Raw genomic sequence first — 56,497 nt, 5'->3', positions numbered from 1 at the left:
TGGGCAGTTGTCGCGGCTGCCGGCCGGGCAGGGGCTGGAGAAGGTGGCCAGCGGCAAGACGGCGCGCCTGCTCAAGCTTGGCCTGCCGGAGCTGAGCCGGCTGCGCAAGGTGGAGAGCCCGGAAGTAAAGCCGCAGGAAGAACCGCCAGCGGCTGAGGCCGAGGTTTCCAGCTGAGATTCCGGGGCCGCATTGCGGCCCTTCGCGGGCTTGCCCGCTCCCACAGGTGTGGCGCCGGGCCCGCGAAATGTGCGGTTTCTGTGGGAGCGGGCGAGCCCGCGAATACCGGCCAAAGCCGGTGCCCTACTCCGTGCCGCCTGATCAGCCGCGGACTATCTGGTTCTTGCCCTGGCGCTTGGCCCTGTACATTGCCGCATCGGCCCGCGCATACAGGCTGTCCAGCGTCACATCCTCATCGGTCAGCCCGGTCAGCCCCTGGCTCACAGTCACCCCGTACGTCTGCTGCCCATGGCTGAAGCTCAAGTGCTGAATCTGTCGCTGCAAGCGCTCGGCGATCTGCTCCGCGACCTGGGCGTTGCAGCCCGGAAAAACCGCCGCAAATTCTTCGCCGCCAATGCGCCCGAACAGGTCGCCCCGGCGTAGTACGGCCTTGCCGCTGTCGGCGATGTGTTGCAGCACCTGGTCGCCTTCCTGGTGGCCATAGCTGTCATTGATGCGTTTGAAGTCGTCGATATCCAGCAGCAGGAAAGCCAGCGGTGTACCGTCCTCGCGAGCACTGTCGAAGGCTTGCTGAGCACATTCGAAGAAGTGCCTGCGGTTACTGCTCTGGGTCAGCACGTCGGTGGTGGCCAGGCGCTGCAGTTCGCCTTCAAGCTGCTTCTTCTCGGTGATGTCTTCGGCGATACCGACAATGATTACCCGGTCGCTATCGTGCTGCTGGTTGATGTAGCACTTGTCGCTCAGCCAGCGTATTTGCCCGTCGGCATTGAGGATGCGGTACTCGCGGTCTTCCACCGCACCCTTGAGCAGGACCTGGGCCAGGCTACGCTCGGCGAACTCGAGGTCGTCGGGGTAGATGCTGTCACGCCATTCGTTGTAGTCAGCCAGCACCAGGCTGACCGGGCGGCCGAAGATGCGCTCGTAGGCTGGGCTCACGTACAGCACCTGACGGGTTTCCCAGTCGAAGGCCCAGAGCACAGCGTTGACGCTGTCGAGCAACGAGCTGAACAGCTGATCGCGCTCGCTCAGGCGGGCAACCTCGCCTTGGGCGTGGAGTAACGCCAGCAAGGTCTGGGCGGCTTCGGGAGGAGGGGTACCGGGAAATATCGTTGGAATGTTCTTGGCCATGTGCACGGAGCAGGTCTCAACGTGAAGGCGTGCGGCCAGCGTCCGGCCCGCCACGCAGGCGATATTCCAGATTCGAGTGGAGCGGTGGGGGCTAAGTTCCGAACGGCACGCCCCGCTGAGAGGCGTGCCGATCAACGGCGGTCAGGCGCCGGTCGGGCGCAGCGAGTAAGTCTTGAGTTGTGCTGCGAAGTCACGCAGTGCCTGGATGCCGCTGGTTTCGGCCTCGTGTACCCAGTCTTTCATGGCCGCCAGCATGTCGTGGCCGTTGGCGCTGGTGCGCGCCCAGATCTGCTGCAGGGCCAGGCGCTTTTCGTAGATGGTTTTCAGTGCCTGGCTGTGCGCGAGCATGGACTCGATGCGCACGTGGTGGCGATCTTCCAGCAGGCTGGTTTCGCGCGAGAGCAGCCGTTTGGCACGGCGGAAGCGGTGGCGCACCGAGGCGTCGACGCGGGCCAGTTCCTGTTTCACCAGCGGACCGATCACCAGCTTGCGGTACTGGGCCATGATCTGGAAGCGGTTGTTGAGGATGGCCATGGCGGTGTCCATGTCCAGGCTGGCCTTGCCGGCCACCCGGTGGGCGATGGGCGCCACGCGCTGCACCTTGGCCAGACGCAGCAGGCAGAACAGGCGGATCCACGCCCAACCCATGTCGAACTCCCAGCGTTTGACCGAGAGCTTGGCCGAGTTGGGGTAGGTGTGGTGGTTGTTGTGCAGTTCTTCTCCGCCGATGACGATGCCCCATGGCACCAGGTTGGTCGCAGCGTCGCGGCATTCGAAGTTGCGATAGCCCAGGGCATGGCCCAGGCCGTTGACCACACCGGCGGCCCAGAACGGAATCCACATCATCTGCACCGCCCAGATGGTGATGCCTATAGTGCCGAACAGCAGCAGGTCGATCACCGCCATCAGTGCGATACCGCCCAGTTTGTAACGCGAGTACAAGTTGCGCTCGATCCAGTCATCCGGGCAGTTCTTGCCATAAATGCGCAGGGTTTCGGGGTTGCGCGCCTCTTCACGGTACAGCTCGGCACCTTTGCGCAGCACTGTGCCCAGGCCCTTGTAAACCGGGCTGTGAGGGTCGTCGGGGGTTTCGCACTTGGCGTGGTGCTTGCGGTGGACGGCGGTCCACTCGCGGGTGTTCTGCGCCGTGGTCAGCCACAGCCAGAAGCGGAAGAAGTGCTTGAGCGCGCCGTTGAGCTCCAGGGCCCGGTGCGCGGAGTAGCGATGCAGGTAGACCGTGACGCTGACAATGGTCACGTGGGTCATCAACAGAGTGATGCCGACCAGTTGCCAAGCCGACAGGTCGAGCAGGCCGTTATACCACATAGGTGCAAATACCCTCGAAATGCAGGGGGAAGGGCTGATTATCCCTTGGCGGGGAAATAAAACCAGTCAACCGTTGAGATAGGAGGTCACGACATGTTTCAGCCTTTATAATGCCCACTCCTTTTTGATGGCCTTTCCCACCCGACATGTCTGTTTCCGTTCGCGACGCCTTGCGCATGGCTGCGCTGTATGTGGTGCTCTCGATCCTCTGGCTTGCGCTGGCGGAGGTGATGCTGCACAGCATGACTGACGACCCCTTGGCACTGACCGTGGGGCGGCAGATCAACGTGGTGGTCTGGGTGCTGCTCAGTGCCGTGCTGATCTACGTGTCGCGCGTGCGGCTGCTCAATTTCATCGGCCATGGCGCGCGTTTGCGTTGTGAAGACCGTGAACGGCTGCGCATGGCTGCCGCAGTGTTCGACAGTACCCTCGAAGGTGTGCTGGTGACCGACCGCCAGGGCCTGATCGTGCACGTCAATCGTGCCTTCATGCGCATCACCGGCTACCAGCAGGATGAGGTCATCGGCCAGCGCCCGAGCAAGTTCAAGTCCGGCCACCATGGCCTGGCCTTCTACCAGCAGGTTTTCGCCACCCTGGCCGAGAAGGGCGAGTGGAGCGGTGAAATCTGGAACCGGCGCAAAAGCGGTGAAATCTACCCGCAGTGGCAGACTATTTGCGCCATTCGCGATGACGAAGGTGAGCTCAGTCATTACGTGGCGGTGTTCAGTGACATCAGCGCCATCAAGCATTCGGAACAGGAACTTGCCTACCTGGCCCACCACGACCCGCTGACCGGCCTGCCCAACCGCCTGCTGTTTACCGACCGGGTAGAGCAGGCATTGGCGGCGGCGCAGGCCAACAAGCGCGGTTGCGCCTTGTTGCTGCTGGACCTGGATCATTTCCAGAGCATAAACGACGGCCTGGGCCATACCATTGGCGACCAGTTGTTGAAGCTGGTGGGCGAGCGTCTGGGCGAGGTGTTGGGTAATGGTATGACCCTGGCGCGCCTGGGCGGCGACGAGTTCGGCGTGCTGGCCGAGAACTGCCAACAGGTCGGCCAGGCGGGCAAGCTGGCGCAGTGCATCATCGAGCGCATGCGTGAGCCGTTTCAGTTCGAGGGCAATCGCCTGTTCATCAGCGCCAGCGTCGGAATCAGCCTGTACCCCAGCGATGCCTTGGGTGCCGAGCAGTTACTGCGCAATGCCGACTCGGCGTTGTACAAGGCCAAAAGCAACGGGCGGGCCTGCTATGCCCTGTACACCGAAGAGCTGACCGCCCATGCACAGCATCGGGTCGAGACCGCCGCTGAATTGCGTCGGGCCCTGGAGCAGGATGAACTGCGGGTGTACTTCCAGCCGGTACACGACCTGGCATCAGGCCGACAGGTCGGGGTCGAGACGCTGGTGCGCTGGCAGCACCCCAGGCGTGGCCTGGTACCGCCGGGTGAGTTCATCCCGATTGCCGAACGCACCGGCCTGATTGCCGAGATCGATACCTGGGTGCTGCGCCAGGCCTGCTGGCAAATGGTGCAGTGGCAGGCTGAAGGCCGGCAGCTGGCATTTGTGGGGGTGAACATCTCCAGCCGCCTGTTTGGCCAGCACGAACTGTATCAACAGGTAGCCGAAGTGCTGCACGACACCGGCCTGGCCCCGGCCTTGCTGGAGCTGGAAGTGACCGAGAGCGCGGTAATGGAAGACGCTGAAGTGGCACTGGAGCAACTGCACCGCTTGCGCGAGCTGGGGGTGACCCTGGCCATCGACGACTTTGGTACCGGGTATTCGTCACTGCTGCGGCTCAAGCGTTTGCCGGTGCAGAAGTTGAAAATCGACCAAGGGTTTGTAGCTGGGTTGCCACTGGATGAGGATGACATCGCAATTGTGCGGGTGATCATTGCCTTGGCCCGTAGCATGGGTATGCAGGTGCATGCCGAGGGCATCGAGCAGGCGGAACAGGCCACCTTCCTGTTGCAGGAGGCGTGCCAGTTGGGTCAAGGGTACTGGTTCGGGCGGCCAGTGCCGGCTGAGGATCTTCGCTGGGATTGAGAGCGGGCTGCAAAGCAGCCCCAGACCTCAACGCTTGTTCAAACCCTTCGCCAGGCGGTCCCCGCCCAACTGGATCAACGCCACTAACGCTACCAGCATGGCGATCACGGTCAGCATGATCTGGCTGTCGAAACGCTGGTAGCCATATCGATAGGCGATATCCCCCAGCCCGCCGGCACCAATCGCCCCGGCCATCGCCGACGAGTTGATCAAGGTCACCAAGGTAATGGTGAAGCCCCCGACGATCCCCGGCAGCGCCTCGGGCAACAGTACATGCCAGACGATGTGCCTGCGCCGGCAGCCCATGGCCTGTGCGGCTTCCACCAGACCATGATCGACTTCACGCAGGCTCACCTCGGCAATCCGCGCAAAGAACGGTGTGGCGGCAATGGTCAGCGGCACCACGGCCGCCCACACGCCATAAGTGGTCCCCACGACCAAGCGGGTGAAAGGAATCAGCGCAACCATCAGGATCAGAAACGGAATCGAGCGGAACAGGTTGACGAAGGCGCCCAGCACCCGGTTCAGCAGCGGCGCCTCGAAGATCCCGCCCTTGTCGCTGGTGACCAGCAGCACCGCCATGGGTACACCCGCCAGCAGGGCGATCAGTGACGAAACCCCAACCATCAGCAGCGTATCGAGCAAGCCTTCCAGCAGGCGATCAAACCACATGGCCCAGTACCTCCACGTCTTCGGCCCAACGGCGGGCACGTTCCTGCAATTGATGGGTGTCGTGCGGCGAATGTTGCACCGAGAGGATGAGTTGCCCCAAAGCCTGTTCGCCGATGGTTTCCACGCTGCCCTGCAGCAGACGCACACGCCCGCCGAGGTCGGTGAACAGGGCAGACAGCTCTGGTTCACCGAGCACAGTCAGTTTCAGCACTACGGCGCTGTTGCGGCTCGCCGCGCTGGCCTGGAGGCTGGCTTGCAGTGCGGCGGGTAGCTTGGCCTGCAAAGGGGCGAGCAGGGTGCGGGTGACCTCATGACGGGGTGAACCAAACACCCGCCAGACCTCGCCCTGCTCGACCACTGCGCCGCGTTCCAGCACCACTACCCGGTGGCAGATGTCGCGAATCACCGCCATTTCGTGGGTGATCAGCACGATGGTCAGGCCCAGGCGCTGGTTGATATCGCGCAGCAGCTCCAGGATCGAGGCGGTGGTTTCCGGGTCCAGCGCCGAGGTGGCCTCGTCGCACAGCAGGATCTCGGGGGTGTGCACCAGTGCCCGGGCAATGCCCACGCGCTGTTTCTGCCCGCCGGACAGTTGCGCCGGGTACACGTGATGTTTTTCCTGCAGGCCGACCAGTTCCAGCAACTCGCGCACCTTGCGCTGGCGCTCGGGCTTGGCCACGCCGGCCACCTTCAAAGGCAGTTCGACGTTCTGCCACACGGTCTTGGCCGACATCAGGTTGAAATGCTGGAAGATCATGCCGATGCGCCGGCGCAGGGCCACAAGGTGGTCCTTATCGAAAGGCGCGATATCCACCTGGTCGATCAGTACGCGGCCCTGGCTGGGTTGCTCCAGGCGGTTGATGGTGCGCAGCAGTGATGATTTGCCGGCGCCGCTGCGGCCGATGATGCCGAAAATCTCGCCATGGCGGATGTTCAGGTCGATGCCTTGCAAGGCCGGTTGCGCCTGGCCCGGGTAGGTCTTGCCCAGGCCTATGAAACGCACATGGGCTTCATTGACCTCGGGGCGCAGGGCCTGCTCCGTGGCCGTTGGCGGCAGTGCTTGTGGTGTAGGCGCGCCGAGCGCGCTGGCCTGGCTCATGTCAGCCTTCCCAGCCGGCTTGGTAGAGCTTGCCGTGAGCGTTGTCCAGCGCAGCGCGTACCGCTGGTGAATGCTGGTAGATGTCGACGAACTTGGCCAGGCGTGGATCGTCCTTGCTTTGCGGGCGAATGACGAACTGGATCACGTACTCCTTGTTTTCCAGCCCGTCGAACAGCAACGCCGAGGTGGCATCGAAGGTATTGGCCAGGCGGATGTAGGCCGGGTAACCCTGCACCAGGTCGGCGTCGTCGTAGGCACGTACCAGTTGCACCGCCTCGACCTGAAGGATCTTCAGCTTTTTAGGGTTGGCGACGATGTCATCCTCGGTGGCCTTGTAGCCCACGCCTGGCTTCAGGGTGATCAACCCGGCCTTGGCCAGCAGCAGCAGGCCACGGCCGCTGTTGATCGGGTCGTTGGCGATGGCCACGCTGGCGCCTTCGGGCAGCTCGGCAAAGCTTTTGTACTTTTTCGAGTACAGGCCAACGTTGTTGATGATGCCCGGGGCGTAAGGCACGAGGTCGAAGCCTGCAGCAGCCTTGGCGTTTTCCAGGAACGGGATGTGCTGGAAGTAGTTCACGTCGATGTCGCCGCTGTTGAGGCTGACATTGGGCGCAATCCAGTCGCTGAACTCGATCAGCTTCACTTCCAGGCCTCGCTTGTGGGCTTCCTCCACTGCGGCTTCCAGCGGAATGGCAAAGGCCGAGGTGGTACCGATCTTCAACGGTTCGGCAGCAAGGGCTCCGGCGCACAGGCCGAGGGTGGTGGCCATGGCCGCGACGGGCCGGAACAGTTTCTCAAGCATGGTGCAGGGCTCCAGTCGGGGTAGGGGTAAAGCGGTAAGCCGAGCCAGGGTGGTCGGCGGGTAAGTGCGGGTGGTCGGTATGGAACAGTTTTTCGCGCAGGGTGCCTTCGGTGTAGGCCGTCTTGTAGCGGCCACGCTGCTGAAGTTGCGGGATGACCAGCTCTACGAAGTCCTCGAAGCTTTCCGGGGTGACGGTGCGGGTCAGGTTGAAACCGTCCAGGCCGGTTTCATCGATCCACGCGATCAACTGCTTGGCCACCTGTTCAGGCGCGCCGACCAAGGTTACGTAGCGGCCGCCCAGGGCGTGCTGCTGCAACAGGCGCCGGCGGGTCCAGGCGCTGTCTTGCAACTGGCGCGTGGCTGACTGGATGGCGTTGCCCTGGCTGAAGGCAATGGGTTGGTCCAGTTCATAGGCGGCGAAGTCGATGCCCGTGGACGCGGCGAAGTGCGCGACCCCCGCTTCGGCGCTGGCGTGACGCAGGTATTCGGCGTGTTTGGCCTGGGCCTGCTGCTCGGTGGCCGCAACAATCACCGTGATGCCCATGAACACTTTGACTGCCTGCGGGTCGCGGCCGGCGGCCTGGGCGGCCGCGCGAACCTTGTCGACCTGGGCGCGGGTGGCCGCCTTGTCTTGGCCACTGATAAACACGCATTCGGCATGGTTGCCGGCGAAGGCCAAGCCACGCTGCGAGCTGCCGGCCTGGAACAGCACCGGAGTGCGCTGCGGGGAGGGCTCGCACAGGTGGTAGCCTTCGACCTTGTAGAACTCGCCCTGGTGCTGAACCTTGCGCACCTTGTCGGGCGTGGCATAGACGCGATGCTGGCGGTCGGCGACCACTGCATCATCGGCCCAGCTGCCTTCCAGCAGCTTGTACAACACCTGCAGGTATTCATCGGCCTGGTCGTAGCGGCGATCATGCGCCGGTTGCTGCGCCAGGCCCATGGCCCGGGCGGCGCTGTCGAGGTAGCCGGTGACGATGTTCCAGCCCACTCGGCCATTGCTCAGGTGGTCGAGTGTGGAAAGTCGCCGGGCGAACAGGTACGGCGCCTCGTAGGTGAGGTTGGCGGTAAGGCCAAAACCCAAGTGACGGGTGACCGCAGCCATGGCGGACACCAGCAGCAGCGGGTCGTTGACTGGCAGCTGGATCGACTCCTTGAGGGTGACGTCCAGTGACTGGCCGTAGATGTCGTAGGTACCGACGATGTCGGCAATGAAAAGCCCGTCGAACAGACCGCGCTCCAGCAGGCGTGCCAGGTTGGTCCAGTAGTCCAGGGTCTTGTACTGGGTCGAAGTGTCCCGTGGGTGGGTCCACAGGCCGTGGTTGATGTGCCCGACGCAGTTCATGTTGAAGGCATTGAGCAGAATCTGCTTGGCCATCAGATGGTCCCCCGGCGTGGCGGGTTGGCATCGTTGAGGTAGTAGTTGCCGATGGCGTGGTACTTCCAGCGCACCGGGTCGTGCAGGGTGTGCACGCGAGCGTTGCGCCAGTGGCGGTCGAGGTTGTGTTCGGCCAATGTTGCCTGGCTGCCGCCCAGTTCGAACAGGGTGGTACCGGCGGTGAGGGAAATTTCGGTGCTGATGGCGCGTGCTTCGGCCACGGCAATGGAGGCGGCGGCCACGTTGTCGGCAGTGCTGTCGTCGCGGGCGCGGTCGAGGTAGTCGCCTGCGCGCTCCAGCAGGGCTTCGGCCGCGTGCAAGCGGATCGCCAGATGGCCGAAGCTTTTCAGCGTCAGCGGGTCATCCCTGGCCTTGTCCAGGCCGGAGTCGACCCACGGACGGCTGCGGGTGCGCACGAAGTGCAGGGCGTCTTCATAGGCGGCGCGGGCAATGCCGGTGTCGATGGCGGCATGGAGGATCTGCGCCAGCGGGCCGACCGGGGTGGGGCGCTCGAAGGCGCTCTGGAACGGCACCACGTCGGCTGCACTGACGTACACGTTATCGAACACCACCGAACCGCTGCCGGTGGTGCGCTGGCCGAAGCCGCTCCAGTCGTCGATCACCTGCAGCCCCTGGCTGTCTGCCGGGACAAAGACCAACTGCTGTATGCCTTGCTCATCCACGACTGAGGTTGGAATGCGCTGGGCATAGATGGCGCCTGTGGAATAGAACTTGCGCCCGTTGATGCGGAAACCGTCGCCGTCTCGGTTCAGACGGGTGGTGCGCTCGTGGGCGGTCTTGGTGCCCAGCTCGGCCAGGGCATTGCCGAAACGGCGGCCGGCCAGTACCTCGGCGTACAGGCGCTGTTTCTGTTCGGGGCTGCCGTTTATCCGCAGCACTTCCAGACCGTAGAAATGATTCTGCGGAATCTGCCCGAGCGAACCGTCGGCCTGCGCGATACGGGCGATGACCTTGGCCAGGGTGACGTTGGACACGCCGGCACCGCCGAAGGCTTTGGGCACGCTGATGGCCCACAGGCCGGAACGGGTGAACAGCTCGAGTTCGGCGAGCGGCAGGCGGCGCTCGCGGTCGCGCAAGGCGCTGTCGCGGCGCAGTTGCTGGGCGATGTCTTCGGCGACGGCCAGGGCTTGGGCGTCGCTGGTGATGATAGCGATTGTCATGGAGTTCTCCGGGGGCCGCTTCGCGGCCCTTCGCCGGCTTGCCCGCTCCCACAGGTAAAGTGATGCCAGTTCAGGCGGTGGCAATCCTGTGGCAGCGGGCAAGCCCGCGAAGGGCTGCGCAGCAACCCCAAAGGCAGCAAATCAGATCCAGGAATGCCGTGCAGGCAGGGTGCCGTTAAGGTGGTAAGCGCCCACCGCGTGGTACTTCCAGCGCACCGGGTCGTGCAGGGTGTGCACCCGGGCATTGCGCCAGTGGCGGTCGAGGTTGAACTCGGCAAGGGTGGCGCGGCTGCCGGCCAGCTCGAACAGCTTTTCGCTGGCCTGCAGGGCAATCTCGGTGGTCAGCACCTTGGCTTCCGCCACCGCAATCGAGGCACGTGCCGCGCTGGCTGCGTCGATAGGCGCAGCATTGACCTCGTCGAGTACCCGAGCAGCTTTGCGCAGCAGCGCTTCGGCGGCGTGCTGCTCGAGTTTCAGGCGGCCGATGTCGGCAATTACATAAGGGTCGTCACTGGCACGGTCGACGTTGGCGTCAATCCACGGCCGGGACTTTTCGCGCACGAACGTGATCGCATCATCGATAGCTGCTTCGGCGATGCCGGCGTCGATCGCCGCCTGGATCAGCTGCGAAGCGGCGCCCTGAATGTTGGGGATATCGCGCTGGCGCCAGTTGTCGATCACCAGTTCCGCTTCTACCGGCACCTGGTCCAGCAGCACGGTACCGCTGGCGGTGGTGCGCTGGCCGAACCCGGACCAGTCATCGACAATGCGCAACCCCGGGCTCCCCCGGCGCACGAATGCCAGGCGCTGGCGGCCTTCGTCGTCGAGGGCTTTTACCGTCACCCAATGGGCGAACAAGGCACCGGTGGAGTAGAACTTCTCGCCACTTATGCGGTAGCTGTTTCCGGCGCGCGTGATTCGGGCCTTGAGGGTGAGGGTGTCCTTGGTGTCACGCTCAGGCCCGGCATTGCCGATGCGCCAGCCGTCGAGCACGCTGCGGAAGATCAGCGCTTGCTGCGCCTCGCTGGCCGTCAGGCGCAGCAGCTGCAGCATGCCGAACTGGTTCTGCGGGATCTGCCCCAGGGCGGGGTCGGCGGCGCTGATCAGGCGGAACACTTCGGCGACGGTTTCGAACGACACGTCGGCGCCACCGTAGGCCTTGGGTACGCTGATGCTGCCCAGACCGCTGCGGGTAAACAGTTCGATTTCGGCCCAGGGCAGTTTGCGTTGCTGGTCGCGGCGGGCAGCGTGTTCGCGGGCGACCTTGGCCAGTTCGCGGGCGGCTTGCAGGGCTTCGGCGTCGTTGCGCAGTACCTTGGCCGGCAGCAGCGGGGGCGAGCTGTCAAGATCGCTATGGAATTGGGTGTTGGCTTGGCTGGGCATCAGTGCCGCTCCTTGGCTGCACTCAATGCCCTGGCGTTACGCACTGGGGTGATCGTGATCCTGACCATTCCTGACCTCACAAAAATAATGATGTCGCTGCAGTTGATTGCGACAGATGTGTGCTGGTCCGGTGGTCCGGTTTATATACCCTAATGATTTATAAAAATTTTATGAACTAACTTTTTGGAATATTTATAGAAGGAGGGATTTGTTACGGGCGTGCCGGCCTCTTCGCGGGTAAACCCGCTCCTACAGATGCCTCAGGATCTGTGCATTCACTGTAGGAGCGGGTTTACCCGCGAAAGGGCCGGGACAGGTCTACTCGGAGGCAGCAGTCCCGAGGAACTTGCGCAGGAACTGCCGCGTACGCTCTTCCTTTGGCGCCGCAAACAGGGCCTTGGCCTCGCCCTGCTCCACGATCACGCCCTTGTCGAAGAAGATCACCCGGTTCGCCACATCCCGGGCAAAGCTCATCTCGTGTGTGACGATGATCATGGTGCGCTTTTCCTCGGCCAGGCCGCGGATGGTCGCCAATACTTCACCGACCAGCTCCGGGTCCAGCGCCGAGGTCGGCTCGTCGAACAGGATTACCTCCGGTTCCATGGCCAGGGCACGGGCGATGGCCACCCGTTGCTGCTGGCCGCCGGACAGGCGCCGTGGGTAGGCGTCTTCCTTGCCCGCCAGGCCGACTTTGGCCAGCAGGCGCCGGCCAAGCTCGATGGCCTGCTCGCGAGGCGTCTTCTTGACGATCACCGGCCCCTCGATCACGTTCTCCAGGGCGGTGCGGTGGGGGAACAGGTTGAAGTTCTGGAACACGAACCCGGCCTGCTGGCGCAAACGGCGAATCGCACTCTGCTGCCCGCCCAAAGGGCGGTTGGCATCGATGCTGATGGCGCCGATCTGGATCTGCCCGGCATCGGGAGTTTCCAGCAGGTTCAGGCAGCGCAGGAAGGTGGTTTTACCCGAGCCACTGGGGCCGATGATGGCCACCACTTCACCGGGCCGCACGGTCAGGTCGATACCGTTGAGCACGGTCTGGCCCTTGAACCGCTTGGTCAGGCCTTTCACTTCAATCATGCTCAATGCTCCTGGTCATGCTGGTTGACCCGCGCTTCCATGCGGTTCTGGAAGTGCGCAAGGATGCTGCACAGCACCCAATAGATGACCGCGACCGCCACGTACATGGTGAACACTTCGAACGTGCGCGCGGTAATCAGCTGGGCTTGGCGGAACAGCTCGGGCACCTGGATGGTTGCCGCCAGGGCGGTGTCCTTTACCAGCGAGATGAAGCTGTTGCCCAGCGGTGGCAACGCGGTGCGCAGGGCCTGTGGCAGGATCGCCCGGCGCATGGCTTGCACGCGAGTCATGCCGATGCTGGCGGCTGCTTCCCACTGGCCGCGGTCGATCGAGGAAATCGCTGCGCGCAGGATCTCGCAGATGTAGGCCGCCATGTTCAGCGACAGGCCGATCAGTGAAGCGGGGATCGGGTCCAGCTCGATGCCGATTTGCGGCATGCCGAAATAGATCACGAACAGCTGCACCAGCAGCGGCGTGCCGCGGAAGAACGACACGTAGACCCGCGCCAGCCAGTTCAGCGGCAGAATCTTCGACAGCCGCATCAGTGCCAGGGCAAAGCCCAGCACCAGGCCGAAGAACATGCCGCCGACACTGAGCAGCACTGTATAACCCGCGCCCTTCAGCAGGAAGGGTGCGGAGTCGATAACGAGTTGCAGGCTTTCAGCAATCATTTGGTGACATCGGCACCGAAGTACTTCTCGGACAGCTTGGCCAGCGTGCCATCAGCTTTGAGCTTGTCGATGGCCTTGTTGATGGCTGCCAACAGTTCCGGCTCACCCTTGCGCATGGCCACGCCGCTTTCCAGGCGCGAGAAGGCATCGCCGGCAAGCTCGGTGTCCTTGGCTTTTTGCGCGTATTCCAGCGCGGCCAGGCGGTCGATCAGAATGGCGTCGATACGGCCGTTGCGCAGGTCGGCGAACTTGCTTGGGTCGTCTTCATAGGTGCGCACATCGGCTTGCGGTACGTCCTTTTTCACCCACTGCTCGTAGTTGGTGCCAAGGCCTACGCCGACCTTTTTGCCGGCCAGGTCCTGCGCGCCCTTGATGTTCAGCTGCTCGGCTTTCTTCTTCAGGATCAGCGCCTGGATGCCGGAGATAGTGTAGGGCTCGGAGAAGTCGTACTTTTTCTTGCGCTCTTCGGAAATGGTCACCTGATTGACCACCACATCCAGGCGCTTGGATTCCAGCGCGGCAAGGATGCCGTCCCACTTGGTCGGCTGGATCTTGGCCTTGACCCCCAGCTCCTTGGCCAGCAGCTCGGACAGCTCCACTTCGAAGCCGGTCAGTTTGCCGTTTTCGTCCTGGAAGCTGAATGGCGGGTAGGTGCCCTCTAGGCCGACGTTGATGACGCCTTTTTCCTGGATGGTCTTCAATTGCTCGCCGGCGAACGCCTGGCTGAGCAGGCCGGCACCCAGCAGGAGGGCCAGGCTGGCGTTGAGTAGCGGTTTGGCGAATTTCGACATTTCAGAGCCCCGCGCGTGTTGTCTAGGTAGTGAGGTGGCGACTATAGGATTGGCTGCTTTGAGGGTAGGTGACGATCTCCACCCCGTCATCGCGGCTTATGCCTGACTTAGCGCAGGATGGAATAAAGCGTTGTTTTTTCCAAGCCTTGGATTTGCCGTAAAGTGGACTGCATGTAGGCAGGTTCGGTCCTTTCGCGGGCCTGGCGACAAAATCAGATGGCCTATACGGCAGGAGAAAACCGTGAGCGAACAACCTTCATCCGCGCATTGGCAGTTGCAGAGCATTGTCACTGGCCTGCGCGGGGCCCGTGAGCAATGGCGCACCCGCAATGGCCGCAGCATTGGCGAGCAGGGCGGGCGCGAACTGCCGTCGCGCGAAGCGATGCGGCAAATTCTGGAGCAACTGTGCGGCGCGCTGTTCCCCATGCGCCTGGGGCCAGTCGACCTGCGCGAAGAAAGTGAAGACTTCTACGTCGGCCATACCCTGGATGCCGCGCTGACCGCCCTGCTGGCCCAGGCTCGTCTTGAACTTCGCTATGCGGCACGACAGAGCAAGGCTGAGCTGGCTGGGGTCGACGCCCGTGCGCTGGGCCTGATCCAGGGCTTTGCCGCTGCGCTACCGGAACTGCGTGTACTGCTCGACACCGATGTGCTGGCCGCCTACCACGGTGACCCGGCGGCGCGCAGCGTCGATGAAGTGCTGCTGTGCTACCCGGGCATCCTGGCGATCATCCACCACCGGCTGGCGCACCACCTGTACCAGGCTGGCCTGCCGCTGCTGGCGCGGATCAGCTCTGAGCTGGCGCATTCGGCCACCGGCATCGACATTCACCCGGGCGCGCAGATCGGCCCGAGCTTCTTCATTGACCACGGCACCGGTGTGGTCATTGGTGAAACCGCGATCATCGGCGAGCGCGTGCGCATCTACCAGGCGGTGACCCTGGGCGCCAAGCGTTTCCCCAGCGATGAGTCGGGGACTCTGCACAAAGGCCTGCCACGGCACCCGATCGTCGAGGATGATGTGGTGATCTATGCCGGGGCCACGGTGCTGGGGCGCATCACCATCGGCAAGGGTTCGACCATTGGCGGTAATGTGTGGCTGACCCGCAGTGTGCCGGCAGAAAGCAACATTACTCAGGCCAACCTGCAGCTGGATTGCCAGGACAAGAACTGATCCCGCATTGCAATTGCCTGTGCTGGCCTCTTCGCGGGCAAACCGCTCCTACAAAGAACATACCAATGTAGGGGAGGGCTAACCCGCGAAAAGGCCGGAGCAGGACGACACCAATCAGCGCCCCAATTCGCATTGAAATCCGATCCATGTTTAACTTGAACGCTTGTTCAATGAAAAAACGCTGGTCCGCTGCCGGTGTTCAACAGGAGGATTCCTTTGCTGAACCCGTTCATTCCGAACCTCACGTCATTCGACGAGGTGCACGCCCGATGAGTGCACCGAACCCTTCCCTTGCCAATGGCAAGATCCGCATGAACCCCCCGGTGTTCTACTTTGCGGCGAGTTTCATCCTTATCTTTGGCCTGGTAGTCATCTCCAACCCGCAAGCCGCAGGTGACTGGTTGCTGGCGGCGCAGAACTGGGCGGCCAACACGGTCGGCTGGTACTACATGCTGGCGATGACGCTGTATCTGGTCTTCGTGGTGGTCACCGCCTTGTCTGGCTACGGCAAGATCAAACTCGGTGCCGACCACGACGAACCCGAGTTCAGCTACCTGTCGTGGGCCGGCATGCTGTTCGCCGCGGGCATCAGCATCACGCTGTTCTTCTTCTGTGTCTCCGAACCGCTCACCCACATGCTGCAACCGCCCCAAGGCGAAGCAGGCACGGTCGAGGCCGGGCGCCAGGCGATGCAGATCCTGTTCCTGCACTGGGGCCTGCATGGCTGGGGGGTGTTTGCCTTCGTCGGCATGGCATTGGCCTATTTCGCCTACCGGCACAACCTGCCACTGGCTTTACGTTCGGCGCTGTACCCGTTGATTGGCAAGCGCATCAACGGCCCGATCGGCTATGCGGTGGACGGCTTCGGCATCATCGCCACGGTGTTCGGCCTGGGTGCCGACATGGGCTTTGGGGTGCTGCATCTGAACGCGGGCCTGGACTACCTGTTCGGCATCAGCCACAGCCAGTGGGTGCAGGTGATCCTCATCACCCTGATGATGGGCGCGGCTGTGGCCGTCGCCGTGGCCGGGGTGGAGAAGGGCGTGCGGGTGATGAGCGATATCAACCTGTTCCTGGCCTGTGCGCTGCTGCTGTTCGTGCTGTTTGCCGGGCCTACCCAGCACCTGTTCAACACGCTGATCCAGAACCTGGGCGACTACCTGGGTGCATTGCCGCGCAAGAGCTTCGACGTGTATGCCTATGGTGAAAACCGTGGCTGGCTGGGCGGCTGGACCGTGTTCTATTGGGCCTGGTGGATTGCCTGGGCGCCGTTCGTGGGCCTGTTCATCGCCCGCATTTCCCGGGGCCGCACCATTCGCGAGTTCGTCTTTGGCGTGTTGCTGATCCCGCTGGGCTTTACCCTGGCGTGGATGTCTATCTTCGGCAACAGCGCCCTGGACCAGGTGATCAACCACGGCATGACCGCGCTGGGCCAATCGGCGCTGGATAACCCGTCGATGAGCCTGTACCTGCTGCTGGAAACTTACCCCTGGAGCAAGGCGGTAATCGCCACCACGGTGTTCATCAGCTTCGTGTTCTTCGTCACCTCGGCCGACTCGGGTACCGTGGTGCTGTCGACCTTGTCGGCCAAGGGTGGGGGAGCTGATGAGGATGGGCCGAACTGGCTGCGTATCTTCTGGGGGGCGATGACTGCGCTGATCACCAGTGCGCTGTTGTTCGCTGGCAGCATCGATTCGCTGAAGTCGGCAGTGGTACTGACTTCGCTGCCGTTCTCGCTGATTCTGCTGTGCATGATGTGGGGGCTGCACAAGGCGTTCTACCTGGAGTCGCAACGGCAGATCGCGCAGATGCACTCGCTGGCCCCGTTTGCCCAGTCACGCCGCGGCCGTGGCGGCTGGCGCCATCGCCTGAGCCAGGCGGTGCACTTCCCGTCGCGTGATGAGGTGTACCGCTTCATGGATGATGTGGTGCGCCCGGCGATTGCCGATGTGCGTGAAGTGTTCGAGCAGAAGGGCCTGGCACTGATTACCCAGGACGACCCTAGCCATGACAACGTCAGCCTGAAGATTGGCCATGGCGAGGAGCAGCCGTTCATTTACCAGGTGCAGATGCGTGGCTATTTCACACCATCGTTCGCCTTGGGGGGGCTGGGTACGCAGGAGTTGAAGAACCGCCGCTATTACCGGGCGGAGGTGCACCTGAGCGAAGGCAGCCAGAACTATGACCTGGTGGGCTACAGCAAAGAGCAGATCATCAACGACATCCTCGACCAGTACGAGCGGCACATGCAGTACCTGCATTTGGTCCGCTAGACCGACGGGGCCGCTCTGCGGCCCATTCACAGCACAAGGCTGCACATGCAGGTTAATGCTGCAGGACTGCCGTGCGTCGCGGTCATCCCATCCCGCATTTCACATCGCAATGCCGCTGGCCTACAGGGGATCGCCTCCGTAGGTCAGCCACTCCCGCGCTAATCAAGAACGAAACTCAGCAGGCTATAAGCAAACGTTTGCTTATAGCTAAAGGCTATTATTCGTTGCGATTCTATAGTGATCGGTAGTAAAAATTTCTAACATATTCCTTAAAAATCTTACAAATTCATAAAACGGTCATTTTGGTTTTATAGGATTGTCATTATCCTGTAGTGCAGGTGGCGTCTTAGACCAAAGTCGCGAAACGTTTAGAAACGATTGACTAGATGGTCACGCTTTGGGACTAAATCGCCCATCCCGGTGAGCGGGGCATCAGACCCCTCCGCCAGAGATACACAAAAATTAGAACGTAGAGGAGCAAAACATGTACAAGTCCAGCCTGGCTGTGGCCGTGGCACTGGGGGTTCTCGCCCAGCAAGCAGGCGCTGCCGGTTTCGTTGAAGACAGCAAACTGTCGCTCAGCTCGCGCACCATGTACTACGACAACAACAACCGTGAAGATCACGCAAAACCTGATGCGGAGCGCCCGGACCAACGTGAGTCGGGCCAGGGCTTCAAGCTCGACTACATCTCGGGCTTTACCCAAGGCACCGTAGGCTTTGGTGTTGATGCCCAAGCGCTGTGGGGTATCCACCTGGATGGTGGCCGTGGCTACCACAAAAGCGGCTTCATGCCAGACGACAGCAATGGCTCTTCTGTAAACCAGTGGGCTCGTTTCGGCGCTAACGCAAAAGCGCGCTTCTCCAAAACCGAAGTGCACTACGGTAGTGCGCTGGCGCCTAACCTGCCGATCCTGGTCGCCAACGACGGTCGTGTGCTGCCTCAAACCTTCGAGGGTGGCACCATCCAGTCGAAGGAAATCGACAACCTGACCATCAATGCTGGCCAGCTGACTCACGCCATGGGCCGTGCTTCGAGCAACCGTACCGGCCTTTCGGTCAACGGCGCCACTGCCGATAGCAACAAGTTCATCTACGGCGGTCTGGACTACAAGCTCACCTCTGACTTGACGCTGCAGTACTACTACTCGAACCTGAAGGACTTCTACAAACAGCACTTCCTGGGTGCGACCCACGTTTTCAAGATTGCTGATGATCAGTCCTTCAAAACCGACCTGCGCTACTTCGATAGCAGCAGCGATGGCAAGAACGGCGGACCAGGAGCGTATAACTTCAATAACAATGGCGGTTACGAGAAAAATGACGGCAAGGTAGATAACAAGACCTGGTCCGCAATGTTCACGTACACCTTGGGTGGTCATTCGCTGATGTTGGGCCATCAACAAGTCAGTGACGACGGTGGCTTTGTCTGGCTGAACCAGGGCTCGGTCCGCGATGGCAACAACCGTCCGGAAGGGGCCGGCGGCTCCAGCTTCTACCTGTTCACCGACAGCATGATCAACCAGTTCGCCAAGGCCGGTGAAAACACCACCTTCGGTCAGTACGCCTACGACTTCGCTCGCCTGGGCGTGCCAGGCCTGAAAGCGTCGGTTTCCTACCTGAAAGGTGAAGATGGCAAAAACGCCGTTGGCGGCGGCCACTTCAGCGAGTGGGAGCGTGACGCCCGGGTCGACTACGTTATCCAGGACGGCACCTTCAAGGGCCTGGGCGCCAGCCTGCGTCACGGCGTCTACCGTGGCACCGGCACCAGCTCGCTGGCTGACCAGGACCAGACCCGCCTGATCTTCAACTACACTTACAACTTCCTGTAAGCCGTAGCTGAACAAGAAGCCTCGCCTGATGCGAGGCTTTTTTGTGCCTGTAGACTTGCATGTATTTTGGTTATAAACAAATTGTTATTTATTCTTTTTGTTTTTAACTGAATGCAGGCACATTGAACCCCTACGGTACAGAACCCAGCCAAGGAGCCGCAGCCCATGAGCCTCAAACTCGGCGATATCGCCCCCGATTTCGAACAGGACTCCAGCGAAGGCAAGATCCGCTTCCACGAGTGGCTGGGCAACAGTTGGGGGGTGCTGTTCTCCCACCCGGCAGACTTCACCCCGGTGTGCACCACCGAGTTGGGCCTGACCGCCAAGCTCAAGGACGAATTTGCCAAGCGCGGGGTCAAGGCCATCGCCCTGTCGGTGGACCCGGTCGACTCGCATCACAAGTGGATCGATGACATCAACGAAACACAGAATACCGTGGTCAACTTCCCGATCATCGCCGACGCCGACCGCAAAGTGTCCGACCTGTACGACCTGATCCACCCGAACGCCAGCGACACCCTGACCGTGCGCTCGCTGTTCATCATCGACCCGAACAAGAAGGTGCGCCTGACCATCACCTATCCGGCCAGTACCGGGCGCAACTTCAATGAAATTTTACGGGTGATCGACTCGCTGCAGCTGACCGACAACCACAAGGTCGCCACGCCAGGTAACTGGCAGGACGGCGACGAGGTGGTGATCGTGCCTTCGCTTAAGGATGAAGAGGAGATCAAGCAGCGCTTCCCCAAAGGTTACCGGGCGGTCAAACCCTATCTTCGCCTGACCCCTCAGCCCAATCGTTAATGGAATCCTCGTTGCATTGCTCTTAGCCAAGCAGGGATTTTCGGGCCGTTTCGACGGCCCTTTTTTATGCCTGTAAAAAACCTGTGGGAGCGGGCGCGCCCGCGAAGAGGCACTCGCGGATAAAGACAATAATGGAATAAACAAATGAATAAATATGATTTCTAGATATATGAAGCGGCTGTTAATGTTACCTCCAACAGAACACAAGGAAGCGCAGCAATGCTGGTCGTCTCAATCGGTGGTAGCCCAAGTCTCCGTTCACGCTCCGGCGTGCTGCTCGAGCGTTCGCGCCAGTGGCTGCAGGAGCGCGGCGTTGAAGTGGTGACCTTTCAGGTGCGTGACTTCCCCGCCGAAGACCTGTTGCATGCCCGTTTCGATAGCCCCCAAGTGCAACACTTCCAGCAGTTGGTGGCCCAGGCGGATGGCCTGATCGTTTCTACCCCTGTCTACAAAGCATCGTTTGCCGGTGCGCTGAAGACATTGCTCGACCTGCTGCCCGAACGCGCACTGACCCACAAGATCGTGTTGCCAATCGCCACTGGCGGCAGCATCGCCCACATGCTGGCGGTGGATTACGCATTGAAGCCGGTGCTGTCGGCACTCAAGGCACAAGAGACCCTGCAAGGGATTTTTGCCGACGACAGCCAGGTGGCTTACGCAGAAGGCACAAAGCCCGCGCATTTGGTACAGGCGCTGGAAGAGCGCCTGCAGGACTCGCTGGAAACCTTCCACGCGGCCTTGGCCCGTCGGCCGAACCCCGTGGCGCCCGGCGTACTGAACGAACGTCTGATCAGCGCTCGCTGGAGCATCTAACGGCATTACCCGCTTCACCACCTTACTCGCCCGTTAACGAGGCAAGCAGGTGCAACCCGAACCCCATTCGCACAGGAGAGCGCCATGCGCACAGTCTTCTTGCGTCGTGGTCTGGTCGCCCTGTTTGCGGCGGCTGTGTCCTTCGGCGCCATTAACCAAGCCCAGGCCGAGAGCCTGCGTATCGGTTACCAGAAATACGGCACCTTGGTGCTGCTCAAGGCCAAGGGCACGCTGGAGAAACGCCTGGCCGAGCAGGGAGTACAGGTGCAATGGACCGAATTCCCCGGCGGCCCGCAGCTGCTTGAAGGGCTGAACGTCGGCTCCATCGATTTCGGCGTAACCGGCGAGACCCCGCCTGTGTTCGCTCAGGCCGCTGGCGCCGACCTGCTCTATGTCGCCTACGAACCGCCAGCGCCGCACAGCGAAGCGATCCTGGTGCCCAAGGGCTCGCCCATCCAGGCGGTGAAGGACCTCGAGGGTAAAAAGGTCGTCCTCAACAAAGGCTCCAACGTGCACTACCTGCTGGTCCGCGCCCTGGAAGACGCCGGCCTCAAGTACAGCGACATCCAGCCTGTCTACCTGCCGCCGGCCGACGCCCGCGCCGCCTTCGAGCGCGGCAGCGTGGATGCCTGGGTGATCTGGGACCCGTACCAGGCCGCCGCCGAGCAGCAGCTGCAAGCGCGCACCCTGCGTGACGGCAAGGGCCTGGTCGACAACCACCAGTTCTACCTCGCCACCCGCAACTATGCGACACAGCACCCTGCGGTGATCAACACCGTGATCGAGGAAGTGCGCGCCGTGGGTGAATGGTCCCAGGCCAACCCGCAGGAAGTGACCGACCAAGTCGCCCCGCTGCTCGGCCTGCCTGCCGACGTCACCCTCACCTCGGTCAAGCGCCAAGGCTACGGCGCTGCGCCGCTGACCCCGGACGTGGTGGCCGCGCAGCAGAAGATCGCCGACACGTTCCAGACGCTGAAGCTTATTCCCAAGCCGCTGAGCATCAAGGACGTGATCTGGACACCCCCGGCCAAGGTCGCTAGCGCGCCTTGATTGACTGCCCGTGCCGGGGCGCCGCTCCGGCTAGAGCCACCCTTGAGGAGACGACTCCAATGAGCCTTAACATTTTCTGGTTCCTCCCAACCCACGGTGACGGCAAGTACCTGGGCACTTCCGAAGGCGCACGAGCGGTCGATCACGGTTACCTGCAGCAGATCGCGCAGGCCGCCGACCGCCTTGGTTTTGGTGGGGTGCTGATCCCGACCGGGCGCTCCTGCGAGGACTCCTGGCTGGTGGCCGCGTCGCTGATCCCCGTGACCCGGCACCTGAAGTTCCTGGTAGCGCTGCGTCCGGGCATCATTTCGCCCACCGTGGCAGCACGCCAGGCGGCCACCCTCGATCGCTTGTCCAATGGCCGTGCGCTGTTCAATCTGGTGACCGGTGGTGACCCGGACGAGCTGGCGGGTGACGGCCTGCACCTGAACCACCAGGCGCGCTACGAAGCTTCGGTCGAGTTCACCCGTATCTGGCGCAAGGTGCTGGAAGGCGAAAACGTCGATTACGACGGTAAGCACATCCAGGTAAAGGGCGCCAAGCTGCTCTACCCGCCAATTCAGCAACCACGCCCACCGCTGTATTTCGGCGGCTCGTCCGAGGCCGCTCAGGACTTGGCGGCCGAACAGGTCGAGCTGTACCTGACCTGGGGCGAGCCACCGGCAGCCGTTGCCGAGAAGATTGCTCAGGTGCGCGAAAAAGCAGCTGCTCAGGGGCGCGAAGTCCGCTTCGGTATTCGCCTGCATGTGATCGTGCGCGAAACCAACGAAGCGGCTTGGGCAGCCGCCGACCGCCTGATCTCACACCTGGACGATGACACCATCTCTCGTGCCCAGGCTTCGCTGGCGCGCTTCGACTCGGTGGGCCAGCAACGCATGGCTGCCCTGCACGGCGGCAAGCGCGACAACCTGGAAGTCAGCCCCAACCTGTGGGCGGGCGTTGGCCTGGTACGTGGCGGGGCTGGCACCGCGCTGGTGGGCGATGGCCCGACGGTGGCGGCGCGGGTGAAGGAATATGCCGACTTGGGGATCGATACATTCATCTTCTCGGGTTATCCACACCTGGAAGAGTCGTATCGGGTGGCTGAACTGCTGTTCCCCCACCTCGATGTGCAACGCCCGGAGCAACCGAAATCCGGTGGCTACGTAAGCCCGTTTGGCGAGATGGTGGCCAACGACATCCTGCCCAAATCCGTGTCGCAGAGCTGAGGGCCGGGTCATGAGTCGTGCAACTTCCTCCAACCTGACCCAGCGCCTGGCGCCGTGGGCGCTGCCGGTGCTGCTGTTGGCAATATGGCAGCTGGCCGTGAGCGCTGGCTGGCTGTCGACGCGTATCCTGCCGGCACCTAGCGCAGTGGTAAGCGCTGGCGTCGAGCTGGTGCGCAGCGGCGAAATCTGGACCCATCTGGCCATCAGCGGCTGGCGTGCAGGCCTGGGCTTTGTGATCGGCGGCAGCATCGGCCTGGTACTGGGTTTCATCACTGGCCTGTCGAACTGGGGCGAACGCCTGCTCGACAGCTCGGTACAGATGATTCGCAACGTGCCGCACCTCGCGCTGATCCCGCTGGTGATCCTGTGGTTCGGTATCGACGAGTCGGCAAAGATCTTCCTGGTCGCGCTGGGCACGCTGTTTCCGATCTATCTGAACACCTACCACGGCATTCGCAACGTTGACCCAGCGTTGGTGGAAATGGCGCGCAGCTATGGCTTGTCCGGCTTCGGCCTGTTCCGCCAGGTGATCCTGCCTGGGGCGCTGCCTTCGATCCTGGTGGGTGTGCGTTTTGCCCTGGGCTTCATGTGGCTGACGCTGATTGTTGCCGAAACCATTTCGGCCAACGCAGGCATCGGCTACCTGGCCATGAATGCTCGCGAATTTCTTCAGACCGACGTGGTCGTGCTGGCCATCGTCCTGTACGCCGTGCTCGGCAAGTTTGCCGACCTTGCCGCCCGAGGCCTGGAGCGTACCTGGCTGCGCTGGCACCCGGCCTATCAAGTTGCCAGGAAGGAGGGCGCATGACCGTGTTCAAGGAACAGCCGCCACGCCTGCTGCGTGGCATCCCGCTGGCCTCCAAGGGCCTGCGCAAGGCCTTTGGCCAGCGCGACGTGTTAAAGGGCCTCGACCTGCACATCCCGGCCGGCCAGTTCGTGGCTATCGTCGGCCGCAGCGGCTGCGGCAAGAGCACCTTGCTGCGGCTGCTGGCCGGGCTGGACCAGCCCACCGCTGGTCAGTTGCTGGCTGGTGCCGCGCCGCTGGAAGAGGCCCGTGAAGAAACCCGCCTGATGTTCCAGGACGCGCGGCTGCTGCCGTGGAGGAGGGTGATCGACAACGTTGGCCTTGGGCTGTCTGGCGACTGGCGCTCGCGTGCGCTGGAGGCCTTGGAGGCGGTTGGCCTGGCCGACCGCGCCAACGAATGGCCGGCAGCGCTCTCGGGTGGCCAGAAGCAGCGCGTGGCCTTGGCCCGAGCCTTGATTCACCAGCCCCGCCTGCTGTTGCTGGACGAGCCGCTGGGTGCGCTGGATGCATTGACCCGTATCGAGATGCAGCAACTGATCGAACGCCTGTGGCGTCAGCACGGCTTCACGGTGCTGCTGGTCACCCACGATGTCAGCGAGGCGGTTGCCGTGGCTGACCGGGTGATCCTGATCGAGGACGGCGAGGTCGGGCTCGACCTCACTGTTGACCTGGCACGGCCCCGGGCGCGTGGTTCACACCGCCTGGCCGCGCTGGAAAGCGAAGTGCTCAACCGTGTGCTGTCCGCCCCGGGCACTGCGCCCGAGCCGGACCCTGTAGCCCCTCTGCCCACGCAATTGCGTTGGGCGCACTGAATCCCGGAATCCAAAAGGAAGCAAACCATGACTATCAAAGCCATCAACGTTCGCAACCAGTTCAAAGGTACTGTGAAAGAAATTCTCGAAGGCCCGGTACTGTCGGAAATCGACGTGCAGACGGCTTCGGGTATCGTCACTTCGGTGATTACCACCCGTTCCGTGCGGGAGCTGGAGTTGCAGGTGGGCAGTGAAGTGATTGCCTTTGTGAAGTCGACTGAAGTGTCTATCGCCAAGCTGTGATGCGGCTGCTCGATATTGGGGCTGCTTTGTAGCCCTTCGCGGGCACGCCCGCTCCCACAGGTACTTCGCAAGCTCCAGGGTGCGCGCGGGCTCTGTGGGAGCGGGCGTGCCCGCGAAGGGCCGCCAAGCGGCCCCAAATTTCTCAGCTGGAACGCTTGGCCAGATACGGCGGCAGATACAACCCCAGATACGCCTCGAACACCCGCTTGCCTTCCTCGGCCATGCGCGGGGTGATCGCCTCGTGCAACTGCACTGACCGCGCATACACCCGGTCGCTCAATTCCATGCCCAGGGCAAACACATCCACATCCAGTGGCATCACCGGCAGGTGAAAATGCTGGTCGAACAACTTGTACATCAAGTCGCCCAGTTCCATGTCGTGCTGCCGGTCGGCCTGCACCACCTCGCTCAGGCCATGCTGCGCCAGGATCAACTGCCGCGCTGCCGCATCCTCGTTATAGATATCAAGCATGCGTTCTTCGATCAGCCGTGACAGCTCGTGCCAGGTGCTGAACGCGCTGCTGTCGATCGGTGCGCTCAGGGCTTCGCGAAACGCCCGGTGTACATCCGCAGTCAGCGCCTCCAGCAAGGCCGGCACGCTGGCGAAGAAGTGATACACCGACGACGGTGGAATCTGCGCCCGCTCGGCCACGCTGTAGATAGAAAGTGCCGCCACCCCTTGCTCGGCCAACAGCTCACGCGCAGCCGCCAGGATCGCCTCGATCCTGGCCTGGCTGCTGGCGCGCGGTTTGCGCGGGGTGGTGGTGCGGTTCATCAACTGCTGATTGCCAGGATGCTGGCCTGGTAGGCGCCGACGAACAGGTCGAAGTCACCGACTTCTTCCTGCTCCAGCTCGGACTGCCTGGCGAGCGACTCGCGGGCCAGCGTCTCGAATGCCCGCTGTTTTTCGTTGCTCAGTGGTTGCTCGCGGAAAGTCTCGGCGTGCACACGGCTCTGGCGCAGCGAGAACTGGACGAAGCTCTCGTCATGCTCGGTCATGCGTGCCAGCACCTGGGCAGACGGGGTCAGTGAGGTGTCGTCGACCTTGGCCTGCTGGGCATCCAGGGCCTTGGCGTGCTCATCAGAGCCTTGCGCCTGGTCGAGCAGGTTGGCCAACTGGCGGATACGCTCGATCAGCTCGCTGGCCCAGTCCTTCAGGCTGATTGGCTGACCATTGCGGTGCAACTCCAGGCCCGGACGACGACCTTCCTTGACCACGGTCAGGAAGTTGCTGGTGCACTGGCCGCACTCACCGTTGTCCAGTTGCGGGCTGTCTTCCAGCGCGCAGAACAGCAGGAATGCGTCGAGGAAGCGTGCCTCGGTCAGGTCGATGCCGACCGGCAGGAACGGGTTGATGTCCAGGCAACGCACTTCCACATACTGCACACCGCGTGAAGTCAGGGCCTGGATCGGCCGTTCGCCGGAGTAGGTGACCCGCTTGGGGCGAATGTTCGAGTAGTACTCGTTTTCGATCTGCAGAATGTTGGTGTTCAGCTGAACCCACTCGCCATCCACATGCGTGCCGACTTCAACGTACGGCGGGTAGGGCGTGCCAACGGCCTTGCGCAGGCTGTCGGTGTAGCTGGCCAGGTTGTTGTAGCAGGGCGTGAGGCCGGCCTGGGCGTTGCTCTGGTAGCCCAGGTCGCTCATGCGCAGGCTGGTGGCGTAGGGCAGGAACAGGGTTTCGGCATCCAGCTCCTCGAGCTGGTGCGGGCGGCCACGCAGGAAGCCTTTGTCCAGTGCCGGCGAGGCGCCGAACAGGTACATCAGCAGCCAGCTGTAGCGGCGGAAGTTACGAATCAGCGCGATGTAGGCCGACGACTGGTAGTCGCGGTCATTTTCCGTATTGCCTTCGTCCTCGCGCAGCAATGGCCAAAGCGCTTCGGGCAGCGAGAAGTTGTAATGAATACCGGCGATGCACTGCATGGTGCGGCCATAACGCAGGGCCAGGCCTTTGCGGTAGACGTGTTTGAGCTTGCCGATGTTCGAGCTACCGTATTCGGCGATCGGGATGTCCTCCTCGGCCGGCAGTGTGCATGGCATCGACGGGCTCCACAGGTATTCGTCGCCCAGCTTGCTGTAGACGAAACGGTGGGTCTCCTCGAGGCTTTCGAGCACCTTGGCCGGGTCGGCCAGCGCCGGGGTGATGAACTCCAGCAGCGACTCGGAGTAATCGGTGGTGATCTGCTCGTTGGTCAGCGCCGATCCCAGTGCTTCCGGATGCGGGGTCTGGGCCAGGCGACCTTCGTCGGTCACGCGCAGGCATTCGCGCTCAATACCGTGCAGGCACTGCTTGAGCAGGGGGAGATTGGCGCCGAGCAGGCTCAGGCGGCGGTTGAGGAGGTCGCTCAAGATGTATTCCTTCACGCGTCAGTCGCCCCAATATGGGGGTAGAGATAACGGTCTACAAGGGTAGGAAGAAAGGAACTGGCGTTGTCGCCTGGTTTACGCGGTTCCAGCAGTGCCAGCGCACTGCTGAAAATACCGCAGATATTGCTTGGTGAGCTAGAGAACCGCGAAGGTTCCTTGCGCTTTGGCCACCAGCTTGTCGCCCTGGACTACGTCGGCGTCGACCACCAGCGTGCGCCGCCCGGCGTGCAGCACGCGGGCGGTACACAGCACTTCGCCGTCGCTGACGGCACGCATGTAGTTGATCTTGCACTCGATGGTGACGCTTTGCTGGTCAAAGCCATGGCTGGCCGAGCAGGCCAGGCCCATGGCGATATCCACCAGGCTGAAGATCGCCCCGCCGTGCAGCTTCTGGCCACGGTTGCGCAAATGTGGCTCGAGCGCCAGGGCTACCTCGGCAACACCGGTGTCCAGGTGTTGCAGGCGGCAGCCCAGAAGCTGGCTGAAGGCGCTTTCGACGTATTCACGTGGTACGTCCATTACTTCTTCTTCAACTGCTTTGCGTTGGCGAACAGGGCTGCCATGGCGTTGTTGGCCGGGGCGGCAGTGGCGGTTTCGCGCTGACGCGGTGCCTGCTGCTGGCGATTGCCGCCATTGCCACGGTTGCCACCGCGATTGCCTTCGACCTTCTCGCCCGGGGTGTCGCTCATGCGCATGGACAGGCCGACGCGTTTGCGCGGGATGTCCACTTCCATGACCTTCACCTTGACCACATCGCCGGCCTTGACCGCTTCACGCGGGTCTTTGACGAACTTCTCCGACAGCGCCGAGATATGCACCAGGCCGTCCTGGTGCACACCGATGTCGACGAAGGCACCGAAGTTGGTAACGTTGGTCACCACGCCTTCGAGGATCATGCCCGGTTCCAGGTCCTTGAGGTCTTCGACGCCGTCCTGGAAGGTGGCGGTCTTGAACTCCGGACGTGGGTCGCGGCCGGGCTTGTCCAGCTCTTGCAGGATGTCGGTGACGGTTGGCAGGCCGAAGGTTTCGTCGGTGAACTTTTTCGGGTCCAGGCGCTTGAGGAAGCTGCTGTCACCAATCAGCGAACGGATGTCGCGGTCGGTATCGGCAGCAATGCGCTGCACCAGCGGGTAGGCCTCAGGGTGCACCGCAGAGGCGTCCAGCGGGTTGTCGCCGTTCATCACACGCAGGAAGCCGGCGGCCTGCTCGAAGGTTTTCTCACCCAGGCGGCTGACCTTTTTCAGCGCTGCACGGGTGGCAAACGGACCATTGGCATCGCGGTGGGCGACGATGTTCTGTGCCAGCGTGGCATTGAGGCCGGAGATGCGCGTCAGCAGCGCCACCGAAGCGGTGTTCACGTCCACGCCCACGGCGTTCACACAGTCCTCGACCACCGCGTCCAGGCCACGTGCCAGCTTCAGCTGGGAGACGTCGTGCTGATACTGGCCGACACCGATGGATTTCGGATCGATTTTCACCAGTTCGGCCAGCGGATCCTGCAGGCGGCGGGCGATCGACACGGCGCCGCGGATCGACACGTCCAGGTCCGGGAACTCGCGGGCGGCCAGTTCCGATGCCGAGTACACCGAAGCACCGGCTTCGGAGACCATGATCTTGGTGATTTTCAAGGCTGGATATTTCTTGACCAGCTCGGCCACCAGCTTGTCGCTTTCGCGGCTGGCGGTGCCGTTGCCGATGGCGATCAGTTCCACCGAGTGTTTGGCGCACAGTGCGGCCATGATGGAAATGGTGCGGTCCCAGTCGTTCTTCGGCGCGTGCGGATAGACCGTGGTGTGGTCCAGCAGCTTGCCGGTTGCATCGACCACGGCGATCTTGCAGCCGGTGCGCAGGCCCGGGTCGAAGCCCAGGGTAGCGCGCGGGCCGGCCGGGGCGGCCAGCAGCAGGTCGTGCAGGTTGTGGGCGAACACGTTGATCGCCTCGCCTTCGGCATTGTCGCGCAGTTCGCCGAACAGGTCGGTTTCCAGGTGGGTGTACAGCTTGACCTTCCAGGTCCAGCGCACCACTTCACCCAGCCACTTGTCGGCCGGTCGGCTGCGGTTTTCGATACCGACATGGTTGCCGATCATCAGCTCGCACGGGTGCAGCGTGCCGGGCAGTTCCTCGCCGACCTTCAGCGAGACGCTCAACACGCCTTCGTTGCGCCCGCGGAAGATCGCCAGGGCGCGGTGCGACGGCGCAGTACGCAGCAGCTCGTCATGAGCGAAATAGTCGCGGAACTTGGCGCCTTCTTCTTCCTTGCCGGCCACGACGCGGGCGCTGAGCACGGCTTCCTGCTTGAGGTAGCTGCGCAGTTTATCGAGCAGGGCGGCGTCTTCGGCAAAACGCTCCATCAGGATGTACTTGGCGCCCTCCAGCGCGGCCTTGACGTCGGTCACGCCCTTCTCGGCGTTGACGAAGCGTGCGGCTTCGCTTTCCGGGGCCAGGGCCGGGTCGTTGAACAGGCCATCGGCCAGTTCCCCAAGGCCGGCTTCCAGGGCGATCTGGCCCTTGGTGCGGCGTTTCTGCTTGTAGGGCAGGTACAGGTCTTCCAGGCGGGTCTTGGTGTCGGCCAGCTTGATCTCGCGGGCCAGTTCCGGGGTCAGCTTGCCCTGTTCCTCGATGCTGGAAAGGATGCTGGCGCGGCGCTCGTCGAGTTCGCGCAGATAACGCAAGCGCTCTTCCAGGTGGCGCAACTGAGTGTCGTCAAGGCTACCGGTCACTTCCTTGCGGTAGCGGGCGATGAAGGGCACGGTCGAGCCTTCGTCCAACAGGCTCACGGCCGCCTCGACCTGCTGTGGGCGTACGCCCAGTTCCTCGGCGATACGGCTGTTGATGCTGTCCATGTAAACCACCTGACATTTGTGAATACGGGGGTCGCCTGTGGGCTTTTTGCCCGGCGGCGCTGGATGAAAGCCGCGCATTATACCCATCGCAAACGGCTTGCGGTGATGGCGCCCGGCCAGCCGGAACTGGCGCCGGGGGAAAAATCTGCTAACAATGCTCACGCAACGTGCAGCAATGGCTACGCCATAATGCGCGGCGATATCAGAGGAGTTATTCATGACCGGCACGCCAAACACCACTGAAGGTGACAAGATTCTCATCGTCGACGACGATCCGGGGCTGAGCAGCCTGCTGGAACGTTTCTTCACCAGCAAGGGCTACCGTGCCCGCGCAGTGCCCAACACCGAGCAGATGGACCGTCTGCTGCAGCGCGAGGTGTTCAACCTGGTGGTGCTCGACCTGATGTTGCCGGGTGAGGACGGCCTGTCCGCGTGCAAGCGACTGCGCCAGCAGAACAACCAGATCCCGATCATCATGCTGACCGCCAAGGGCGACGAGCTCAGCCGCATCAAGGGCCTGGAGCTGGGCGCCGACGACTACCTGGGCAAACCGTTCAACCCGGACGAGTTGATGGCCCGGGTCAAGGCGGTGCTGCGCCGCCAGGCGCCGAGCGTGCCGGGAGCGCCGGGCAGCGAAGATGAATCGGTCACGTTCGGCGACTATGAACTGTCGCTGGCTACCCGCGAGCTCAAGCGTGGCGACGAAGTGCACATGCTTACCACTGGTGAGTTCGCTGTGCTCAAGGCCTTGGTGATGCACGCCCGCGAGCCGTTGACCCGCGACAAACTGATGAACCTGGCGCGCGGCCGCGAATGGGATGCGCTGGAACGTTCCATCGACGTGCAGATCTCGCGCCTGCGTCGCATGATCGAGCCGGACCCGTCCAAGCCGCGTTACATCCAGACTGTCTGGGGCGTGGGCTACGTGTTCGTACCGGACGGAAACGCCGGAAAATGATGCCTGGACGTCGATGAAAACACCGCTCTGGTTTCCGCAAAGTTTCTTCGCCCGCACCCTGTGGCTGGTGTTGATCGTCGTTCTGTTCTCCAAGGCGCTGACCCTGGTCTACCTGCTGATGAACGAGGACGTGCTGGTCGACCGTCAGTACAGCCATGGTGTAGCGCTGACCTTGCGCGCCTATTGGGCCGCCGACGAAGAAAACCGCGACAAGATCGCCGAGGCGGCAGGCCTTATCCGGGTGACCGGCTCGGGTGTGCCCGAAGGTGAGCAGCATTGGCCTTACAGTGAAATCTACCAACGGCAGATGCAGGCCGAGTTGGGTGAAGACACCGAGGTGCGGTTGCGCATTCATGCGCCTCCGGCGTTGTGGGTCAATGCGCCAAGCCTTGGCCCAGGTTGGCTGAAGGTGCCGCTGTACCCGCACCCCTTGCGCGGGCAGAAGATCTGGAACGTGCTGGGCTGGTTCCTGGCCATTGGTTTGTTGTCCACCGCCTCGGCGTGGATTTTTGTGCGCCAGTTGAACCAGCCGCTCAAACGCCTGGTGTTCGCCGCCCGCCAGCTTGGCCAGGGGCGCAGTGTGCGCCTGCCGATCAGCGATACCCCCAGCGAGATGACCGAGGTGTACAAGGCGTTCAACCAGATGGCCGAGGATGTCGAGCAGGCCGGGCGTGAGCGCGAGCTGATGCTGGCCGGGGTTTCCCACGACTTGCGCACACCACTGACACGGCTGCGCCTGTCGCTGTCGTTGCTGAACAGCGACAACGAGCTGAGCGATGACATGGTTCGCGATATCGAGGACATGGACGCGATTCTCGACCAGTTCCTGGCCTTCATCCGCGATGGCCGTGACGAGCCAGTGGAAGAGGTCGACCTTGCTGACCTGGTGCGCGAGGTGGTGGCTCCTTACAACCAGCCGGAAGAGCGCGTGCGCCTGTGCCTGGAGCCGATTCCACCGTTCCCGCTGCGCCGGGTTTCGCTCAAGCGCATGCTGGGCAACCTGATCGGCAACGCCCTGCACCATGCTGGCAAGGGGGTCGAGGTGGCTGCCTATGTGTCGGGGGATGAGAGTGCGCCGTATGTGGTGCTCAGCGTGCTGGACCGCGGTGCCGGTATTGACGAGTCGGAGCTGGAAACCATCTTCAACCCGTTCATTCGCGGTGACCGGGCGCGGGGTGGCAAGGGCACCGGGCTGGGGCTGGCGATCGTCAAGCGGATTGCTGCGCAACATGGCGGGAATGTGGAGTTGCGTAACCGGTCTGGCGGCGGGATCGAGGCGCGGGTCAGGTTGCCGCTGGGGCTGCTGCTGCCGCGTAATGCTGTGTGAGGCTCACTGGCCTCTTCGTGACTGAAGCCGCTACAGGGGTTGTGCAGTACCTGTGGGGCTTCAGCCGCGAAGAGGCCGGTACAGGCTGAATCAGCCTTTGCCCTTGGTCCGGGTCTGATTGGGCCCGCCATTCTTCTCCAGATGCTCGATGATCATCCCGGCCACGTTCTTGCCCGTGGTGACTTCAATGCCCTCCAGCCCCGGTGACGAGTTTACCTCCATCACCAACGGCCCGTGGTTGGAGCGCAGGATGTCCACGCCCGCCACGCTCAACCCCATCACCTTGGCCGCCCGAATTGCGGTAATGCGTTCTTCAGGGGTGATTTTTATCAGGCTGGCGACGCCACCTCGGTGCAGGTTGGAGCGGAACTCGCCCGGCTTGGCCTGACGCTTCATTGAGGCAATTACTTTATCGCCTACCACGAAGCATCGAATATCTGCACCACCGGCTTCCTTGATGTACTCCTGAACCATGATGTCCTGCTTGAGGCCCATGAATGCTTCGATCACCGACTCGGCCGCCTGGGGGGTTTCGCACAGCACCACGCCGATGCCCTGGGTGCCTTCCAGCACCTTGATCACCAGCGGGGCACCGTTGACCATCTGGATCAGGTCGGGGATGTCGTCCGGCGAGTGGGCGAAACCGGTGATCGGCAGGCCGATGCCGCGCCGCGACAACAGCTGCAACGAGCGCAGCTTGTCGCGCGAGCGGGCAATGGCGACCGACTCGTTGAGCGGGTATACGCCCATCATTTCGAACTGGCGCAGCACCGCGCAGCCATAGAACGTAACCGAAGCACCTATGCGCGGGATCACCGCATCGAAGCCTTCCAGCGGCTTGCCACGGTAGTGGATCTGCGGCTTGTGGCTGGCAATGTTCATGTAGGCCCGCAGGGTATCGATCACCACCATTTCGTGGCCACGCTGGGTACCGGCTTCGACCAGGCGGCGGGTGGAATACAGACGCGGATTGCGCGACAGCACAGCGATCTTCATGCAGCACCTGTGACAGGGGAAAGGGTGGCCGGGAAGGCCGGTTTGTCTTGTACGTATTTCAGGCCGGGGTTGACCACCAGTTGGCCGTGTATCAGAGCCTTGGAACCAAGCAACAGGCGGTAGCGCATGCTCTTGCGGCAGGCCAGGGTGAACTCCACCTCCCATACACCATCACCCAGCGCCAGTGACGTGCGGATGACATAGCGGGTCTGGGCGTGGCCGTTGGAGCTCTTGATGGTCTTCATGGTCACCAGCGGTGCCTCGCAGCGGCGGTGACGCAACTGCACCACCGAGCCCAGGTGCGCAGTGAAGCGAACCCAGGGCTGGCCGTCGCGCTCGAAAGGTTCCACCTCGGTGGCATGCAGGCTCGATGTGCTGGCACCGGTGTCGATCTTGGCGCGCAGCCCGGCCACGCCGAGGTCAGGCAGGGCGACCCACTCGCGCAGGCCGATCACAGTCAAATGGTCAAATGTCTTCACGAAGCGCACCCTGCGAATGAGGTGGTGAACTTTAAGCACGGCGGGGACTTTTTGCATCCGTATGTGAAGGTAGTACAGTTCGATGAAAGACAGAATCCGAGGTAACGGGATGGCACAAAAAGCCGAAGACGACGACAAGGTTCGCCTGGACAAATGGCTATGGGCGGCGCGCTTCTACAAGACCCGAGCGCTGGCCAAGGCGGCGATCGAGAGTGGCAAGGTGCATTGCCGGGGTGAGCGTTGCAAGCCGGGCAAGGAGCCGCGGGTGGGCGACGAGTTCGTACTGCGTACCGGGTTCGATGAGCGCACCGTGGTGGTGAAGGCGCTGTCGATGGTGCGTCGTGGTGCCCCGGAGGCGCAGGCGTTGTACGAGGAACCCGAAGAAAGTGTGCGTCGCCGTGAACAGGCCGCTGAGATGCGTAAGGCCGGGGCCATGGGCGTGACCACCGATGGCCGGCCGACCAAGAAGCAGCGGCGGCAGATCCACCAGTTGCATGGAAGTTACGATTGAATGGGGCTGCCGTGCAGCCCCAGGCATCTAACGGAACACCGCCATTCGCCCGACCAGCGGTAGCGTGGACAACAGCTTGAACAACGGCGCTGTCCAGCGCATCAACGCCTCGCTGCCTTTGGCCGCCAGCGGCGTGTAGTAGCTCCAGCCCAACGCCAGCACCGCCATCAGCAAGCCGCCGATGTAGTCGTCCTGCCCCCAGTGGGCACCGGCTACCAGGCGCGGAAGCATGAACAGCAGCGCCAACCCCCAGACAACCAGGTACTGCAAAAGGCCGCGGCTGAACACGCTCATGAACAGCGCCCAGACCAACAGCACCGAGGCGTGATCACCCGGGAAACTCTTGCTGGAACGGTCCTTCAGTTCCCAGGCAGCCTCCAGATTCGGGTAATAGTCACTCAGGTGCACGACGTCGTCGAAGATCATCGATGGGCTCTTGTGCTGCCACCCGGCTGCATCCACCCACTTGGAAAACAGCGCGCGAATCACCACTAAGAGGAGTAGCGTGACCAGAAAGCCGAAAAATGCCTGGCGAACCTGAGCGGCCTTGAACACCCAGTCACCGCGAATGAGCACAGCCAGCAGGATCAGACCGACGACGATATCGAACGGGCGCAGGCTGCCAAGTGCCCAGATATTACGCCAGGCAGTATTGTCTGCCAGTGGTGCGTTCAGGCTGCGGAACAGCCACTCGTCGAAAGTCAGGCACAGGATCTGGCCAATGGGCCATAACCAGAAACACAGTAGAGCGATGGGAAGCAGCGTACAGGCTGCCAGTGGCCCCCAGGACCACCTTGCTTGGAACAGTGGTCGATTGTCCATAAAATACCTCTATTGCAAACAGAAATCGGAGCGCCGTGTGAGCGCTCTGTCATGGGCTCTCGCAGGTTCGCGACAACCCTTGTAACCATTTTGTCATCATTTTCAGATAGCCAAAACCTATGAGCGAATTGCCTGATACCGATTTCACCCAACGTTTCATCTTCGACGAGCGCGATGTGCGCGGCGAGTGGGTGTCTCTCGATGACAGCTACGCCGCAGTGTTGGCGCGTCATGAGTACCCCCAGCCGGTCAAGGTGCTGCTCGGCGAGTTGATGGCCGCCACCGCCTTGCTGGTGGGTGCGATGAAGTTCGATGGCCTGCTGATTCTGCAGGCGCGTTCGGCTGGGCCGATTCCGCTGCTGATGGTGGAATGTTCCAGCGACCGCGAGATCCGCGGCATGGCCCGCTACGAAGCGGACCAGATTCCGGCGGGTGCCACCCTGTCGCAGCTGATGCCCGACGGCCACCTGACCCTGACCATCGACCCGGTCAAGGGCCAGCGCTACCAGGGGACCGTCGACCTCGATGGCGCCAACCTGTCGGAATGTTTCACCAACTACTTCGTCCAGTCGCAGCAGCTCAATACCCGTTTCTGGCTCAATGCCGAAGGCGGCAAGGCCCGTGGGCTATTGCTGCAGCAACTGCCGCGTGATCGCCAGCCGGATGATGAAGAGCGCGAAGACAGCTGGCAGCACGTAGTGGCCCTGGCCAAGACGCTCAAGCCGGAAGAGTGGACAGAGGGCAACGAAACCCTGCTGCACCGCCTGTACCACGAAGATGCCGTGCGCCTGTTCGATATTCAGCCACTGCGCTTCAATTGCAGCTGTTCGCGGGAACGCTCCGGCAATGCGTTGGTCAGTCTGGGCGAACACGACGCCAAGGCGCTGGTGGAAGAGTGTGGCGGGACGGTGGAGATCGATTGCCAGTTCTGCAACGAGCGCTACTTCTTCGATGCCAGCGATGTGGCGCAACTGTTTGCGGGTGGCGGTACTGACGTGGCCTCAGAAACTCGTCACTGAAACGTTAAAGCTCAGGATAATCTCCTGTCGAATTGCGCAAAAGCGCAGTTCTGACAGGAGGGGCCTACTTTTTTTGGGCGTTTCTGGCATAATCCGGCCACTTTTTTCGCTGTAGTAGTTTTTTCAAGACAACTACAAAACGTTTGGAGCACTCGGCCTCGGGCCGGATGGGGTATCTCATGACGCAAGCCAACAACACCGTGTACACCGACCTGAGCGTCGATGAGCTGGTAAAAGAAGCGCTGCAACGCGGTGAAGGCGTACTAGCCGATACTGGCGCACTGGTCGTGGAGACTGGTCACCGTACCGGCCGTTCGCCGGCTGACCGTTTCATCGTCGAAGAACCTTCCACCCAGGATGCCATTTCCTGGGGCCCGATCAACCGCAAGTTCCCGGCTGACAAGTTCGATGCCCTGTGGGCTCGCGTCGAGGCGTTCAACAACGCCCAGGATCACTTCGTTTCCTATGTTCACGTAGGGGCTGCAGCCGAGCACTACCTGCCGGTGAAGATGACCACCCAGACTGCCTGGCAGAACCTGTTCGGTCGTTGCCTGTTCATCAACCCGGAGCAGTTCAACCCGGCTGGTCGCGACCAGTGGCAGGTCCTCAACGTCGCCAACTTCGTGTGCGAACCTGAGCGTGACGGCACCAACTCCGACGGTTGCGTGATCATCAACTTCGCCCAGAAGAAAGTGCTGATCGCTGGCATGCGCTACGCCGGTGAAATGAAGAAAGCCATGTTCTCGGTGCAAAACTTCCTGCTGCCGGCTGTCGACGTACTGCCTATGCACTGCGCGGCCAACATCGGCGAAGAAGGCGATGTGACCCTGTTCTTCGGCCTGTCGGGCACTGGCAAGACCACCCTTTCGGCAGACGAAAGCCGTTACCTGATCGGTGACGACGAGCACGGTTGGGGCGAAGGCGTTGTCTTCAACATGGAAGGCGGCTGCTACGCCAAGTGCATCGACCTGTCCGAGAAGAACGAGCCGGTCATCTGGAAAGCCATCAAGCACGGCGCAGTACTGGAAAACGTCGTTCTCGACGCCAACAAGCACGCCGACTACACCGATGTCAGCCTGACCCAGAACAGCCGTGCGGCCTACCCGCTGGAGCACGTTGCCAAGCGTTCGGAAGCGAACCTGGGCGGCGAGCCTAATGCAGTGATCTTCCTCACCTGCGACCTGACCGGTGTTCTGCCTCCGGTTTCGATCCTGAACAACGAGCAGGCGGCCTACCACTTCCTGTCCGGCTACACTGCGCTGGTCGGTTCCACTGAAATGGGTTCGGGCGGCGGCATCAAGTCGACCTTCTCCACCTGCTTCGGCGCACCGTTCTTCCCGCGTCCGGCTGGCGAGTACGCCGAACTGCTGATCAAGCGTATCAACGGCTTCAACTCCAAGGTCTACCTGGTCAACACCGGCTGGACCGGTGGTGGCTACGGCGTTGGCAAGCGCTTCAGCATCCCCACTACCCGTGCCGTGATCGCTGCAATCCAGAGCGGCGCACTGGTCGGTGCCGAAACCGAGCACCTGGACATCATCAACCTGGACGTGCCGAAGGCCGTTCCGGGCGTTGAAACCGAACTGCTCAACCCGCGCACCAACTGGGCTGACAAAGCGGCCTACGACGAGGCTGCCAAAGGTCTGGCCAAGCTGTTCATCGAAAACTTCAAGAAGTTCGAAGTTTCCGACGCCATCAAGGCCGCTGGCCCGCAGCTGTAAGCCGAGCTCAGCCGCAACGAGAAAGCCGCCCCCAGGGGCGGCTTTTTTGTGGGGGCGGGCTTGCCCGCGAAAGGGGCGGACCTGCTGGCCAATTTCCACCCGTGGTTCACCGTCGCAGCCGCCATCGTATTCGCGGGTAAACCCGCTCCTACACACTGATCGGTGGTGGGCGCAGGCCGTTGCAGGAGCGGGCTTGCCCGCGAAGGGGCCCGCATAGGCAGCGAAAGTCTGGTTTTTCTGTTTCACTGTCAGCATCCATTGCGAAGACAAGAGCCAGCCAGATGACCGAAGCCCCTCAGCGCACTGCCTTCTCCCACTTTCACCCGATCCTTACCCGCCCCCAGGACAACGACCTGAACGGCCACATCGCCGGTGCAACGGTGCACGGCTTCTTCGAAACCGCGATACAGGCGTTTCTCGTCGAGCAGGCGGAACTGGACCTGCGACACGGTGAACTGGCCGCCTTCGTGGTCAGTTCGGCTGCGGATTTCTATGCTCTGCCGGGCTTCCCGGATTTGCTGGAGGTGGGGTTGGGAGTGACGCGTCTGGCGGGCAGCACGGTAGAGTACCGGCTGGCGCTGTACCGTCCGGGCGAGCCGGACGCGTGCGCGGCAGGTACGGTGGTGCAGGTGTTCATCGAGCGCGCCAGTGGCCGGCCTGTAGCGTTGCCAGAGGCGCTGCAGGTGATCCTGTCCGGCCTTGTGCTGGAGCGACAGGCATAAAAAACCCCGCTGGCAGGGGCGGGGTTTTGTTGCCGGGGCAGGGCCCCAGGCGTTAGTCGCGCCAGTGGCGCTTGTGCTTGCGGTGGCCGTAGTGGCGGCCACGGTCCCAGTGACGACGGTCGTCGTCGTAACCGCGACGATAGCGGCGGCCATCGCGGTAATCGTCTTTGTCGGCCTCTTTGCCCAGGTAGTTACCCAGCGCACCACCGGCACCACCGCCGGCTGCCGCACCAATGTAGCTACCCGTGGTGCCGCCCACGGAGCGACCGACCACGTTACCACCTGCGGCGCCCAGCGCGCCGCCGATAGCGGCTTCACCACGCTGGCGTTTGTCTGCGCCCAGAGCGCCACCTGCCGCACCGCCCAGACCGGCACCAATGGCGCCGCCGGTGCTGCCACCGATGGAGTTGCCCACGACAGAGCCCAGTACCCCACCCAGTGCGCCGCCAATGCCGGCCTCGGTGGTGCCGCCTGCCATGGCAACGCCGCTGAGCAAGCTGAAAGACAACAACAGAATCGAGGAGTACTTCTTCATCAAGAGAGCCTCATAGGGATGACGAGGCGAATTTGAGGCTAAGAGGCGTGGCTGGCAACGGAAATCCGACGAGTAACACGAGTTGTACACAATTCTCTAACTTGCTGTATTTACTATGAAACTTTATCGTTTTTAGGCTGTCCCAGACTGTTATGACAAAGCCCTGAGCCGCCACGGAACAGGGCTTTTTTCATTTTTACAGGATGCGCCCGTCGTCCCGCGCTCGCTCCAGTTTGATGGCAATGAACTTCGATGTTGGCGTATGGCTACCAACGCCAATGCTCTCCAGCGGCACCAGCGGGTTCACCTCCGGGTAATACGCTGCCGCCTGCCCGGCAGGGATGTCGAAGGCCAGCAGGGTAAAGCCTTGCACCCGGCGCTCATGCTCATCCCCCCACAACGAAACGATGTCGACCTTCTGCCCCGGCTGGAAGCCCAGGCGGATGATGTCGGCTTCGTTGGCGAACAGCACCTCGCGCTGGCCGCGCACGCCGCGGTAGCGGTCGTCCAGGCCATAGATAGTGGTGTTGTACTGATCGTGCGAGCGCATCGACTGCATGATCAGGTCTGGCAACTGGCCGCTGGCGCGTACGCGTTCGTCAAGCAGCGTGTCGGGCAGCAGGTTGGCCTTGAAGTTGGCGCGGCCGGTGCTGGTCGCCCATTCGCGGCTGGCCGCGCTGTTGCCCAGATGGAAGCCCCCCGGATGACGCAGGCGCTGGTTGAAGCCGCTGAAGCCGGCAATGGTATCGCCGATCAGGTCGCGGATACGGTCGTAGTCGGCCACCAGCCAGTGCCAGTCCACCGGTTGTTTGCCCAGCGTGGCGGCGGCGATGCCGGCGATCACCGCAGGCTCCGAGCGCATTTGCGTCGACAGCGGCTTGAGCTGGCCGTTGGAGGCGTGGACCATGCTGAACGAGTCTTCCACCGTGACTGCCTGTGGCCCGTCGGCCTGCAGGTCGATGTCGGTGCGGCCCAGGCACGGCAGGATCAGTGCCTGCTTGCCATGGACCAGGTGGCTACGGTTGAGCTTGGTGCTGATGTGCACGGTCAGCTCGCAGTTGCGCAGCGCCTGGGCGGTACGCTCGGTGTCGGGTGTGGCTTGGGCGAAGTTGCCGCCCAGGCCGATGAAAACCTTGGCCCGGCCATCGAGCATCGCGTGAATGGCTTCGACGGTGTTATGGCCATTGCGCCGTGGCACGGGGAAGCCAAAGCGCTTTTCGATGGCATCCAGCAGTGCCTCTGGCGGGCGCTCGTTGATGCCCATGGTGCGGTCACCCTGCACGTTGCTGTGGCCACGCACCGGGCACAGGCCGGCGCCGGGCGCGCCGATGTTGCCGCGCAGCATCTGCAGGTTGACGATTTCCTGAATGGTCGGCACCGAATGACGGTGTTGGGTGATGCCCATCGCCCAGCACATGATCACCCGCTTGCCCCGGCAGTACATGCGCGCGGCCAGTTCGATGTCGGCCAAGGTCAGTCCGGACTGTGCCTGGATGTGCGACCACGGCGTGGCGTCCACCACGGCCAGGTATTCATCGACGCCATGGCCATGTTCGGCGATGAAGGCGTGATCGAACACGGCCGGTTCACCGTTGGCCTGGGCTTCGCGTTCCCATTGCAGGACGAACTTGGCCATGCCGCGCAACATCGCCATGTCGCCACCCAGGGCCGGGCGGAAGAAGGCGGTGTTGGTCGGACGGTCACTGTTGGTCAGCATTTCCAGTGGGTTCTGGGGGTGCTGGAAGCGCTCCAGACCACGCTCCTTGAGCGGGTTGATGCACACCACCTGGGCGCCACGTTTTACCGCATCGCGCAGTGGGTCGAGCATGCGCGGGTGGTTGGTGCCGGGGTTCTGGCCCCAGACAAAAATGGAATCGGCGTGCTCGAAGTCGTCGAAGGTGACAGTACCCTTGCCGACCCCGACGCTTTGCCCCAATGCCACCCCGCTGGCCTCATGGCACATGTTCGAGCAGTCAGGGAAGTTGTTGGTGCCGTAGGCGCGCACGAACAGTTGGTACAGGTACGCCGCTTCGTTGCTGGCTCGTCCTGAGGTATAGAACTCGGCCTGGTCAGGGTTGGCCAGCTTGTTCAGCTCGCGGGCGATCAGGGCGAAGGCGGCATCCCAGCTGATCGGCAGGTAACGGTCGCTTGGTGCGTCGTAGACCATCGGTTCGGTCAGACGCCCTTGGTACTCCAGCCAGTAGTCGCTCTGCTGCAGCAGCGAGGTGACACTGTAACGGGCAAAAAAGGCAGCATCGACACGGCGCTTGGTAGCTTCCCAGTTCACCGCCTTGGCGCCGTTCTCGCAGAACTTGACCATGCCGCTTTCTGGCGAATCGCCCCAGGCGCAGCCGGGGCAGTCGAAACCGCCGTTCTGGTTGGTCTTGAGCAGGGCGCGAATGTTCTTCAGCGCGTTATCGCTGCCGACCCAGGCCTTGGCCACGCTACGCAGCGCGCCCCAACCGCCGGCGGGGCCGTGGTAGGGCTTGTAGCGAGGGGGGGAGGCTGGGGTGTTGTCCGGAAGAGGTTGGTACGAGGTCACGACTGTTACGACTCCGCCGCTGGGCTGTAGACCCGCGGTGCGCTGTGCTTGGGCAAGTGGATAAGGTTGAGGTTGTGTTTGCGCGCCCATTGCAGGGCAAGGCCGGTGGGCGCTGACAGGCTGACCAGGGTCTGGATGCCGGCACGCAGTACCTTCTGGATCAGCTCCAGGCTGCAGCGGCTGGTGACAATCGCCAGGCCGCCCTGGCTGTCGATGCGCTGTCGCAGCAGGGCACCGATCAGTTTGTCGAGGGCGTTGTGCCGGCCGATGTCTTCGCGGCCGAGCAGCAGTTCGCCTTGGCGGTCCATGAACAGTGCTGCATGCACGGCGCCGCAATGCTGGCCCAGTGGCTGGAAGGCGTCGATGCGCTCGCGCAGGCCGACCAGCCACTGGGCCGGGGGCAGGGGCGCACCCGGCAACACGGCCAGGTCCGGCAGCGCCTGCTCCAGGGCTTCGACACCACACAGGCCGCAACCACTGGTGCCGGCCAGTTGGCGGCGCTGGTTTTTCAGGTTCCAGAACGCTCGGCTGGAAATTTCCAGGTCGGCGTACATTGCCGAACCGCCGCCGGAGAGCTTGAGGTCGTAGATTTCTGCGGTGCCTTCGACAATGCCGCTGCCGACGCTGAAACCGACGGCGAAGTCTTCCAGATCGGTAGGGCTGACCAGCATTACCGCCTGGTTGAGGCCGTTATAGACAATGGCCAGGGCCACTTCCTCGGCCAGCGGGGTGCTGTCGCGTTTGGCGTCGCTGAGCTGGACGTAATCGTAGGTGTTGCTGGCGGCGGGCATGGACAAGGGTGATGAGGCCGCGCAGACCGGAGGCTTGCTGTTCATCGGGGCGCTGAATACCGGCGGCTTTCTGATAGCACAAGCCTAGGCGTGCGGGCCGGCGGCGTCTAATCGCTAGGGTCTATGCCTTGATAGACCGCGTCGATTGGTCGCACCGGGCGGGAGTGGTAAAGCTGGCCTAGACTCCTGTGTCCGAGGTTTCGTCAACAAGGAGAGCGCAATGAGCCTGTTCAGTTTCGTGAAGGAAGCCGGCGAGAAGTTGATCGACCTGCTGACCCCTGGCAACGCCAATGCCGAAGAGCAGCTTAAGAAACACGTGGAAGATGTCGGCTTGGGCAACCCGAACATTAGCGCCACTGTAGAAGGAGACAAGATCATCCTCAAGGGTGAAGTGGCCAGCCAGGAAGAGAAGGAGAAGATCATTCTGGCGGCGGGCAATATCAGTGGCGTGGCCAGTGTCGAGGATCAGATCACCGTGACCGGGCCGATAGTCCAGGCGGCAAGGTTCGTCACTGTGAAATCGGGCGACACTCTTTCAGCCATTGCCATGGTCGTGTATGGCAATGCCGGCCAGTACAACAAGATTTTCGAGGCCAACAAGCCGATGCTCAAGCACCCGGACAAGATCTATCCGGGGCAGGTGCTGCGTATTCCTGACTGATCGCTGAAGTCTGTACCGGCCTCTTCGCGGGCATGCTCGCGAATGGGGCCTCACAGGCCTTCCAGTAACGCCCGGTAATCCACGACCGCTGCAAATTCTTCGGTATCTCGTGGTTGTGCCTGGCTATCGGGCTGGCGCACCGCCAACAGATGCCCCACACCAAACCGCCGTGCACTGCGCAGAATCGCCAGCGTGTCGTCGATGAACAGGCTGCGCTCCGGCTCGAAGCCGATATCCGCCTGCAAGGCATCCCAGAACTGCGGGCTTTCCTTCGGGTAACCATAGTCGTGCGAGCTGATCAGCCGCTCGAAGTACGGTGCCAGCTCCACCCGTTCCAGCTTCAGCGACAGCGAGTCTCGGTGGGCATTGGTGATCATCACGACACGTTTGCCGGCCTGGCGAATCGCCGCCAGGAAGGTATCGGCATCCGGGCGCAGGGCAATCAGGTCGGCAATTTCCCGTTTCAGCTCGCGAATGGGCAGGCGAAGCTCGCGGCTCCAGAAGTCCAGGCAGTACCAGTTCAATGTGCCGGCATTGCGTTCGAACAGCGGTTGCAGCTCCATTTCCGCCATGGCCCGGCTTACACCGTGCAGTTCGGCATAGCGCTGAGGCAGGTGCTCCAGCCAGAAGCGGTTATCGTAATGCAGGTCGAGCAGAGTGCCATCCATGTCCAGCAGGACGGTATCGATGGCAGACCAGGGAAGAACAGGCATGGGAAACTCTCGATCAGTCGGCAAGCCACGGTATAGTAACCCGTTCACGCCAAGGAGCCGCCCCATGCGCCAGAAACCCACCGTACTCAGCCGCGAGATTGTCGCCAGCAGCCGCCTGTTCCGCGTCGAAGCCGTACAGTTGCGCTTCAGCAATGGCGCCGAGCGCACCTATGAACGCCTGGTGGGCCGGGGTAACGGCTACGGCGCGGTGATGATCGTGGCCATGCTCGATGCCGAGCACGCCGTGCTGGTGGAGGAATACTGCGGCGGCACCGATGAATACGAGCTTTCGTTGCCCAAGGGCCTGATCGAACCGGGCGAAGACGTGCTGGCGGCAGCCGACCGGGAGCTCAAGGAAGAAGCCGGTTTTGGCGCACGCCAGCTGGAGCACCTGACGGAACTGTCGCTTTCGCCGGGCTACATGAGCCAGAAGATTCAGGTGGTGCTGGCCAGCGACCTGTACGAAGAGCGCCTGGAAGGCGATGAGCCCGAGCCGATGCGGGTCGACAAGGTCAACCTGCGTGAGTTGTCGGCCTTGGCCATGCATCCGCAGTTCACCGAGGGTCGCGCCTTGGCGGCGCTGTACCTGGCGCGTGACCTGCTGATTCAGCGGGGGCTGCTGGAGCTATGAACGACCTGCAACTGATGCACGAAGTGGTCAAGCTGGCGTTGACGGCGGGCGAGGCAATCCTGCCATTCTGGCGCGCCGATATCGCGGTAACCAGCAAGGCCGACGATTCGCCGGTTACCGCCGCCGACCTGGCCGCGCACCGGGTAATTGCCGATGGCCTGGTGGCGCTGGCACCGCACATTCCGGTGCTGTCCGAAGAGGACTGCAATATTTCACTGGCCGAGCGCCAAAGCTGGAGCCGCTGGTGGCTGGTCGACCCGCTGGATGGCACCAAGGAGTTCATTGCTGGCAGTGAAGAATTCACGGTCAACATCGCCCTGGTCGAGAACGGCGACGTGGTGTTTGGTGTGGTGTCGATGCCGACCAATGGACGCTGCTACTTCGGTGGGCGCGGCATGGGGGCCTGGCGTGCAGATGCCGGCGAGGCAGCCCAACCGATCCAGGTTCGCAACGCCCCCCCGGAGGGCGAGCGTTTTACCGTGGTTGCCAGCCGTCGGCACTCCAGCGCGGAACAGGAAGCCCTGTTGTCCGGGCTTGGGGCTGCGGTGGGAGAGCTGGAGCTGGCCAATATCGGCAGCTCGTTGAAGTTCTGCCTGTTGGCCGAGGGCAGCGCCGATTGTTATCCGCGCCTGGCGCCGACTTCGCAGTGGGATACTGCAGCGGCGCAAGGCGTGGTGGAAGGGGCCTGCGGCGAGGTGATCGGGCTGGATGGCTTGCCATTCCGGTATCCGCCGCGCGAGTCGTTGCTTAACCCGTACTTCCTGGCATTGCCCGTCAATGCTGCATGGCGCCAGTCCTTCCTGAACCTGATTTGACGGACTCTCACCCTACCCTGTGGGAGCGGGCGAGCCCGCGAAGCAGGTACCGCGGTGCGGGGCACCGGCTTCGCCGGTGTTCGCGGGCCTGCCCGCTCCCACAGGTTTTACGCCAGCCTTTGGGTTTTGTGCAGCGCAGTTGCTTTCAGCGGCTGCTGGGCTAGCGGTGCAGGACGTACTGGCCGCTGAACCTCACCGCCGGCTCGTCACTGCCGTCATTGCTCACCGTGGTCTCCAACGTCAACCGCGCCCGCCCACGACGCTGGTACATGGCCAGGAATCGCTCCCAGGTCTTTTCGTCGGGCGCTGCACAACGCGCCACCGCCGCACCGGTAACCGGCAACGGGTAGCTGATCTGCCCTTCCTGGATGACGATATGCCCGTCATCGATCCCCCGTTCACGCAGGCGCAGGTGCAGCCAGCCCCAACCCACCAGCACTGCTGCGCAGTACAGGCTGCCGCCGAACATGGTGCTTTTGTGGTTGACGTTGGCCGCCAGCGGCAGTTGCAGGCGCAGGGTGTGCTGCTGCCAATCGATCACTTCCAGGCCCATCTGGCGGGTCAGGGGGATGTCGCTGTGCAGTACGGACTGCAGGTACTGGCTATCGGTGCTCATTAACGGTTGTCCTCTTGATCGTCATGCCCGCCGCTGCCGCCGTCGAAGTTCAAGCCGTGCTTGCGCAGCTTGTCATGCAGGGTTTTGCGGGGGATACCCAGTGCTTCGGCCAGGCTCCGCATGGAGCCATGTGGCTGGGCCAGTTCAGCAGCGATCAGCGAGCGTTCGAACTGCTCGACCTGCTCGCTGAGGTTGCCGCTCAGCATGGGTGCTGCCGGTGCTGCTGCCGAGGGGGCCTGGCTATCCAGTGCCAGTTCCAGGCCAAGGGCGAAACGCTCGGCGGCGTTCTGTAGCTCGCGGACATTACCTGGCCAGTCATGACGCAGCAGCAGGGCGCGTTGCGCTGGCTGCAGCGCATGCGGCGACAGACCATGGCGTTGGCTGGCAGCATCGGCGAAATGCTGGAACAGCACCAGTATGTCGTCCCCGCGTTCGCGCAGTGGCGGAATACGCAGCGGCGCGACGTTCAGGCGGTAATACAGGTCCGCGCGGAATCGCCCTTGGTCGGCAGACTGACGCAGGTCTTCCTTGGTGGCGGCAATGATGCGGATATCGAGCGGGATCAACTGGTTGCCACCCAGTCGTTCGACCACCCGCTCCTGCAGCATGCGCAGCAACTTCACCTGCACATCCAGGCTCATGCTCTCGATTTCGTCGAGGAACAGCGTGCCGCCGTTGGCAAATTCGAACTTGCCGATACGGCGCTTCTGCGCGCCGGTGAACGCCCCGGGCTCGTGGCCGAACAGTTCGCTTTCGACCACCGATTCGGCCAGCGCGCCGGCGTTGATCGCCACGAATGGCCCTTCGCTGCGGCTGGACAGGTCGTGCAGGGCGCGAGCCACCACCTCTTTGCCAGCGCCGGTCTCGCCCAGAATCAACACATCGGCGCGGGTGCCGGCCAAGGCACCGATCTGCTCGCGAAGGCGCAGCATGGCCGGTGAATGGCCGACCAGACGGGCTGCCAGTTGCTGGCGGTCGCTCAGTGCCAGACGCAGGCTACGGTTGTCCAGCACCAGCCGGCGCAAGGCCAGGGCACGGCGTACGCTGTCGAGCAGGGCGTCTGTGGCAAAGGGTTTCTCCAGGAAGTCATAAGCCCCGGCGCGCATCGCCTGCACCGCCAGCGGCACATCGCCATGGCCGGTAATCAGCAGCACCGGCAGCTCGCTGTCACGGCCGTGCAGTTGTTCCAGCAACTGCAGGCCATCGATGCCCGGCATGCGGATGTCGCTGACCACCACGCCGGGCCAGTCGGCCTCGATACGCTCGGCCAGGCCTTGAGCTTCGGCCAGGGCGACTACCTTGAGCCCAGCCAGGTCCAGGGTCTGGCTCAAGGCTTGGCGCAGGTGGGGGTCATCGTCCACCAGGATGACCTGGGCTCGGCTGTCGATCAGTGTCTCGGTGGTCATGCCGAGGGGTCCTCCGAATTGGGCAAAGTAGCGCCAGACGCGGCCACACGCAGCTGGAGGGTCAGCATTGCGCCACCTTCCGGGTGGTTGGCCAGCAGCAGTTCACCGCCCAGGGCGCGCATCAGGCTTTCACAGATGGCCAGGCCCAGGCCCAGGCCCTGGGTACGGGTCTTGGTTGTGAAGAACGGCTCCTTGGCGTGCTCCAGGGCCTGGCGGCTGAAACCGGGGCCGTTGTCACGGATGTACAGGTAGACGCAGTCATCACGCTGCTCGGCACTTAGCCACAGGCGACGCGGGTTGGCTTTTTCAGTCAGGGCGTCGAGGGCATTGGCCAGCAGGTTGCCTAGCACCTGGCGCAGGCGGGTCTCGCCGGCCTGTACCCACAAGGTGGCTTCCGGCAGGTCGCGGATCAGCTCTACGGCCATCGCCCGGCGGCGCTTGGCCAGCAGCGCCAGGGCATCGTCCAGGGCCGGCTGCAGGGCCACGCTCTCCGGGGCATGGCGGTCACGACGGGCGAAGGCGCGCAGGTGGGCAATGATCGAGGCCATGCGCCCGGTCAGCTCGCCGATCAGCTTGAGGTTGCCGCGGGCGTCTTCGGTACGTTGGTGGTCGAGCAGGATTTCGGCGTTCTCCGCGTAGCTGCGGATGGCGGCCAGGGGCTGGTTCAACTCATGGCTGATACTGGCCGACATGGTGCCGAGAACCGACAGCTTGCCGGCCTGCACCAGTTCGTCCTGCGCGCGCACGGCCTCCTGCTGAGCGTTTTCGCGCTCCAGCACGGCATTTTTCAGGCGGGTGTTCAGGCCTTCAAGGTCGGCGGTACGTTCGGCCACGCGCTTTTCCAGTTCCTGGCGGCCACGGGCTTCGAAGTCGATGCGGTCGATGTAATGGCGTCGCCGTTGCATCACCAGGCCGGCCAACAACATCAGTACAAGCAGCGTACCGGCACCGATGGCCATGACCGTCTGCACCGAGCGATCAACCAGCGTGCGCGGGGCGAGGATGCTGACTTGCCAGCCGGTTTCCTTGATGTCGCGGGTCTGGGTGATCCAGGCCTGCGGGTTGAGAACCAGCGGCTGTGGGGCCTGGGTCGGATAGGGCTGGATGGCGATGATGGCCTGGCGCTCGGCGTCGGTCAGCGTGCGGGTAGCACGGAAGCGCCAGTCGGGCCGCGAAGTCAGGATGACCACGCCATTGTGATCGGTCAGCAACAGCTGCTCGGGCGTACGGCCCCACAGGGTTTCGGTGTGGTCGAGATCGACTTTGACCACCAGCACGCCGACGATCCGCTCGCGATCCCGCACGGCCGCGGCAAAGAAGTAGCCACGTTTGGCCGAGGTGGTGCCCTGGCCGAAGAAGCGGCCCAGGTGGCCGGCCATGGCTTCGTTGAAGTAGGGGCGGAAGGCGAAGTTTCTGCCGACGAAGGTGTCGTGCTTGTCCCAGTTCGAGGCGGCCAAGGTGTTGCCGCTGATGTCCATCAGGTACATCACCTCGGCACCGGTCTGTTGCACGATGTCCTTGAGCAGGCGGTTGGCGTTGGTCACCGCTTCCAGGCGGAAAGGATCGGCCAGTACATCACGCAGCGCCGGCAGGTCGCCGAGAATTTGCGGCAAGGTCTCGTAGCGGTGCAGGGTACCGAGCAAGTTGGCGACATACAGGTCGAGGGTCTGGCGGTTCTGCGAGGCCAGCTTTTCCTGGTAATAGCGCTCGGCCAAGTGATGCAGGGGCCACAACAATGGGGCCAGGCTCAGCGCCAGCAGGGCCAGGCTGCGCCAGCGGGGACGGCGTGGGGGCGTGGGTTTTGCAATCATCACGTAAATGCGCCAGAAAAGTCTGACGCAATTATGCGCTAGTTAAGGCAGCAGTTCCGCCTCTGCCAATGGCAGGCCTACCTTGTCCTTGTCCGATAACAGCGGTGGCTGCTGCAGCCCCCAGTCGATGTCCAGTTGCGGGTCGTCCCAGCGGATGCAGCGGTCGGCGTCAGGGTTGTAGTAGTCGGTGGTCTTGTAGAGGAACTCGGCCGATTCACTCATCACTGCAAAACCGTGGGCGAAGCCAGGTGGAATCCAAAGCTGGCGATGGTTGTCGGCCGACAGGTGCACCGCGACCCATTTGCCGAATGTTGGCGAGCTTTTGCGCACGTCCACGGCGATATCGCGGATTTCCCCGTGTACCACGCGCACCAGTTTGCCCTGGGTGTTTGCCACCTGGTAGTGCAGCCCGCGGAGCACGCCCTTGATGGAACGCGAGTGGTTGTCCTGGACGAACTCCACGTTCACGCCGGTTTGCTGTGAGAACTCACGGGCGTTGAATGCCTCGAAGAAAAAACCACGGCTGTCAGCGAACACCTTTGGCTCGATGATCAGTACTTCAGGGATTGCTGTAGGGGTGATGTTCATAGCGGCTCGCTGGCCCGTCGCTCAAGTATTGACCCTAGTCGGCCTTGCCGGGAATTTCCGCGCGTAGCTGTAACAGGATGCATAAGGTGTGGCTATGGTAGACAGCAGGCCGCTCCTTTCACCAGACCAGCGCTGACGTGTGCCGATTGTTATCGATTTAAATTCGCTGAATTGCGCGGAATTCTTCGATTTTCAGGCTTCAAATATCGATATATATCGGTTATAAATTGAAAAACGCCCCAGCTCACCCGGCTCAGGGCCATCACAGAGGTCACCCATGAAAACCCTCAACTCCACGCCCCGTGCCGATGGTTTCCACATGCCCGCCGAGTGGGCTCCACAAACTCAGGTATGGATGGTCTGGCCGGAGCGCCCGGACAACTGGCGCCTGGGCGGCAAGCCGGCGCAGGCTGCCCACGTAACCCTGGCCAAGGCCATTGCCCGTTTCGAACCTGTGACCGTCGCGGCCTCCGCTGGCCAGTACGAGAACGCTCGGCGCCAACTCGACCAGCCGAACATTCGCGTGGTTGAAATCAGCAATGACGATGCCTGGGTGCGTGACACCGGCCCTACCTTCGTCATCAACGACCATGGCGAAGTGCGCGGTGTAGATTGGGGCTTCAACGCCTGGGGCGGCTTCGATGGCGGCCTGTACGCACCCTGGAACCGCGACGAGGAACTGGCCGCCAAGGTGCTGGAAATGGAGCGCTGCCAGCGCTACCAGACCGAAGGTTTTGTGCTGGAAGGTGGTTCGATCCACGTAGACGGCGAAGGCACCGTGATCACCACTGAGGAATGCCTGCTCAACCGCAACCGCAACCCTCACCTGAGCCGCGAGCAGATCGAAGCGGTGCTGCGCGACCACTTGGCAGTCGACACCGTGGTGTGGCTGCCCGACGGCTTGTACAACGACGAAACCGACGGCCACGTCGACAACTTCTGCTGTTACGTGCGCCCGGGCGAAGTGTTACTGGCCTGGACCGATGATTCCAACGACCCCAATTACGCGCGCTGCCACGCAGCCATGGACGTGTTGAAGAACACCCGCGACGCCAAGGGCCGCGAGTTCATCGTGCACAAGATGCCGATCCCGGGCCCGCTGTTCGCCACTGCCGAAGAGTGCGCCGGTGTCGACCAGGTCGCCGGCAGCCAGGAGCGTGACCCGTCGGTGCGCCTGGCGGGTTCGTATGTGAACTTCCTGATCGTCAACGGTGGCATCATTGCCCCAAGCTTCGACGACCCGGCAGATGCTGAAGCCAGAGCGATCCTGGCAAGGATCTTCCCCGACCATGAGGTGGTGATGATCCCGGGCCGCGAGCTGCTCTTGGGTGGCGGCAACATTCACTGCCTGACCCAACAGCAGCCAGCGCCGGTCAAGCGCTGAGCGCATAATGGATAAAGAGGCCCGTCACATGACGGGCCTCTTTTTTGCGCGAGCGACGCCCGGAGGCCGAGCTGGCATACGTTTTGTATTGTTTTTCAAACAGATAGCGAGATGGCATGGCCAGGCCGCGCCTCTGATCTGTAACAATACCAACGTAAATTAGCCGCTCACGGGCCAGGGAGTACGTGTGGACATGAACGCAGCAAGTGAGTCGGCTTTGCGCCCATCGGCAGTTGATCGCCAATCGCTCAGGCTTGTGGCGAAGTGGTTGAAACACCATGGAAGCATCAGGGTCAGGACGACCGACCCACGACGTCTGCTTGCCGGGCGATACCCCCAAGGGTTGATCAGTGAAGCAGAGATGCAGGCGCTGATGGCGGTGTGGCACTGATCGATTGCACCTGTACCTGCCTCTCCGCGGGCTTGCCCGCTAAGAGGCAGGTACAGTCAACAAAGATCAGAAGCTGTAGCTACCCGTCACTACAAGGCTACGCGGATCGCCCACCTGGATCTGCGCCGCACTGGTCGCCGAGCTGTAATAGGTCTTGTCGGCAATGTTGCTCAACGCCGCCCGCACATCCCAGTCATGCGTACGGTAGCCCGCCAGCGCATCCCAGCGGCCGTACCCCGGCAACAACGTGGTGTTCTGGTTGTCCGCATAACGCTCGCCCACCAGTGTCAGCCCGGTTTCGGCGTACCAGCCCAGTTCTGGCTTCCAGGTCACGAACAGGCTGCCATTGCGCTTGGCCACGTCATTGATGCGGTTGCCTTCCTGGCCGTTCTTGTCCTTGACGATGGTCGCATCCTGCAGGCCAATGCCGCCGCGTACATACCAGTTGCCGACGATGTTGCCGGTGGCAGTCAGCTCGATGCCGCGTGAACGCTGCATGCCGCTGAGCAAGATGATGTTCGGGTCGTTCGGGTCGCGGGTGCGGCGGTTGTAAAGTTCCAGCTCGTAGATAGCCAGGGTGGTGGTCAGGCGCTGGTCCAACCAGTCGCTCTTTACGCCTATTTCTTTCTGCCGGGTCTCTTCCGGGTCGGTTTTATTGGTGTTGCCCTGTGCCCCTGGGGTGATGCCGATCAAGCCGCCACCCACCGGTGAGAAAGTTTTGCTCCACGAGGCGTAGAACGAATGGTCGCGCCATGGCGTGTAGACCACGCCCAGGCGTGGGCTGGTGCTGTTGCTGTCCTGCGGTTCGCGCAAGCCATCCTTGTTGGTGGTTTCCACTTCGAACTGGTCAAAGCGCACGCCGGCGAGAACCTGCCACTGATCGTTCAGGCGAATCTGGTCCTGCAGATAAACCCCGCGGCTGTCGACCACGGTGTGGTTGTTGCTCGATACCGCCAACGCACCATTGTGCGGCTGGCTGGGTTTGCCCAGGCCTGGCAGGTCCTGTCTGCCAGCGCTGTACAGCAACGGGTCGCGCCGCTGGTTGCCGAACTCCAGGCCCAGCAGCAGCTTGTGTTCAAGGCCCAAGGTGTCGAAGTCGCCCTCGGCCTCCAGGTTGTTGAACAGGTTGCGGGTGTTCAGGTCCTGCTGCCAGCGTTGGCGGGTCAAGGTATTGGTGCCGGCGTCGTAGCCCGTGACATAGGTGTTGTCGAACTCGCTGTCGAGTTTGAACAGGCCCAGGGTGTGGCGCAGTTGCCAGGTTTCGTTCAGCTGGTAGTTCAGCCGCGAACGCAGCGACTGGGCGCGATCATCGATGTAGTCGCGCTGGTCGCCGTAGGTGGTGCCGCGGCTGACGTCGGCGGGGCGACCATTGACCCCAGGAATGCCACGGTCGGGCGTGCGGTTGTAGCGGCTGTATTCATACTGCACCAGCCAGTTCAGGTCGGGGGTGATCTGCCAGCTGATCGACGGGGCGAACAGTTGGCGGCTGCCGTCGATACCATCGCGGAAGCTGTTGTTGTCCTGGTTGCCCATGTTCAGGCGCAGGCTGACCGTGTCGCTGGGGTCGGCGCTGAGGTCGGCATACAGGCTGCGCAGGTCTTCGCTGCCGGCCTGTGCTTCGATGGTCGAGCGGCGACCCGGCTCCGCTGCCTTGCTGACCCTGTTGACGATGCCGCCCTGGCTACCACGGCCATACAGCACCGCTGCCGGCCCCTTCAACACCTCGACCCGCTCGATGTTGTGCAAGTCGCGGATGTACTGGCTGTCGTCGCGGATACCGTCCAGGTAGAAGTCGTTGCTGGCCTCGAAGCCGCGGATGCGTACGCTGTCAAAACGGGTGTCGGCGCTGCTGCTGACGTTTGGGATGCCCTCCAGTGCCTTGCCCAGTGTGTTGCTGCCGTAGTCCAGCACATTGGCGGTTTTCACCGTATCGATGGCCTGCGGCACATAACGCACAGGCGTCGAAGTGCGGGTTGCGGTGCTCACCTCCTTGACCCGCGGGTTGTCCTTCTCGCGCTCGCTGTCGGCGGTAACCGACGACTCCGGCAGCGTGGTGGTGGCGGCACTGGCCAGGCTGGCGCTGAAAAGCAGCGACAGGCCGAGCGTCAGGGGTGAAAGGCGGCAGGGTACAAGCATGGGCACATTCAGACCGGGCAGTTGAAAATAAGGTGCGAATGGTAATGCTTGCTATTTGCTCTTGCTTGGGTATTTGTAAAGGGTTGTCTTTACATATGTATCTGTTTGTAACAGTCTCTGCGGCCACGCTTTGCCTGCGCACAGGAAATTGTCCGTTTGATCAAAAGGCAATTTCCTACACAAGATAAATTGCCCGCTGATAGCGCAAACCTGCATGAAAATGCACCGGATACGCCGAATTTCTTGGTTATATCAACCTGCATTTCACGACTTTTTGACATTTGTAATCTCGCGCGGCTAGGATTCGGCCAACGCCTGCTGGCCATGGTATTGGCCAGGCTGCTGCCAAGGGCCGCCGTGAACTTACCGGTTGGCCCGCCCGGCTGGATCCGCATAGCGTCGAACCTACGAAGGGGCGTTGGTTCCCGGCGTCATATTGCAGCGCGTTTTTGATTAAGAAATAAGGAAAACAACATGTTGAAAACCAGGACCAGCCTGGTCGCCCTGGCGATGATCGCCGCGACCCAGGCTCAGGCCAATGACCAGGCTGACAGCAAGGGTTTCATCGAGGACAGCCACGCCAACGTCCTTCTGCGCAACGCCTACATCAACCGTGACAAGAAGCATGGCACCGACGACCAGATCGAATGGGGCCAGGCGTTCATCGCCAACTTCTCCTCCGGCTTCACCCAGGGCACCGTTGGCGTCGGTGTCGACGCATTCGGCCTGTACGCCGTGCGCCTGGATGGCGGCAAAGGCCACAACGGTGGTGGCGGCGTCGACTTCTTCAAACCGCACGAAACCACCAATGCCGAAGGCAACGCCAGCTCGCCGCACAACCTGGCCCGTGGTGGTGCTGCAGTGAAATTCCGCATTTCCAACACCGTGCTGAAGTACGGTGACCAGATGCCAGCACTGCCAGTGCTGCAGTACGACGATGCACGTCTGTTGCCAGAAAGCTTCACCGGCACCCTGATCACCTCCAAAGAGATCCAGGGCCTGGAACTGAACGCTGGCCGCTTCACCCAGGAAGCGCGCAAGAGCGCCGAGCGCCGTGATGGTGGCGGCCTGAAGTCGATCAACGTCTTCGGTGGCAGCTACAAGTTCACCGACAACTTCACCGCTTCGCTGTACACCGCCGACAACGAAGACGTGATGAAGAAGCACTACCTGGGCTTGAACTACGTCTTCCCGATCGCCAGCGACCAGTCCCTGACCCTGGACTTCAACGGCTACAAGTCGGATATCAACAACAAGTACGTAAAAGCCGCAGGCTTGAACGGCGACTCCAACACCATCTGGAGCCTTGCAGCCACCTATGCGTACGGTGCGCACTCGTTCACCCTCGCTCACCAGCGCAGCACCGGCAGCACTGGCTACAACTACGGCTTCTACCAGAACGCCGGTGGCGTGGGTGACGGTGGTTCCACCATCTACCTGGCCAACTCGTACTGGTCCGACTTCAACGCCGAAGACGAGCGCTCCTGGCAGCTGGGCTACGGCCTGGACTTCGGTGCCTACGGCATTCCGGGCCTGACCTACAAGCTGGCCTACGTGGTGGGTGACAACATCAACACCCGCAACGTCGCCAACCCGCAAGGCTTTGGCGAAGGTAAAGAGCGCGAGATCTTCAACCAGATCCGTTACGTGGTGCAGGACGGCCCGGCCAAGGACCTGTCGATCAAACTGCGTAGCTCGTTCTTGCGTACCAACAACGCCGTGCAGCAGAACGGTTACAACGACGACGGCAACGAAGTCCGCGTATTCGTCGAGTACCCGATCAGCATCTTCTGATCCGCAGTTCTTTGCATGAAAGCTGGGGCCGCGCTGCGGCCCTTCGCGGGCTTGCCCGCTCCCACAGGTAAAGCGCCGCCTTCGATGGCGCTGCAAATTGTGGGAGCGGGCACGCCCGCGAAGGGCTGCAGGGCAGCCCCAGGCATGTTTGTCATGCAGGTTCAGTCTCTTCGTGGCGCAGTCTTGATGCCACAGTTCGTGTTGCAGTGTCTCCCGTCTCCGGCGCAAAACTGTCGCTACGCGCCATCCGCCACATCCGCGCATAAAACTCGCTTTCGATCGAGCCACTGAGTAGCTCGCCCGGCTTGAGGAATGTGTGCAAGTCCGAAAACAACCCGATTTCGCTGGGGCTGATGCGCCGCGCCAGGTGCTTGGGCTTGAGCTCCGAAGGGTGCTCCAGGCCTGCGGCAGCCAGCATCTCGGCCAGTGCGTGCAGTGTGTTGCGGTGGAAGCTGGCCACCCGTTCGGCCTTGTCTGGTACCACCAGGGCGCGCTGGCGCAGAGGGTCTTGGGTGGCCACGCCAGTCGGGCACTTGTTGGTGTGGCAGCTCTGCGACTGAATGCAGCCAATGGCAAACATGAAACCGCGTGCCGAGTTGACCCAGTCAGCGCCGATGGCCAATACGCTGGCAATGTCGAAGGCGCTGACGATCTTGCCCGCCGCACCAATGCGGATGCTGGAGCGCAGGTTCAGGCCGACCAACGTGTTGTGCACGAACATCAGGCCTTCGCGCATCGGCACGCCCATGTTGTCGCTGAACTCGCGAGGTGCCGCGCCGGTGCCGCCTTCTTTGCCGTCGACAACGATGAAGTCAGGGGTGATGCCGGTGGCGAGCATGGCCTTGGCAATGCCCATGAACTCCCATGGGTGGCCCAGGCAGAACTTGAAGCCCACGGGCTTGCCGCCCGAAAGCTCGCGCAGGCTGGCTACGAACTGCAGCAACTCCACTGGTGTGCGGAAGGCGCTGTGCGCCGCCGGCGAGATGCAATCCTCGCCTGCACGTACGCCACGGGTCTCGGCAATTTCGGGGCTGACCTTGTGCCCCGGTAAAATGCCGCCGTGGCCAGGCTTGGCGCCCTGGCTGAGCTTGATCTCGATCATCTTCACCTGTGCCGAGCGGGCCTGTTCGGCGAAGCGCTGTGGATCGAAACGACCGTCCTCGGTGCGGCAGCC

52 protein-coding genes (2 of these 52 running past the window's edge) are annotated in these 56,497 nt (G+C 62.4%); 24 read left to right on the top strand and 28 right to left on the bottom strand.

What is annotated here, in order from left to right; all coding sequences use genetic code 11:
• Positions 1-175, top strand: partial view of a response regulator gene (locus ACF8GF_RS13645; RefSeq protein ID WP_176685273.1) — the 3' end only. 1,085 nt of this gene lie to the left of the window's left edge; only the last 175 of its 1,260 coding nucleotides appear in the window; its start codon lies beyond the left edge, outside the window; it ends in the stop codon at positions 173-175.
• Positions 176-319: 144 nt separating this feature from the next.
• Here ACF8GF_RS13645 and ACF8GF_RS13640 read toward each other — a convergent pair whose 3' ends face one another.
• A complete protein-coding gene (locus ACF8GF_RS13640; RefSeq protein WP_176685272.1) occupies positions 320-1,306 on the bottom strand; it encodes a sensor domain-containing diguanylate cyclase in 987 nt (328 codons plus the stop codon).
• Between the two features lie 141 nt (positions 1,307-1,447).
• Positions 1,448-2,632: a delta-9 fatty acid desaturase DesA gene (gene desA, locus ACF8GF_RS13635; protein ID WP_010951599.1), complete on the bottom strand. Its 1,185-nt coding sequence runs from the start codon at positions 2,630-2,632 to the stop codon at positions 1,448-1,450.
• Positions 2,633-2,778: 146 nt separating this feature from the next.
• Between desA and dibA the strand changes: the two genes are divergently transcribed.
• A complete protein-coding gene (dibA, locus tag ACF8GF_RS13630) occupies positions 2,779-4,674 on the top strand; it encodes a phosphodiesterase DibA (RefSeq protein WP_392487996.1) in 1,896 nt (631 codons plus the stop codon).
• A 27-nt stretch (positions 4,675-4,701) separates the two neighbouring features.
• Here dibA and ACF8GF_RS13625 read toward each other — a convergent pair whose 3' ends face one another.
• From ACF8GF_RS13625 to tcyJ, 9 genes are all read right to left on the bottom strand, one after another.
• Positions 4,702-5,346 (bottom strand): methionine ABC transporter permease, encoded by a 645-nt coding sequence (locus tag ACF8GF_RS13625; protein ID WP_252461681.1) that lies wholly within the window; start codon positions 5,344-5,346, stop codon positions 4,702-4,704.
• The gene (locus ACF8GF_RS13620; protein WP_339443435.1) at positions 5,336-6,445 is read right to left on the bottom strand and encodes a methionine ABC transporter ATP-binding protein; all 1,110 of its coding nucleotides are present in this window, start codon (positions 6,443-6,445) and stop codon (positions 5,336-5,338) included. The genes ACF8GF_RS13625 and ACF8GF_RS13620 overlap by 11 nt, the downstream gene beginning before the upstream one ends.
• 1 nt (position 6,446) lies before the next feature.
• A complete protein-coding gene (locus tag ACF8GF_RS13615; protein ID WP_392487995.1) occupies positions 6,447-7,247 on the bottom strand; it encodes a MetQ/NlpA family ABC transporter substrate-binding protein in 801 nt (266 codons plus the stop codon).
• Entirely contained in the window at positions 7,240-8,625 is a 1,386-nt protein-coding gene (locus tag ACF8GF_RS13610; protein WP_176685267.1) for an LLM class flavin-dependent oxidoreductase, read from the bottom strand. Before ACF8GF_RS13610 ends, ACF8GF_RS13615 begins: the two co-directional genes overlap by 8 nt.
• Positions 8,625-9,806 (bottom strand): SfnB family sulfur acquisition oxidoreductase, encoded by a 1,182-nt coding sequence (locus tag ACF8GF_RS13605; protein WP_392487994.1) that lies wholly within the window; start codon positions 9,804-9,806, stop codon positions 8,625-8,627. The genes ACF8GF_RS13610 and ACF8GF_RS13605 overlap by 1 nt, the downstream gene beginning before the upstream one ends.
• Before the next feature lie 141 nt (positions 9,807-9,947).
• Positions 9,948-11,189: an SfnB family sulfur acquisition oxidoreductase gene (locus ACF8GF_RS13600; protein WP_392487993.1), complete on the bottom strand. Its 1,242-nt coding sequence runs from the start codon at positions 11,187-11,189 to the stop codon at positions 9,948-9,950.
• A gap of 318 nt (positions 11,190-11,507) precedes the next feature.
• Positions 11,508-12,266 (bottom strand): L-cystine ABC transporter ATP-binding protein TcyN, encoded by a 759-nt coding sequence (gene tcyN, locus ACF8GF_RS13595; protein WP_172287944.1) that lies wholly within the window; start codon positions 12,264-12,266, stop codon positions 11,508-11,510.
• Between the two features lie 2 nt (positions 12,267-12,268).
• A complete protein-coding gene (gene tcyL / locus ACF8GF_RS13590) occupies positions 12,269-12,937 on the bottom strand; it encodes a cystine ABC transporter permease (protein WP_176685264.1) in 669 nt (222 codons plus the stop codon).
• Positions 12,934-13,728 (bottom strand): cystine ABC transporter substrate-binding protein, encoded by a 795-nt coding sequence (tcyJ, locus tag ACF8GF_RS13585; protein ID WP_176685263.1) that lies wholly within the window; start codon positions 13,726-13,728, stop codon positions 12,934-12,936. The genes tcyL and tcyJ overlap by 4 nt, the downstream gene beginning before the upstream one ends.
• A 241-nt stretch (positions 13,729-13,969) precedes the next feature.
• Between tcyJ and epsC the strand changes: the two genes are divergently transcribed.
• The 10 genes from epsC to ACF8GF_RS13535 all read left to right on the top strand — a co-directional run bounded on the left by epsC (position 13,970) and on the right by ACF8GF_RS13535 (position 24,741).
• Complete coding sequence (gene epsC, locus ACF8GF_RS13580; protein WP_176685262.1) at positions 13,970-14,902, top strand: serine O-acetyltransferase EpsC; 933 nt, start codon at positions 13,970-13,972, stop codon at positions 14,900-14,902.
• A gap of 311 nt (positions 14,903-15,213) precedes the next feature.
• Entirely contained in the window at positions 15,214-17,175 is a 1,962-nt protein-coding gene (gene betT, locus ACF8GF_RS13575) for a choline transporter BetT (protein WP_176685299.1), read from the top strand.
• A gap of 484 nt (positions 17,176-17,659) precedes the next feature.
• Positions 17,660-19,006, top strand: coding sequence for an OprD family outer membrane porin (locus tag ACF8GF_RS13570; protein WP_392487992.1), 1,347 nt, complete (start codon positions 17,660-17,662; stop codon positions 19,004-19,006).
• 165 nt (positions 19,007-19,171) lie between these two features.
• Positions 19,172-19,810, top strand: coding sequence for a peroxiredoxin (locus ACF8GF_RS13565; protein ID WP_003255836.1), 639 nt, complete (start codon positions 19,172-19,174; stop codon positions 19,808-19,810).
• A gap of 219 nt (positions 19,811-20,029) precedes the next feature.
• Entirely contained in the window at positions 20,030-20,623 is a 594-nt protein-coding gene (gene ssuE, locus ACF8GF_RS13560) for an NADPH-dependent FMN reductase (protein WP_392460616.1), read from the top strand.
• Positions 20,624-20,707: 84 nt separating this feature from the next.
• Positions 20,708-21,673, top strand: coding sequence for a sulfonate ABC transporter substrate-binding protein (locus tag ACF8GF_RS13555; protein WP_392460615.1), 966 nt, complete (start codon positions 20,708-20,710; stop codon positions 21,671-21,673).
• A gap of 59 nt (positions 21,674-21,732) precedes the next feature.
• Complete coding sequence (ssuD, locus tag ACF8GF_RS13550) at positions 21,733-22,881, top strand: FMNH2-dependent alkanesulfonate monooxygenase (protein ID WP_339443442.1); 1,149 nt, start codon at positions 21,733-21,735, stop codon at positions 22,879-22,881.
• Between the two features lie 10 nt (positions 22,882-22,891).
• Positions 22,892-23,689 (top strand): aliphatic sulfonate ABC transporter permease SsuC, encoded by a 798-nt coding sequence (gene ssuC, locus ACF8GF_RS13545; protein WP_176685257.1) that lies wholly within the window; start codon positions 22,892-22,894, stop codon positions 23,687-23,689.
• The gene (gene ssuB / locus ACF8GF_RS13540; RefSeq protein ID WP_176685256.1) at positions 23,686-24,498 is read left to right on the top strand and encodes an aliphatic sulfonates ABC transporter ATP-binding protein; all 813 of its coding nucleotides are present in this window, start codon (positions 23,686-23,688) and stop codon (positions 24,496-24,498) included. The genes ssuC and ssuB overlap by 4 nt, the downstream gene beginning before the upstream one ends.
• Positions 24,499-24,525: 27 nt before the next feature.
• Positions 24,526-24,741, top strand: a complete 216-nt coding sequence (locus tag ACF8GF_RS13535; protein ID WP_003255829.1) for a molybdopterin-binding protein — start codon at positions 24,526-24,528, stop codon at positions 24,739-24,741.
• A gap of 142 nt (positions 24,742-24,883) precedes the next feature.
• Here ACF8GF_RS13535 and ACF8GF_RS13530 read toward each other — a convergent pair whose 3' ends face one another.
• The 4 genes from ACF8GF_RS13530 to ACF8GF_RS13515 all read right to left on the bottom strand — a co-directional run bounded on the left by ACF8GF_RS13530 (position 24,884) and on the right by ACF8GF_RS13515 (position 29,954).
• On the bottom strand, positions 24,884-25,516 hold the full coding sequence (locus ACF8GF_RS13530; protein WP_176685255.1) for a TetR/AcrR family transcriptional regulator: 633 nt from the start codon (positions 25,514-25,516) through the stop codon (positions 24,884-24,886).
• Positions 25,516-27,108: a glutamate--cysteine ligase gene (gene gshA, locus ACF8GF_RS13525; protein WP_392487991.1), complete on the bottom strand. Its 1,593-nt coding sequence runs from the start codon at positions 27,106-27,108 to the stop codon at positions 25,516-25,518. Before gshA ends, ACF8GF_RS13530 begins: the two co-directional genes overlap by 1 nt.
• A gap of 138 nt (positions 27,109-27,246) precedes the next feature.
• Positions 27,247-27,630: a PaaI family thioesterase gene (locus ACF8GF_RS13520; RefSeq protein ID WP_021782595.1), complete on the bottom strand. Its 384-nt coding sequence runs from the start codon at positions 27,628-27,630 to the stop codon at positions 27,247-27,249.
• Positions 27,630-29,954 (bottom strand): Tex family protein, encoded by a 2,325-nt coding sequence (locus tag ACF8GF_RS13515; protein WP_176685253.1) that lies wholly within the window; start codon positions 29,952-29,954, stop codon positions 27,630-27,632. The genes ACF8GF_RS13520 and ACF8GF_RS13515 overlap by 1 nt, the downstream gene beginning before the upstream one ends.
• Positions 29,955-30,171: 217 nt before the next feature.
• Here ACF8GF_RS13515 and ompR point away from each other — a divergent pair, with 217 nt between their 5' ends.
• Both ompR and ACF8GF_RS13505 read left to right on the top strand, forming a co-directional pair.
• Positions 30,172-30,912 carry a two-component system response regulator OmpR gene (gene ompR, locus ACF8GF_RS13510; RefSeq protein WP_176685252.1) on the top strand — a complete coding sequence of 247 codons (741 nt, stop codon included), beginning with the start codon at positions 30,172-30,174 and terminating at the stop codon, positions 30,910-30,912.
• A gap of 13 nt (positions 30,913-30,925) precedes the next feature.
• On the top strand, positions 30,926-32,239 hold the full coding sequence (locus tag ACF8GF_RS13505) for an ATP-binding protein (protein ID WP_176685251.1): 1,314 nt from the start codon (positions 30,926-30,928) through the stop codon (positions 32,237-32,239).
• A gap of 90 nt (positions 32,240-32,329) precedes the next feature.
• Here the strand turns inward: ACF8GF_RS13505 and rimK are convergent, their stop codons facing one another.
• Complete coding sequence (rimK, locus tag ACF8GF_RS13500) at positions 32,330-33,235, bottom strand: 30S ribosomal protein S6--L-glutamate ligase (RefSeq protein ID WP_021782598.1); 906 nt, start codon at positions 33,233-33,235, stop codon at positions 32,330-32,332.
• Entirely contained in the window at positions 33,232-33,714 is a 483-nt protein-coding gene (locus ACF8GF_RS13495) for an ATP-dependent zinc protease (RefSeq protein WP_028697326.1), read from the bottom strand. Before ACF8GF_RS13495 ends, rimK begins: the two co-directional genes overlap by 4 nt.
• A gap of 109 nt (positions 33,715-33,823) precedes the next feature.
• Here ACF8GF_RS13495 and ACF8GF_RS13490 point away from each other — a divergent pair, with 109 nt between their 5' ends.
• Positions 33,824-34,225 carry an RNA-binding S4 domain-containing protein gene (locus ACF8GF_RS13490; RefSeq protein ID WP_392487990.1) on the top strand — a complete coding sequence of 134 codons (402 nt, stop codon included), beginning with the start codon at positions 33,824-33,826 and terminating at the stop codon, positions 34,223-34,225.
• Between the two features lie 27 nt (positions 34,226-34,252).
• Here ACF8GF_RS13490 and ACF8GF_RS13485 read toward each other — a convergent pair whose 3' ends face one another.
• Positions 34,253-35,047: a phosphatase PAP2 family protein gene (locus tag ACF8GF_RS13485; RefSeq protein WP_176685250.1), complete on the bottom strand. Its 795-nt coding sequence runs from the start codon at positions 35,045-35,047 to the stop codon at positions 34,253-34,255.
• A gap of 119 nt (positions 35,048-35,166) precedes the next feature.
• Between ACF8GF_RS13485 and hslO the strand changes: the two genes are divergently transcribed.
• The 3 genes from hslO to ACF8GF_RS13470 all read left to right on the top strand — a co-directional run bounded on the left by hslO (position 35,167) and on the right by ACF8GF_RS13470 (position 38,509).
• On the top strand, positions 35,167-36,066 hold the full coding sequence (gene hslO / locus ACF8GF_RS13480) for an Hsp33 family molecular chaperone HslO (protein ID WP_103443305.1): 900 nt from the start codon (positions 35,167-35,169) through the stop codon (positions 36,064-36,066).
• A 179-nt stretch (positions 36,067-36,245) separates the two neighbouring features.
• Positions 36,246-37,787 carry a phosphoenolpyruvate carboxykinase gene (locus ACF8GF_RS13475; protein ID WP_176685249.1) on the top strand — a complete coding sequence of 514 codons (1,542 nt, stop codon included), beginning with the start codon at positions 36,246-36,248 and terminating at the stop codon, positions 37,785-37,787.
• A gap of 281 nt (positions 37,788-38,068) precedes the next feature.
• The gene (locus tag ACF8GF_RS13470; protein ID WP_176683646.1) at positions 38,069-38,509 is read left to right on the top strand and encodes a thioesterase family protein; all 441 of its coding nucleotides are present in this window, start codon (positions 38,069-38,071) and stop codon (positions 38,507-38,509) included.
• A gap of 52 nt (positions 38,510-38,561) precedes the next feature.
• Here the strand turns inward: ACF8GF_RS13470 and ACF8GF_RS13465 are convergent, their stop codons facing one another.
• From ACF8GF_RS13465 to fdhD, 3 genes are all read right to left on the bottom strand, one after another.
• A complete protein-coding gene (locus ACF8GF_RS13465; RefSeq protein WP_104960602.1) occupies positions 38,562-39,044 on the bottom strand; it encodes a glycine zipper domain-containing protein in 483 nt (160 codons plus the stop codon).
• 196 nt (positions 39,045-39,240) lie between these two features.
• Positions 39,241-41,586 (bottom strand): FdhF/YdeP family oxidoreductase, encoded by a 2,346-nt coding sequence (locus ACF8GF_RS13460; RefSeq protein WP_392487989.1) that lies wholly within the window; start codon positions 41,584-41,586, stop codon positions 39,241-39,243.
• Between the two features lie 5 nt (positions 41,587-41,591).
• Positions 41,592-42,422 carry a formate dehydrogenase accessory sulfurtransferase FdhD gene (fdhD, locus tag ACF8GF_RS13455; protein WP_176683644.1) on the bottom strand — a complete coding sequence of 277 codons (831 nt, stop codon included), beginning with the start codon at positions 42,420-42,422 and terminating at the stop codon, positions 41,592-41,594.
• Positions 42,423-42,597: 175 nt separating this feature from the next.
• Here fdhD and lysM point away from each other — a divergent pair, with 175 nt between their 5' ends.
• Positions 42,598-43,038, top strand: a complete 441-nt coding sequence (lysM, locus tag ACF8GF_RS13450) for a peptidoglycan-binding protein LysM (RefSeq protein WP_176683643.1) — start codon at positions 42,598-42,600, stop codon at positions 43,036-43,038.
• 50 nt (positions 43,039-43,088) lie between these two features.
• Here lysM and yrfG read toward each other — a convergent pair whose 3' ends face one another.
• A complete protein-coding gene (gene yrfG, locus ACF8GF_RS13445) occupies positions 43,089-43,751 on the bottom strand; it encodes a GMP/IMP nucleotidase (protein WP_176683642.1) in 663 nt (220 codons plus the stop codon).
• Between the two features lie 64 nt (positions 43,752-43,815).
• Here yrfG and nudE point away from each other — a divergent pair, with 64 nt between their 5' ends.
• Both nudE and cysQ read left to right on the top strand, forming a co-directional pair.
• Entirely contained in the window at positions 43,816-44,382 is a 567-nt protein-coding gene (gene nudE, locus ACF8GF_RS13440; RefSeq protein ID WP_003255794.1) for an ADP compounds hydrolase NudE, read from the top strand.
• Positions 44,379-45,197, top strand: a complete 819-nt coding sequence (cysQ, locus tag ACF8GF_RS13435; RefSeq protein ID WP_392487988.1) for a 3'(2'),5'-bisphosphate nucleotidase CysQ — start codon at positions 44,379-44,381, stop codon at positions 45,195-45,197. Before nudE ends, cysQ begins: the two co-directional genes overlap by 4 nt.
• A gap of 160 nt (positions 45,198-45,357) precedes the next feature.
• On the opposite strand, the gene ACF8GF_RS13430 is transcribed toward cysQ, so the two are convergent.
• From ACF8GF_RS13430 to rfbC, 4 genes are read right to left on the bottom strand one after another with little or no spacing between them, the layout of a single operon-like run.
• A complete protein-coding gene (locus ACF8GF_RS13430) occupies positions 45,358-45,813 on the bottom strand; it encodes a YiiD C-terminal domain-containing protein (RefSeq protein WP_176683640.1) in 456 nt (151 codons plus the stop codon).
• A complete protein-coding gene (locus ACF8GF_RS13425) occupies positions 45,813-47,219 on the bottom strand; it encodes a sigma-54-dependent transcriptional regulator (RefSeq protein WP_392487987.1) in 1,407 nt (468 codons plus the stop codon). The genes ACF8GF_RS13430 and ACF8GF_RS13425 overlap by 1 nt, the downstream gene beginning before the upstream one ends.
• On the bottom strand, positions 47,216-49,030 hold the full coding sequence (locus ACF8GF_RS13420; RefSeq protein WP_176683638.1) for an ATP-binding protein: 1,815 nt from the start codon (positions 49,028-49,030) through the stop codon (positions 47,216-47,218). Before ACF8GF_RS13420 ends, ACF8GF_RS13425 begins: the two co-directional genes overlap by 4 nt.
• A gap of 42 nt (positions 49,031-49,072) precedes the next feature.
• A complete protein-coding gene (gene rfbC, locus ACF8GF_RS13415) occupies positions 49,073-49,618 on the bottom strand; it encodes a dTDP-4-dehydrorhamnose 3,5-epimerase (RefSeq protein ID WP_176683637.1) in 546 nt (181 codons plus the stop codon).
• Positions 49,619-49,895: 277 nt separating this feature from the next.
• Here rfbC and aguA point away from each other — a divergent pair, with 277 nt between their 5' ends.
• Complete coding sequence (gene aguA / locus ACF8GF_RS13410; RefSeq protein WP_019438876.1) at positions 49,896-51,002, top strand: agmatine deiminase; 1,107 nt, start codon at positions 49,896-49,898, stop codon at positions 51,000-51,002.
• A 193-nt stretch (positions 51,003-51,195) separates the two neighbouring features.
• Positions 51,196-51,393, top strand: coding sequence for a hypothetical protein (locus ACF8GF_RS13405; protein WP_080671093.1), 198 nt, complete (start codon positions 51,196-51,198; stop codon positions 51,391-51,393).
• A 66-nt stretch (positions 51,394-51,459) separates the two neighbouring features.
• Here the strand turns inward: ACF8GF_RS13405 and ACF8GF_RS13400 are convergent, their stop codons facing one another.
• Positions 51,460-53,529, bottom strand: coding sequence for a TonB-dependent siderophore receptor (locus ACF8GF_RS13400; RefSeq protein ID WP_176683636.1), 2,070 nt, complete (start codon positions 53,527-53,529; stop codon positions 51,460-51,462).
• A 474-nt stretch (positions 53,530-54,003) separates the two neighbouring features.
• On the opposite strand from ACF8GF_RS13400, the gene ACF8GF_RS13395 reads away from it, so the two are divergent.
• A complete protein-coding gene (locus tag ACF8GF_RS13395) occupies positions 54,004-55,323 on the top strand; it encodes an OprD family porin (RefSeq protein WP_392487986.1) in 1,320 nt (439 codons plus the stop codon).
• Between the two features lie 151 nt (positions 55,324-55,474).
• Here the strand turns inward: ACF8GF_RS13395 and ACF8GF_RS13390 are convergent, their stop codons facing one another.
• Positions 55,475-56,497, bottom strand: the 3' portion of a protein-coding gene (locus tag ACF8GF_RS13390; protein WP_392460608.1) for an FMN-binding glutamate synthase family protein. It continues 648 nt past the right edge of the window; only the last 1,023 of its 1,671 coding nucleotides appear in the window; its start codon lies off the right edge, out of view; the stop codon is at positions 55,475-55,477.

This window comes from Pseudomonas sp. yb_5, assembly GCF_043103865.1.
In the GTDB taxonomy this organism is placed as follows: domain Bacteria; phylum Pseudomonadota; class Gammaproteobacteria; order Pseudomonadales; family Pseudomonadaceae; genus Aquipseudomonas; species Aquipseudomonas putida_Y.
This window is presented reverse-complemented; position numbering and strand designations above follow the sequence as displayed.

Coding starts and splice junctions, on each gene's coding strand:
- ACF8GF_RS13640 (WP_176685272.1), bottom strand. CDS start 1,306: ATGGCCAAGAACATTCCAACGATATTTCCCGGTACCCCTCCTCCCGAA.
- desA (WP_010951599.1), bottom strand. CDS start 2,632: ATGTGGTATAACGGCCTGCTCGACCTGTCGGCTTGGCAACTGGTCGGC.
- dibA (WP_392487996.1), top strand. CDS start 2,779: ATGTCTGTTTCCGTTCGCGACGCCTTGCGCATGGCTGCGCTGTATGTG.
- ACF8GF_RS13625 (WP_252461681.1), bottom strand. CDS start 5,346: ATGTGGTTTGATCGCCTGCTGGAAGGCTTGCTCGATACGCTGCTGATG.
- ACF8GF_RS13620 (WP_339443435.1), bottom strand. CDS start 6,445: ATGAGCCAGGCCAGCGCGCTCGGCGCGCCTACACCACAAGCACTGCCG.
- ACF8GF_RS13615 (WP_392487995.1), bottom strand. CDS start 7,247: ATGCTTGAGAAACTGTTCCGGCCCGTCGCGGCCATGGCCACCACCCTC.
- ACF8GF_RS13610 (WP_176685267.1), bottom strand. CDS start 8,625: ATGGCCAAGCAGATTCTGCTCAATGCCTTCAACATGAACTGCGTCGGG.
- ACF8GF_RS13605 (WP_392487994.1), bottom strand. CDS start 9,806: ATGACAATCGCTATCATCACCAGCGACGCCCAAGCCCTGGCCGTCGCC.
- ACF8GF_RS13600 (WP_392487993.1), bottom strand. CDS start 11,189: ATGCCCAGCCAAGCCAACACCCAATTCCATAGCGATCTTGACAGCTCG.
- tcyN (WP_172287944.1), bottom strand. CDS start 12,266: ATGATTGAAGTGAAAGGCCTGACCAAGCGGTTCAAGGGCCAGACCGTG.
- tcyL (WP_176685264.1), bottom strand. CDS start 12,937: ATGATTGCTGAAAGCCTGCAACTCGTTATCGACTCCGCACCCTTCCTG.
- tcyJ (WP_176685263.1), bottom strand. CDS start 13,728: ATGTCGAAATTCGCCAAACCGCTACTCAACGCCAGCCTGGCCCTCCTG.
- betT (WP_176685299.1), top strand. CDS start 15,214: ATGAACCCCCCGGTGTTCTACTTTGCGGCGAGTTTCATCCTTATCTTT.
- ACF8GF_RS13570 (WP_392487992.1), top strand. CDS start 17,660: ATGTACAAGTCCAGCCTGGCTGTGGCCGTGGCACTGGGGGTTCTCGCC.
- ACF8GF_RS13565 (WP_003255836.1), top strand. CDS start 19,172: ATGAGCCTCAAACTCGGCGATATCGCCCCCGATTTCGAACAGGACTCC.
- ssuE (WP_392460616.1), top strand. CDS start 20,030: ATGCTGGTCGTCTCAATCGGTGGTAGCCCAAGTCTCCGTTCACGCTCC.
- ACF8GF_RS13555 (WP_392460615.1), top strand. CDS start 20,708: ATGCGCACAGTCTTCTTGCGTCGTGGTCTGGTCGCCCTGTTTGCGGCG.
- ssuD (WP_339443442.1), top strand. CDS start 21,733: ATGAGCCTTAACATTTTCTGGTTCCTCCCAACCCACGGTGACGGCAAG.
- ssuC (WP_176685257.1), top strand. CDS start 22,892: ATGAGTCGTGCAACTTCCTCCAACCTGACCCAGCGCCTGGCGCCGTGG.
- ssuB (WP_176685256.1), top strand. CDS start 23,686: ATGACCGTGTTCAAGGAACAGCCGCCACGCCTGCTGCGTGGCATCCCG.
- ACF8GF_RS13535 (WP_003255829.1), top strand. CDS start 24,526: ATGACTATCAAAGCCATCAACGTTCGCAACCAGTTCAAAGGTACTGTG.
- ACF8GF_RS13530 (WP_176685255.1), bottom strand. CDS start 25,516: ATGAACCGCACCACCACCCCGCGCAAACCGCGCGCCAGCAGCCAGGCC.
- ACF8GF_RS13520 (WP_021782595.1), bottom strand. CDS start 27,630: ATGGACGTACCACGTGAATACGTCGAAAGCGCCTTCAGCCAGCTTCTG.
- ACF8GF_RS13515 (WP_176685253.1), bottom strand. CDS start 29,954: ATGGACAGCATCAACAGCCGTATCGCCGAGGAACTGGGCGTACGCCCA.
- ompR (WP_176685252.1), top strand. CDS start 30,172: ATGACCGGCACGCCAAACACCACTGAAGGTGACAAGATTCTCATCGTC.
- ACF8GF_RS13505 (WP_176685251.1), top strand. CDS start 30,926: ATGAAAACACCGCTCTGGTTTCCGCAAAGTTTCTTCGCCCGCACCCTG.
- rimK (WP_021782598.1), bottom strand. CDS start 33,235: ATGAAGATCGCTGTGCTGTCGCGCAATCCGCGTCTGTATTCCACCCGC.
- ACF8GF_RS13490 (WP_392487990.1), top strand. CDS start 33,824: ATGGCACAAAAAGCCGAAGACGACGACAAGGTTCGCCTGGACAAATGG.
- ACF8GF_RS13485 (WP_176685250.1), bottom strand. CDS start 35,047: ATGGACAATCGACCACTGTTCCAAGCAAGGTGGTCCTGGGGGCCACTG.
- hslO (WP_103443305.1), top strand. CDS start 35,167: ATGAGCGAATTGCCTGATACCGATTTCACCCAACGTTTCATCTTCGAC.
- ACF8GF_RS13475 (WP_176685249.1), top strand. CDS start 36,246: ATGACGCAAGCCAACAACACCGTGTACACCGACCTGAGCGTCGATGAG.
- ACF8GF_RS13470 (WP_176683646.1), top strand. CDS start 38,069: ATGACCGAAGCCCCTCAGCGCACTGCCTTCTCCCACTTTCACCCGATC.
- ACF8GF_RS13465 (WP_104960602.1), bottom strand. CDS start 39,044: ATGAAGAAGTACTCCTCGATTCTGTTGTTGTCTTTCAGCTTGCTCAGC.
- fdhD (WP_176683644.1), bottom strand. CDS start 42,422: ATGAACAGCAAGCCTCCGGTCTGCGCGGCCTCATCACCCTTGTCCATG.
- lysM (WP_176683643.1), top strand. CDS start 42,598: ATGAGCCTGTTCAGTTTCGTGAAGGAAGCCGGCGAGAAGTTGATCGAC.
- yrfG (WP_176683642.1), bottom strand. CDS start 43,751: ATGCCTGTTCTTCCCTGGTCTGCCATCGATACCGTCCTGCTGGACATG.
- nudE (WP_003255794.1), top strand. CDS start 43,816: ATGCGCCAGAAACCCACCGTACTCAGCCGCGAGATTGTCGCCAGCAGC.
- cysQ (WP_392487988.1), top strand. CDS start 44,379: ATGAACGACCTGCAACTGATGCACGAAGTGGTCAAGCTGGCGTTGACG.
- ACF8GF_RS13430 (WP_176683640.1), bottom strand. CDS start 45,813: ATGAGCACCGATAGCCAGTACCTGCAGTCCGTACTGCACAGCGACATC.
- ACF8GF_RS13425 (WP_392487987.1), bottom strand. CDS start 47,219: ATGACCACCGAGACACTGATCGACAGCCGAGCCCAGGTCATCCTGGTG.
- ACF8GF_RS13420 (WP_176683638.1), bottom strand. CDS start 49,030: ATGATTGCAAAACCCACGCCCCCACGCCGTCCCCGCTGGCGCAGCCTG.
- rfbC (WP_176683637.1), bottom strand. CDS start 49,618: ATGAACATCACCCCTACAGCAATCCCTGAAGTACTGATCATCGAGCCA.
- aguA (WP_019438876.1), top strand. CDS start 49,896: ATGAAAACCCTCAACTCCACGCCCCGTGCCGATGGTTTCCACATGCCC.
- ACF8GF_RS13405 (WP_080671093.1), top strand. CDS start 51,196: ATGAACGCAGCAAGTGAGTCGGCTTTGCGCCCATCGGCAGTTGATCGC.
- ACF8GF_RS13400 (WP_176683636.1), bottom strand. CDS start 53,529: ATGCTTGTACCCTGCCGCCTTTCACCCCTGACGCTCGGCCTGTCGCTG.
- ACF8GF_RS13395 (WP_392487986.1), top strand. CDS start 54,004: ATGTTGAAAACCAGGACCAGCCTGGTCGCCCTGGCGATGATCGCCGCG.